Below are 57,671 nucleotides of genomic sequence, written 5' to 3'. Positions count from 1 at the left end.
TCCGTACCCTGGCCGTCAATGGCGCGGTCGGAAATCCAGAAGCCGCCGATGGGGAAACCGCCGCCCAGAGCCTTGGCCCAGGAAATGCCGTCCGGTTCCACATCCGGAGCTACGGCGCGCCATCCCATGATGTCGCCGCAGCGGCCAAAGCCGCACTGCACTTCATCCATCAGCAGAAGAAGATCGTGCTCTCTGCATAACTGCGCCAGGCCCCGCAGAAATTCCGGAGTCACGCAGTTGACCCCTCCTTCTCCCTGGACGGTTTCCAGCATGAAGGCCACCGTTTCCGGCCTGATGGCTTCGCGGGCCGTTTCCAGATCGTTGAAAGGCAAATGGCGGAATCCCGGCAGCATGGGGTCAAAGCCGATTTTGATTTTATCCTGCCCCGTGGCGGACATGCTGCCCAGCGTCCTCCCGTGGAAGGATTTGTTGAACGTAAGCACCTCATAACGGGGCTTGCCGTCCGGCTGGGGCTTGCGGTGCCCGTAACGGCGCGCTACTTTGATTAAACCGTCATTGGACTCCGCACCGCTGTTGGCGAAAAAGACTTTTCCCGGGCGCTCCACGCATTTGGTCACGATGAATTCCGCCAGATCCGCCTGCTGGGGGATCTGGTACAGGTTGGAGCAGTGCACCAGGGTGGCGGCCTGCTTTTGCAGGGCCTGCGTCACCGCAGGATGGCAGTGCCCGAGCACGCAGGTCGCAATGCCGGCACAGAAGTCCAGATAGCACTTCCCCGTGCTGTCCCACAGTCGGGAGCCTTCTCCGCGGACGGCAGCCATGGGATAACGGCCATAGGAATGGAGTACGTACTGGTTGAGCTTTTCTTCTGTGTTCATAAGTTAAGGTAATATGGGCGTAGTTTGCTCTTCTGGCCCCGTCTGTAAATGATTTTTTTGGGAACCACGTCATGATTGCCGCATTTTACCCCGGAAGACAGTCACATCTTTGTCCGCCGCTCATTCATTTTTCTTTTCTTTTATCATTTTAACGGCAGAATAACCACCGCAACCAGCAATAATCCACTATGGCTCATTTTTTCAACCTCAAAGGCTTTCTGGAAGAATTCAAGGCATTCGCCCTTAAAGGGAACGTTATTGACCTGGCGGTGGCCGTCGTCATCGGCGGCGCATTCAACAAAATCGTCTCCGTCTTCGTCTCCAGCATTATCACCCCCATCATCGGTTACCTTACTTCCGGGGTCAACCTGGCATACCTGGTGCTGAAACTGGGCGATGTGGAATTAAAATACGGTGAATTGCTCCAGGCGACCATTGACTTCCTCATCATCGCCTTCTCCGTCTTTGTAGCCATCAAGCTGATCGGAGCCCTGAGGCGCAAGAGCGAAGAAGCTCCGGCCGCCCCTGCTCCCAAGCCGGATGACGTCGTCCTTCTGGAACAGATCCGGGACATCCTGCAAAAACAGGCGGACGCCAAATAAGTTCTTTTGAACGGTTCATGCCGGTTCCATGCGGGACCGGCATGTTTTTTCCTCTTTACTTGTTCCGCCGCAAACGGGAAAGTGATTGCATGACTTCTCCGCTGCGCCTTTTAGCCTTTGCCCTCTTTCTTGCCCCGTCCCTGCTTCCGGCGGCGGAAAACCAGCGCTTCATTCTGGAACGCCCCTATCCGGTGACGGAAATCCCGGAACCTGACCGCAGCCTTCCCGTCACCAACGTGATTCTGATGATTGGGGACGGAATGGGCATTCATCACCTTTCTGCGGCATGGGCGGCCAACAGAGGCCGCCTGTTTATTGAAAACTGTCCTGTTACGGGCATTTCCAAAACATGGTGCGCGGACAAGCTGGTCACGGACTCCGCCGCTGCGGGCACCGCCATGGCGACAGGAACCAAGACGCTTTACCATCGGGTCGCCGTATGCCCCAGGGGCAACAAGCTGGATTCCCTGGTGGACAAGGCTGCGGACATGGGCAAATCCACCGGCGTCATCGCTACCTGCGAGCTGAATGACGCCACCCCGGCATCTTTCTGCGCCAATAATGAAAAAAGATCGGATGCTTACGGCATCATCGGGGATTACCCCCGTTCCCGCGCCGATTTCATCTTTGGCGGCGGCGGCAAATACTTCACGCAGAGGCCGGACGGCAGGGATATTTTCCAGGAAATGCAGGCGCAGGGCTACCGTGTCGCCCGCTCCTGGGAAAAAGCCGGAGCCTTGCCTTCCGGAAAAACGCTGGTTGTCGCCGCTCCGGGTAATCTTCCCCCTCCCTCCAAACGGGGCGACGTTTTCCGCCAGGCCGCAGTGAAAGCCCTGGATACCCTTTCCCGGAATCCCAACGGATTTTTCCTGATGATTGAAGGGTCCAACATTGACAAGGCGGCCCACAGCAACAATCTGGAAGAAATGATGGAAGAGCTCCTTGATTTTGACCGGACTGCGGGAGCCGTGCTTGACTGGGCCTCCAAACACCCCGGCACCCTGGTCGTCATCACGGCGGACCATAATACGGGCGCGTTCGCTCTCACGGGCGGCAGCCGGGAACAGGGGGAAATAACGGGCCGGTTCGGTTCCGGCAGTCATGACGGCGTGGCTGTTCCGGTGTATGCCTTCGGCGCGGGAAGCGGCGACTTCACCGGCATTTATGAAAATACGGATATCTTCAACAAGATTATGAACGCCCTTAAAAAAGGTGCGGACAAACCCGTGCGTTAGGCGCCCGGTCAAGGCTGCGGCCTGTCCATGCGCCGCGCCACCAGCCCAGCCCCGACGGTAGCCGCACCGCCTATCAGGAACACCGCTTGCGGGCCGCCCGTATTCATCCAGATCACGCCGCCCAGCACGCCGTAAGCGATAGAAGCCACATGATTGATGGCCAGCCCGGTGTAAATGCTTGGCGTAATGTCCTCCGGCTTCTCGCAGATGCGGGCCACGTAGGTGCTCCGGGCCATGCCTAGGGCAAACAGCAGGTTGTCCAGGACAAAGCAGGCGGTCACTACTCCCACGGCCCAATGCAGGGGCAGCAGTTCCGGAGCGAAGGCGTATGCCAGGCACAGGAGGGACAGCGCCACGCTGTCGAAAATCGTCACCTTCCGTTCCCCGTAGCGCTTGATGCTCCAGCCGATCAGGGGTTGAGTGACCAGCCCGATGACGCCGGCCATGAGCAGGGTTTTTCCGATATATCCGGGAGACTGGCCCAGCGTGCTGACCATCAGCCAGAAACCGAAGGTCAGATAAAGCTGCTTGCGGATGCCGTGCAGAATTTCCAATCCATAATAAACGGCATATCTGCGCTTGAAGACGAAACATTGCCTCCATCCGCGCCGCTGCGGGAAGACGGGCGTCTTCACCCGGCTCAGGAACAGGGATGCCAGCAGGCACACGCCCCCCGTGACGAAAAAGTCCACGGCAAAAGATTGATTGAATTTCCACTTGATCCACACGCACAGCGCGCCCAGCAGCGCGGCCGCCGTTCCCAGAGCCTTCATCTGGCCGAGCCGCAGACTGCGGTTTTCCGGCCTCGCCGTATGGATGACAATGGTGTCAATCATGCCCATCAGGATATGCTGACCCAGACTCACCGTCAAAATCCACGCAGACAAAGTCCACAGGCTGGTTCCGGCGCCGCAGAAAGCCAGCGCGTACATGCCGCCGAACATCAGCAGGCACGCCACCCCGGCCATGCGGACCTCATTAAACATGAAAAGCAGGCTGACCGCAAAAAGAGACAGGATGCCGGGCAATTCCCGGGGAAATTCAATCAGCCCGCGCATCTCCACGTCAAGATGCTGGGCATCACGCAGAAAATTGCTGAAAACGAGATCATACACACCGCTTCCGAACTGGCCCAGAAAAAGCGCCAGCAGCACAAATACCATCGTCTTCCTGATGCGGGGGGAAGCGGCTCCATTCATAGCGCGGGAATACTCTCACAGGCGCCCGGACGGAACAACCGCTATTTTCATGTGCCGGTTTTCTCTGCATTTGCAAAAATAACCTCGAAACGGAATTTTCCCGGAAAATGCCGCGTATTTACGTACGCTATGATTTCCAAGTGTACCTTTTCCGCCACGGTTTTCAGCCTGTTTTCCCTTTGCTGGGGCGCCCCATCCGCTCCGGTTCTCGAAGCGCCCCATATCATTCCCCTGCCCGCCGCCATGCGCGTCCAAACCGGAGAAAGCGGGTTTTCCCTGAAAAACGGCGTCAGGCTCCCGGAAAAAAATCCTCTTTCCAGGCAGGCGGAACGGATTTTCCGCGACAACGGGATCAACACGGCCCTGGTTAAAAACAATGCGGACATCATCTTTACGGAAGACGCTTCCCTGAGCAGGGAAGGCTACCGCCTTGCCGTAACGCCGGATTCCATCTCCATTGCTTCCGGTTCCGTGAACGGAGCCCTGTATGCCCTTCAATCCCTCGTTCAAAGCATCGCTGCCGACAAAAACGGAGCTCCGGCCCTGCCCCGGATGGACGTAAAAGACCAGCCCCGCTTTTCATGGCGGGGCCTGATGGTAGACAGCTGCCGCCACATGATGCCCGTGCGGGACATCAAAAAAGTGCTGGACCTGATGGAACGGTACAAATTCAACACCCTGCACTGGCATCTGACGGACGACCAGGGGTGGCGTCTCCCAATCGCCAAGTACCCCAGGCTGACAACCGTGGGAGGCGCCCGGGCTCAATCCCCCGTCATCGGCAACCGCAACAAGGCAGACGGCACGCCCTACTCCGGCCATTACACCGCGGATGAAATCCGGGAAGTGGTGCGGTATGCCAAAAACCGGGGCATTACCGTCATTCCGGAAGTGGAAATGCCGGGCCACGCCTCCGCCGCCATCGCCGCGTATCCGGAACTGGGCAACACGGACATTCCGGGCTATGCGCCCAAGGTGCAGGAAACCTGGGGAGTGCTTCCCTACACCTTCGCTCCCACGGAAAAAACCTTCCGTTTTCTGGAAGACGTCATTGACGAAGTGTGCGCCCTGTTCCCGGACAGTCCCTATATCCACATCGGCGGGGATGAGGCTCCAAAAAACCAGTGGAAGCAGTCCCCCGCAGCGCAGCAGGTCATGAAGGACAACGGCCTGGCCAACGAGCATGAACTCCAGAGCTACTTCATCCGCCGCGTGGAAAAAATAATCAACAGCCGCGGAAAAAGGCTCATCGGCTGGGATGAAATCCAGGAAGGGGGCCTTTCCCCCACCGCTACCATGATGGTTTGGCGCAGCCAAATGCCGCACATCGCCGCACAAACCCTGGCACGGGGCAACGATATTGTGATGACGCCCAACAGCCACCTGTACTTTGACTATGACCAGGGGCCCGGAAAACCCGCTGCCCCCGAATACGAGACGATTAACAATAATCAGCTGACCTGGCAGCATGTTTACGGACTGGAACCGGTTCCTCAGGGAACGCCCCGGGAACGGGAAAAGCAGGTGCTGGGCTGCCAGGCGAACATCTGGACGGAATATATCCCGAACCTGCCGAAATGGGAATACCATGTCTTCCCCCGCGCCCTGGCGCTGGCGGAAGTTGCCTGGACCCCGCAGGAGCTAAAAAATGAGAAAGATTTCCGTAAACGCCTCGATCGCCAGCTTCCCTTCCTGGACGCCCGCGGCGTCAATTACAAAAGACCGGACAATGGAGCCCCCGCACAGCCGGAGGCCGTCATTACGCGGGAACGCCGTTAAGCACGGCAGACGGGGTCCTGCGGCGCCTCCTTCCGGAGGCCGCATTATGGGCTAGCCAACCTTCATGAAAACCATTACATTGACGGCATTATGAATTTGGAACTGCTTCGTCAGGTTTGCGTGACTCCGGGCGCTCCGGGGTTTGAAGACAAAATCCGCGATTTCATCATCCAGGAAGTGGCCCCGCTGGTGGACGCCGTGCGCGTGGACAACATGGGCAGCGTGATTGCCATCGTGGAAGGCAAAAACACGGAAAAAACCATGATGGCCGCCGCCCACATGGATGAAATCGGGTTCATGGTCCGTCACATCGACGACAAGGGGTTCATCAAATTCCTGCCACTGGGCGGCTTTGACGCCAAGACGCTGACGGCCCAGCGCGTCATCGTCCACGGTAAAAAAGACCTCATCGGCGTCATGGGCGTGAAACCCATCCACGTCATGTCCCCGGCGGAACGCACCAAGCTGCCAGAAGTGACCGACTTCTTCATTGACCTGGGCATGAGCAAGGAGGAAGTGGAAAAATACGTTTCCGTAGGCGACTCCGTTACCCGTGAACGGGATTTGGTGGAAATGGGGGATTGCGTGAACGTCAAATCTCTGGACAACCGCGCCGGATGCTACGTGCTGATTGAAGCCCTCCGCGCCATCAAGGCTTCCAGGAAGAAACCCTCCTGCAACTTCGTGGCCGCCTTTACCGTTCAGGAGGAAGTGGGCCTGAGGGGCGCGCAGGCCGGCACGCTGGACATCCAACCGGATTTCTCCATTGCCCTGGACGTCACCATCGCCTGTGACATTCCCGGAACTCCGGCGCACGACCAGGTTTCCCACCTGGGCGCAGGCGCCGCCATCAAGCTGTATGACGGTTCCGTCATTGCAGACCGCCGCATGGTCAAGTTCATGAAGGCCATGGCAGACGCCAACAAAATTAAATGGCAGACGGAAATGCTGCCGGCGGGAGGCACGGATGCCGGAGCCATGCAGAAATTCGTTCCGGGCGGTTCCATTGCCGGGGCCATTTCCGTTCCCACCCGCAATGTGCACCAGGTTATTGAAATGGCTCACAAAGACGACCTGGACGCTTCCGTAGCGCTTCTGACCGCCTGCGCCATGAACGTGGACAAATGGGACTGGTCCTGGAACTCCGTCAACGAATGCCCGGCGGAAAAACCCGCCAAGGCCGCAAAAACGGCAGCCAAGCCCGCCAAAGCCGCTGCCAAGAAGAAAAAGGCCAAATAACAGGTCTGGCCATTCATTCATCACTACCCGGCAGGCCGCACCGGAAACGGAGGCGGCCTGCCTGTTTTCAGCCTCCTTCAAATGTTCCGGCAAACTCCGGACACCGTCCTCTCCCATTCGGCCAGGCATACCGCAGGTTCCTGCGTCACCCCCCCGGAGGCTTTTTCAGATGGCCCTTCCATAAAAAAATCCTCCGGCATCTCGCAATGCCGGAGGAGAGACAATCCTGAAAAAGAAAGTTACTTGGCGGCGGGGGCGGACGCTTCCTTCTGGGCGGGAGCGGGGGCCGGAACTGCTTCTACCTCCACATCTTCCTCCACTTCCACATCTTCTTCCGGACCGGCAGCGCCAGTCTGCTTCATGGCGTCCTTCAGGGCCTGGCTTCCGTAAAAGTCGGCCTGCTGCAAACGCTGCATGTCAGTCATCATGCCCATGAAAATGGGCAGAAGCTCGGCCTGGCGTGCCTGCATGGCGGCATCCATTTCAGCCTGAACCTTCTGGGCGCTCTTGGAAAGGGCTTCCCCCTTTTCATTGATTTTTGCCATCTTTTCCGCAGCCGCGTCTGCAGTGGCCTTGTCCTTCACCGTGCTGAGCGTGGCGGACATTTCCTTCATCAACGCCAGCATCTGATCAGCGGCTTCCTTCGCTTCCTTGGAAACTTCAGCGGCCGGCGCAACGGGCGCGGCAGGAGTTTCAGCGGCGGGTGCCGGAGCCGGGGCATCCTGGGCGGAAGCCATACCTGCAAATGCCAGGGCACATGCCGAACTAATTGTTACAATGCTCTTCATAACGTTTCCGTTGTACAGGCTCGCCATGCACGCGTCAATGAATCATTGTGTAACGGCTCCCCGTGATGCCGCAGAAAGAGGAATTTGCGTTTTTTCCTCCCTTGAAGGATTTTTTCAGTTGCATCTTTTTAGAATTATTATAAATTTATTTCCGATGACTAAGACCATAGAAAACCTGAAAGCTGCCATTACGGGCGAAAGCACCGCCTCCGCCACTTACGCGGCCTATGCCGCCAAAGCCGCCCAGGAAGGGCAGCCCCTTATTCAGAAATTGTTTGAAGCCGCCTCCAAGGCGGAATCCGTCCACGCCGCCAACCACAACAAGGTTCTGGAAAAGCTGGGAGCAACAATGGAGCCCATCGATATCCAGATCCATGTAGGAACCACCGCCGAAAACCTGAAAGCCGCCATTGCCGGGGAAACCCATGAATTTGAAAGCATGTATCCGGAATTCATCGCTGTGGCGGAAGAAGAAGGGCAGAAAGCCGCCGTCCGTTCCTTCACGTGGGCCACGGAAGCGGAAAAAGAACATGCCGATTTTTATTCCGTCGCCCTGAAGGCCCTGGAAAGCGGAGATACCAGTTCCCTGCCCAGGCAATACTGGATATGCCTGGTTTGCGGAGACACGTTCAAATCTCTGGAAGGCGTGGATGCGTGCCCCCTCTGCGGCACCAAGGCTGAAAAATTCCTCGTCATCGGATAAATTCCGTTTGAGCACCGGAGGCCGTCCTCGGCACCCAGGAACCGCCCGGAACATTCCGGGCGGTTTTCTGTTTTTGCCGCAGCAGTCCATGGAAGAAAACCCTTCCCTTTTTACGGAGGCGGCCCACATCGGAAAAAGCTTCTCCAACATTCTGCTTGCGATTCATTTTAAAACTCTTATAATTTTTCTTCGCTTTAAGCAGGAAGCATTCTTTATCCCTCCTTTGCGATGATCCCTCCCCATGCATCCGCCGGTTCCGCAGAACGGTATCCGTCCGCATACGGCCTGTCGGCCGCTGTCTGCCAGGCTCTGCGCGCCGCGTTCATTCCCCGCCGCATGCGCTGCCTGTGGGCAGCCGGGCTTGCGGCGGCGCTGGCGGCCAATCCCTATGTGCTCAACGATGGCCAAAGCCTGCTGATGAGCAGCATGGGCATCGCCTGCTCCGCATCCCTGCTCTGCGGCACCATTCTTCTCTGCCTGAAATACCGCTTCACCGCCTATGTCCTTCTTCCCGCCATCATTCTGTTCAATGCGGGCCTGTACATGATGCAGATGCGGTACGGATTGGTCCTGAACCTTTCCGTGCTTTCCAGCATGGCGGAGACCAATTTCCAGGAAGCCTGCGCCTTCTGCACCCCCGCTTCCATTGCAGGAACCCTGCTTCTGGCCGGGTTTATCTACCTGGCCATCTACTGGAGCCGCCGTTCCCTGCGCCAAAAAGCCACGTGGGGCGCACTGGCATGCATTTGGGGCCTGTACGCGGCCCTTCTGCTGCTGAGCATTCCGGCAGCCTCCTACAGCTCGGAACCCCTTTATCTTTACTACACGTCTGACAAGGCAAAAGGCTGGCCTCTCGTGGATATTGCAATGACGTGCAAACTGGCGGACGAATACATCACCCAGGATGCGGGGCGTTTCAACACATTGCGGAACCTTCCGTCCTGCGCGGAGCCCCTTTCCCAGTGCGAAGCCCCAGACGACCTGGCCGTGGTTTTCCACATGGGGGAGAGTGTCCGGGGGGACCATCTTCCCCTGAACGGTTACCATCGGAACACAATGCCCCGGCTTTCCAGAGAGCCCAACGTCGTTTCCTTCCCCCATGCCACTTCCTTCGGCATCGTGACCAGAATTTCCGCCATCGGCATGTTTACGGATGCGGAACTGTGCCGCCGCACTCCCGGTCACTCCTCCTTCATTGACCTGTTCAACAAACACGGATTCCGCACCGTCCGTATCATGGACCTGAGCGGAGATTCCATTCATGATTATTCCCTGGGCATCCTGACACGGAACTGCCGTGAACGGAGACAGACGCCGCTCCAGCACCAGACGCCCGGAATGATGCAGGAACGAACTTCCCTGGTCATGGAGGAATCCCTGAAAAACTTCGGCCGCAACAGGCAGCTTTATATCATTTACAATAACGGGAGCCATATGGCGTTCAGCTATCCCGCGCAGGCGGAACGTTTTACCCCGGCATCCTGCAATATGGACGACCCCAAGGCCCGTCTGGAAGAAACCGTCAATGCCTATGACAATTCCATCGTCGACCTGGATGCCTCCATTCACCGCATGATTGCACTGTTGAAGAACAGGCCCGCCATTTATTTTTACTGCTCCGACCACGGCGTAGCGCTGGGAGAGGAAGGAAAAATGTTCCAGGGCCATATCCTGCCGCCTGTTTACCGGCCTGCCATGTTCATCTGGTATTCGGACGCTTTCGCCTCACGCTATCCGGACATGGTGCGCGCCCTGAAAGCCAACCGGCTGAAAGCCGTCTCCCACGACCACATCTTCCATACCCTTCTTTCCCTGGCTTCCATCCGGTCGGAAATCGTCAGGAACGACCTGAATCTGGCTTCTCCGGACGCGCGGGAAACTCCGGCCCCCCTCCAGCCGGAAACGCTGGCGGAATGGCTGCCCATTCCCGCACCGCCGCAGCCGTAACAAGAGGAAGCCTCCACGCGCTCCGCGAGAAACAACAGGATGCGGCGGCTCCTACCGCACCCGGACTTGCAGAGGATGGCCGATGCACTCCCGGACACGGCGAGCCTCCGCTTCCCAGCCGGCAGCGGACCGAATGGGAGAAGCCTTGTCCCAAACCGCCCCCATGTACCATTCAAAGGGTTCTCCGTTCGCGACCTTCCTGAGCAAGTAGGTACAGCCTTCCGCATCCACCGCACGGCCTTCCGGAACCCAGGGCACGATTACGGCGGTTCCCAGGCATCCGTCATCCTTCCGGGGCCTGCTCCATGCGGTCATCAGGCCGCCGGACTCCCGGTCCTCCATAACCGCTTCATAATCATTTCTGCGCTTTCCGGTATCCATTCCCACACCGGCCTTCACCGTTTCAGTCCCCCGGACGTTCAAGACGCTGCGGACTTTGGAGAAACGGTTTCCCGCATCCAGCGTCACCCTTCGCGTCTCCGCCACACGCACGCCGCCGCCAATGTCCCACGGTGCATAAACCACCTCAAAAGCAGTCTGGACCGGGCCATTGTACAATGTCCGGGCGCTGGCCCAGTTTCTAGACACATGCGGTTTTCCATCCCTGAACACGGCAATGCCGCCGCAGCCCCGCCCCGGACCTACATTGTACATATCCAGTCCCCAACCGTGATCCCGGTGGTAATCCCCCCGTTTGTAAAATTCATTGATAACGGGAGCACCCGCGCGCTTGCTCCATACATCCGTCCCACTGGAAACCAGGCCCTCTCCCTCAGGGGCTGGCCTGGCGACGGCCGGACCGTAAATCCGGTGCGCCGTAAGATCATTTTCCCACGCGAAATCATCCAGCCGCTCCGGTACCGGACGGCTGAAACAGACATCCGCGGAAGGCGCTTCGCCCAAGCAGGAATTCTCCAGAATCCAGAAATCACGGATCGTCCCGGGACGGAAATTGCTCTGGAACAAAAGGGTATCCGTCGTTCCGTCACCATCCGTATCCGCCAGCTGATGCGGAATAACACGTCCGTGACGGACGTCAAAAACGCGAAGGCCGGCGGCATCACCGGAACCTCCGGACGGCCATGGAACCGACACGGTTTCAGCAGGGCGGAACCTGCCCAGGGGATTCGTAACGGTCACGGTCTTTTTCCGCGGATGATCCCGGCCAATGACATATTTACGCAACTCACTCCCGGCCATCAGGTAGGCCCCTGCGCCGTACACCTCCGTATCTTTCCCGGAATAATGGCCCGGCTTGTCCGCAATAGGCTGCACCCAGCCCAGCGCGCCCTCCTTGCTGACCGCATCACAGGCGGCCTTCCAGGCTTTACGGATGGAGGGAAGGTATTCATCCGCATCCAGATATCCCTGGTTCACTCCCCACAGCATCCCGTACATGATAAAGAGGGTGCCGCTCATCTCTTTCAAGGGAGGTTCGTCCGGATCCAGCAGGCTCGCATGCCAGGAACCGTCGGGCGACTGGCATTTTTTCAGGGCTGCCGCCAGACGTTTAAGCAAGTCTTCATAAAAGGGGCGGGAAGGCCAGTCCGCAGGCATGTCCTGCAAAATAAGAGGCAATCCGGCAATCACCCAGCCGTTGCCCCGGCTCCAGAACATCTTTTTCCCATTTGCCGCCGGAACGGTAAAATAGCGGGAATCCCGGAAAAACAGGCCCTCCTCCCGGTCAAAAAGATAGTCGCAGGTAAGCTTGTATTCCCTATCCATAAACTCCAGATAACGGCGGTCTCCGGTATAGGCCGCCAGTTTTACGAACACGGGAGGAGACATAAACAGGGCGTCCGACCAGCTCCAGCGGTCCTGGCAGCCCGGAGTCAGGAATTGGAGGGAAGCGGAGGAAGGCCGGTTCATCACCTTGTCCAGCACGGCGCGAATCTTTTCAGCTGCGGCGGGATTGCCGTCTTCCATCGCCATCTCCATCCAGGCATGCCCCACGGCATGGTCGTCCGCATGATAATGCCGGTTCAGGGTCTTCCATTCCTGCTCTTCTCCCGCTTTTCTCAGCAACGGCAGCCCCGGCCCTTCCGGAACGGACAGGCCATATTGCACCAGGCCGGAATAAAAGGCACCGTAAGTCCAATGCAGCGGCGAACGTTTTTTGGGATGCTTCGCCTGCCATTCCGCCACCAGCTGAAGATTGTCCCGGATGGTCTTTTCATTCCAGTCTGCGGAAGCCCCGGAAACGGAAGTTCCTGCGGAAAGCATGGAAAGGACCGGCAACAGAAAGTATTTCTTCCATCCATTTTTTGAAAAGGCAAAGAAACGCATGTCATATCATACGGGAAAAGAAGGCTGGAATTTTCTTGTAACAAGAATTTTTCTTTTTCCGCGCTCCTCCAGACCGGGAAAGGAACGCAAGGGCATATATGGTGCCATGACGGAAAAGAAAGCTGTGTTATCAATCATTTTTCTACCGTCATATACCATATATAGCATATGAATAATTATTTAACACATTATTTATACATTTTTCTTGCGGGAGGTCTCTTTCTGTGATTCATTGCGTTCCAGCGCAGGTAACGGAAGACGGTGAAAATCCGTCGCGGACGCGCCGCTGTAACCGGTAGACGATGGACCGGACACTGGCTGCCCAGGCAGCCGGGAAGTCCCCATCACATGTCGCACCGGAAGCCAGAAGACGACCTGATGCTGCCGTATTCCCATCCCGCGGACAGGATGAACATACGCACAGGTCTTCGGCATGCCCTCCCTTTCCGGGAATGCACACATGCGGTCGGCCCCTGCCTATGGTCTTTCCAGGCTTTTGCCCAGGCTCGCGGATGAGCGGTCACCACCCTTTCCAAGCGAGAAACCCACCATGGCAACAAGCATCATCAAACGTTCCGGGAAAAAGGAACAATACCAGGGCTATAAGATTGAAGAGGCCATTAGAAAAGCCTTCCACAGTTCCGGGACCGCCTACAACCGTTCCATCTATGAAGAGGTGGAAGCCAAGCTGAGCCATCAGGACAGCGCGCATGTGGAAGAGATTCAGGACATGATTGAACGCGCCCTGTTCCGCTCCGGATATTTTGACACGGCCAAGGCCTTCATCACCTACCGTTTCCTGCACAAGATGCAGCGCGAACAGCTTGGCGGCCTTTATTCCGGCAATACCTACGTGGACTGCAAGCAGACGGTAGAGGAATATATCGGCCAGAGCGACTGGCGCATTGCCGCCAACTCCAATACCACGTATTCCAATGCGGGGCTCATCAACAACACGGCGGGCAAGGTAATCGCCAACTATTGGCTGGACCAGGTTTACTCCGCACGGGAAGGAGCCGCGCACCGGGAAGGGGATTACCACATCCATGACCTGGATTGCCTGACCGGATACTGCGCCGGATGGAGCCTACGCAACCTGCTCAATGAAGGATTCAACGGCGTGCGCAGCCGCGTGAACAGCAGGCCGCCCCGCCACTTCCGGGAAGCCCTGGGCCAAATGGCGAACTTTCTGGGCATTCTGCAAAGCGAATGGGCCGGCGCCCAGGCCTTCAGCTCCTTTGACACCTTCTTGGCTCCCTACGTTTTCAAAGACCAGACGGACTTCCCCCGCATCAAGAAAGACATCCGCAGTTTCGTCTACAACCTGAACGTACCCTCACGCTGGGGACAGTCTCCCTTTACCAATGTCACAATCGACTGGACTGTGCCGCGCGACCTGCGGGATCAGGCCCCCTTCAGCGGAGGGGAACACCTCTTTGAAGGAATAGAAGACGCGAACCTGCTCGCCCTGGCTAGGGAACGCGGAGCCAACAAGCTGACGGAGCTGACCTACAAGCATTTCCAGAAGGAAATGAACCTGATCAACAAGGCCTTTTACGAAGTTCTTACGGAAGGGGACAGCACCGGACAGCCCTTTACCTTCCCCATCCCCACCGTCAACATCACGGAAGATTTTGACTGGGAAGGGGAAAACGTGCCTCTCCTGTTTGAAAACGCCGCCAAAATCGGTTCCTCTTACTTCCAGAACTTCATCGGCAGCCAGTACACCGTCAATGAACACGGGGAACGCGTGCCTGACGAACGGGCCTACAAGCCGGATGCCGTGCGTTCCATGTGCTGCCGTCTCCAGCTGGACCTGCGGGAACTGCTCAAACGCGGCGGCGGCCTTTTCGGCTCCGCGGAAATGACCGGCTCCATCGGCGTAGTGACCATCAACCTGGCCCGGCTGGGCTACCTGTTCAAGCAAAACCGGGAGGCCCTGTTCGCCAGGCTGGGAGAACTGCTGGATCTGGCCAAATCCTGCCTGGAAAAGAAAAGGGCCTTCGTTCAGGAAATGTACGACCGCGGCCTGTACCCCTACACCAAACGCTACCTGCCCACCTTCCGCAACCATTTCTCCACCATTGGCGTCAACGGGATGAACGAGCTGCTGCGCAATTTCTCCAACGACACAATGGACATCACCTCTGAAGAAGGCAGGGCCTTTGCTGAAGAGATTTTGGAATTCATCCGCTTGCGAATGCAGGAATACCAGGAGGAAACCGGCAATCTGTACAACCTGGAAGCCACGCCCGCGGAAGGCACCACGCACCGTTTCGCCCGCGAAGACCAGAAACGCTATCCTGACATCATCCAGGCCGGCCCTGTGGGGCAGCGTTATTACACGAACAGCTCCCAGCTTCCCGTGGACCACACGAGCGACCTGTTCCGGGCGCTCCAGCTTCAGGACGAACTTCAATGCTGCTACACGGGAGGAACCGTCTTCCACATGTACATGAACGAAGCCATCAGCTCCCCGGAAGCGTGCCGGGACATTGTCCGCAAAGTGCTGACCCGCTTCCGCATGCCGTACCTCACCGTCACCCCGCTCTTCTCCGTCTGCGAAAAGCACGGCTATCTGCGCGGGGAACATGAATACTGCCCCTTCTGCGATGAGGAGCTGCTCCACATCCACAGGCATGAATGAAAATCGTTTTTCCTATAGACGCCCGACTTCAAAACCCAACCATTAATACGACAATGACCAAACAGGAAATATTAAGCAAGTACGCACAGGACCGGACCCGCTGCACCGTTTACACGCGCGTCATGGGCTATCACCGCCCTGTGGAAACTTTCAACGCCGGTAAACAGGGCGAGTTCCATGACCGCGTCCACTTCGTGGAACCGGGCCGCCCCTGTTCCTGCTCCGTCCAAACGGAACAGCCGCGATAATTCTCCCAACAACATATGCGAAGTCGATGGGAACGGGTCGGGGCATAGCAGACATCACGCCGCTCACCTTGCTGGATTTTCCAAATAAGGTGGCCTGCATCTTCTGGCTGAGAGGCTGTAATTTGTTTTGTCAGTACTGTTACAACGTCTCCCTGGTCAGGGGCACGGATTCTCCCGCCGGAGACCGGACGGACTATCTTGATTTTCTCAGAGATCGGGTGGGATTTCTGGACGGGGTGGTCCTGTCCGGCGGCGAGTGCACGCTGTGTCCCGACCTTATCCCTATCTGCCGCAATATACGGCAGCTTGGTTTCGCAGTCAAAATAGACACCAACGGCACCCGGCCCGGCGTAGTGAAAACGCTGGTGGAGGAAGGGCTTTGCGACTACATTGCACTAGATTACAAAGCGCCGGAAAAATTGTTCGGCTCCATTACCGGGCGTCCGGACTTATTTCCCTTCTTTACTCAAACACTGGATTATCTGATCAACAAAAATTTCCCGTTTGAGGTTCGGACGACAATCCACTCCGACCTTCTCGGCGAAAAGGAAATCAACCAGATCAGCGGGGATTTGACGTCGCGCGGCTATAGAGGGACCTACTACCTTCAAAATTTTTTTAATACAGAGGAAACACTCGGCCAAATCAGCGCTCCCGAACGGATGATTGACTTATCCCTGCTGAACACACACATCCCCATAGGGTTGCGCAATTTTCCCATCACAGAGAAAGCTCCAGGCTCCAACTCCGGAAAACAGCAGCCGTCCCCTCTGACATAATTTTTTTAAATAAAAGTTTCTATTTGTAAAATCGGGAAGTACCCTTCCGCCCGCCAACCATATTACCAGTTATTATTCATGAGTGAAACCCAAAACAAGCTGCTCAAGGCAGCTATCAGCCTGGCCGCCGCAGGAGTCGTCTTCTTCCTGCCTTTCGCTTCATGGGGAATCCAATTAAGCCCTATTGAAATCCGCGTCATCGCCATGTTCGTCATGGCGGCGCTCTTCTGGATTTTGGAACCCATCCCTATCTGGACCACCTCCGTGATGGTCATTACCCTGTCCCTGCTGTGCGTCTCCAACGGCTCTCTCTCATTCTTGATGCCGGAGCGCTATGACAAGGCGGCGGTATCCTCCATTCTGGATGACGCCATAGGCAAAGGGATCAATCCGGAGATAGTCGGCAAATTGAAGGAAAATGTCGAAAACCGGTTAAATAAGAAAACCAAGCTGGACGCGGAAGAAGTGAGGATGACCCTGGGGTTCCAGCTCATGGACGCTTATGAAAAAATAGATCTGAACGCACAGGAACTGTCCCGTGAAGGAAAAACGGAAGAAGCCGCCGGGCAGGAATCCATAGCCGCCCAGCTCAAGACCGCGGCCGGGCGCCTGTACAGCAAGGAAATAACCTCGCGCATCCAGGGGCTGCAATTTGTCAACACCATGCAGCAAAAATCCACGATGGCCACCTTCGCGGATCCCATCATCATGCTTTTCCTGGGCGGCTTTTTCCTGGCTGCGGCCGCAACCAAATACAGGCTGGACATGAACCTGGCCAAAGTACTTTTAAAACCCTTCGGCACCAATCCCAAATTCGTACTTCTGGGGCTGATGTCCGTAACGGCCCTTTTCTCCATGTTTATGAGCAATACGGCTACGGCCGCCATGATGCTCGCCATCCTGACGCCGGTGCTGGCCCTGTTCACTCCGGAAGACAAAGGCCGCGCCGCCTTTGCCCTGGCCATCCCCATCGCCGCCAACCTCGGCGGTATCGGAACGCCTATCGGCACGCCCCCCAACGCAATCGCGCTGAAGGCATTGCAGGGTATGGGGCTGGACGTCTCCTTCGGCAAATGGCTCATGTTCGGCATTCCTTTCGTCATCGTCATGATTCTGATTGCATGGCTTCTCCTGCTGTGGCTGTTCCCCATCTCTCAAAAGAAACTGGAACTGCAGGTGGGCGGTAAATTCCTGAGAACCCCCAAGGCCATTATCGTTTACGTCACCTTTGCCGTTACCGTCCTACTGTGGGTAACGGGTAAGGGCGTGCACGGGCTGGACTCCAATACCATCGCCATGATTCCCATCGCCGTCTTTGCCATTACGGAAACCATCACCAGGGAAGACTTGAAGAAAATGGGCTGGGACGTGCTCTGGCTGGTAGCCGGCGGCTTTGCCCTGGGGCTGGCCCTGCAAGACACCGGACTGGCAAAAAACCTGATTGGCTCCATTCCCTTTGCCGAATGGTCCCCCTTCCCGCTCATGGTGGGGACGGGAATCATCTGCCTGTTCATGGCTACCTTCATGAGCCATACGGCTACAGCCTCCCTGCTCATTCCAATTATCGCGGTCGTCGGCGTCAACATGGGTGACAATCTGGCTCCCATGGGGGGCGTTACCGCCCTGCTGGTATCCGTGGCTTTCGCCTCCTCTCTGGGCATGAGCCTTCCCATCAGCACCCCCCCTAACGCCCTGGCTTATGCCACCGGCCTGGTCAGCTCCAGGGGGATGGCCATTTCCGGCGTCATTCTGGGTATCCTGGGCATGATTTTGACCTATGTCATGATGATGATTCTTGCCCAATGCCATGCTTTTTAAGTAAGGTAATGTTCCATGCCGGGACATGTTGCCCCGGCATGGCCAACATCAACGGGAAAAGCGCCATATGATCATTGAACAGGAAGAATTCCAGAAAAAATTAAAACGCATCAATCTGGCGTATTTTTCCGATCCGGACCGCATTATCACCATCAGCAAGGGAAACGCCGTCGTCCGCCAGGGGGAACAGAATAAAAGGCTTTACCTGATTTTATCCGGCAGCGTGGTTTCCTCCCGCCATGTCGTTAAAGAAGACCCGGAAACAGCTTCCACTTCCCACAAAATCTACAAGGCGTTCCGGGCCGGCCCCGGAGACTATTTGGGAGTGCAAAGTTTCTTTTCCGGATGGTTCCGCAGCTCCTCCGATCTCATTGCGGAAACTGATTTGGAACTGGCCTATATCGACACCACCACCCCCGCCGTGGATGTGGAACGCTACGGCACGCTCCTGGAGCAGTTTGTTCCCGCCATTGTCCATGAACTGGCGGCACGCAATACCCGCGTCTTTGACCGCACTGCGGAAAAGGAAGAAGCGCTGCGGATGCTCCACCGTTCTGAAATGGCCGCCACCCTGGGGCAATTATCCGCCGGAATAGCCCATGAGCTCAACAATTCCCTGGGAGTCCTGTCCCGTAAAACAGACTTTGTTTTGGAAACCCTGGACAACATGTTCCGCCAGGAAAACGCCTTCCGGTATACCCTGTACAACAAAGGATTGGAAGGGACTTCCTCCGCATCCACTTCCGAACAGCGCAGGCTGGCGCGCCAGTTTGAAAAAAATTACGGGCTTTCCCAGGACGTGGCCAAGGCCCTGGCCCTGATTCCGGACATACAGAATCAGCCGGAGCTGCTGGACAAACCATTCCTCAGCCAGCTGGAACAAAACCTCCCTTATTGGGAATTGGGTCACGACCTGCATGACATGAAACTGGCTGTCAGGCACGCTACAGCCATTGTCCGTTCCGTTCGCCTGCTGGGGGGAGGCAACACCAGACGGGAAGAAGGAGTAAACGTGGCGGATTCCCTTACGGAAGCTGTTGCTCTGGTCAAGTCCAGTCTGCGCGGCGTTGATTTTGAAATGGTCCTGCCTCCCAGGGACTCCGTGCCCGGCATCTTCGCGGATATGACGGAGCTCGTTCAAATTTGGATCAACCTGCTTCAGAACGCCTGCGACGCGCTGAAAATAGAAAATACCCCCAACCCTGCCATCCACGTAGAATGCCGGGTGGAAAAAATCAGCAGCAAGGACCAGACATCCCATACCACCCGCGAAATTCTGGTCTCCGTCACAGATAACGGCCCCGGCGTTCCAAAGGACCTGCATGAAAAAATTTTCCGTCCCAACTTCACTACCAAAAAGAAGGGGCTTTCCTTCGGCCTGGGGCTGGGGCTCACCATCGTCCGGCGCATTGTGGACAGCTACGGCGGCCGCATCCGCCTGGAGAGCGTGCCGGGCCATACCGTTTTTACGATAATCATACCAACCATCAACAATCATGGAAAAAATTAACATCATTTGCGTGGACGACCAGCCGGAAGTCCTTGACAGCGTTTTGCGCGACCTTCGTCCGCTGAATTCCTGCTTCCGCCTGGAAGGGGTGGAATCCGCATCCGAATGCCGCGAACTGTTGGAAGAATTCGACCAGGACGGAGAACTGACGGGACTGGTTATCTCCGACCACGTCATGCCGGGAGGTTCAGGAGTAGAGTTGCTTGGAGGCATCGCCAAAGACGACCGTTTCGCCGGGACGCGCAAAATCCTGCTGACCGGGCAGGCCACCCATGCGGACACTATCCAGGCCGTCAATGACGCACACATTGACAACTATCTGGAAAAGCCCTGGGATCCCGCCGTTCTCCTTACGACCGCCCGCAAACTGCTGACCAGGTTCATTATGGAAAAGGGCATCGACCATACGCCTTATATGTCCTGCCTGGATCAGGCCACTCTGCTGGATTACCTGCGGAGAAACTGACGCGCCGGAAGAAATATGCCGCGCCCTCCGCTTTCTCAACGCACGCATTCTCATCCGTGACGGGCATTCCCCTGCTCTGCGCCAAGGAAGGGAACAAAACCGCTAACCGTCTTTATGTTTGATATCCTGCTCCAACACAACACCCTGGTTCTCTTCGGAATCATCTTTTTCGGCATCGCTCTCGGCAGCATTAAAATATACGGACTGAACCTGGGCCTTTCCGGCGTTCTTTTCGTGGCGCTGGCCGCCGGCCACTACCGCCTGGCCATTCCCGACGGCGTAGGGCAGCTGGGTCTGGCGCTCTTTGTATACTGCGTGGGCCTCAGCGCGGGCAACCGCTTCTTCTCCGCCATCGCCAAACAGGGCAGCAAACTGGCCATCATGTCTGCGGTGATTGTAGGAGTGTCAGCGTTATTCACCTGCCTATTCGGCATCTGGTTCAAAGTTCCCGCGGGAATCTCTTCCGGCATCTTTGCCGGCGCATGCACCAGCACCCCGGCGCTGGCGGCCGCCACGGAAAGCCTGCCGGGAGCCTCCGGAAGCGGCGTCAGCATCGGTTACGGCATCGCCTATCCGTTCGGCGTGGTGGGCGTGGTCCTTTTCGTCCAGCTCCTGCCGCGCCTGCTGCGCTTTGACCTCAACAAGGAGGCCAAAGCCATGCATTCCAGGCAGGAAGTCAGCATCATTTCCCGCCTTGTCCGCGTCACACAGCCCAACCTGATAGGCCAGAACATTGCGGACTGCAAGCTGCTGGACGGTCTGCACTGCATGGTCACCCGCGTGGTTCGCAACGACAGGCTGATGCCCCTGACGCCGGAAGACACGTTCCGGGAAGGAACGGAAGTCCTCATTGTGGGCAACAGCGACACCATGCCTCACGACATCGCCTTTCTGGGGGAGGTATGCGACAATCCCTACCCCATGGACTCCCAGAAGGAGCGCCGCAAACTGATTCTGACAAACAAGAACTATGCCGGGCACAAGCTCCGCGACCTGAAAACCCTGCGCACGGACGGCGTCATTATCTCCCGCATTTCCCGCCTGGGCTTCACCTTCGTCCCCACGGGGGAAACCACGCTGGAACGCAACGATGTGCTGACCGTGGTGGGCTCCCCGGAAAACCTTACCAAATACGGGGACAAAATCGGCCACCGCAGCCAGGACATGAACCAGACGGACCTGCTCTCCCTGGGCTTCGGCCTCTCCCTGGGCATCATTTTGGGCCTGGTCAACTTCAGCCTCGGCAACGGCGCGGGCATCTCTCTGGGCATTGCGGGAGGCCCCCTTATCGTCGCCCTGCTGCTCGGCCACTTCGGACGTCTGGGCCCCATCGTCGGCTATATCCCACGCCCCACCCGCCTTCTTTTGCAGGATCTGGGGCTGGTTTTCTTCCTGGCTGACGCCGGCATCAAGGGTGGAGCGGACCTGGTGGATACGGTAGCCACCCACGGCGCGGCCGTCTTCATCATGGGCGTCATCGTCACCTGCTCCGGCATGTTCGCCGGTTACTTCGTGGGCATGAAAGTCTTCAAGATGAACATTCTGGAATGCCTGGGCGGCATCTGCGGCGGCATGACCTCCACCCCGGCCCTGGGAGCCATCGCCAGCAAGACGGACTCCCAGGCCCCCGTGGTCAGCTACGCCACCGCCTATCCCGTAGCCCTTATCCTGATGACCATCGTCGCCAAGGTCATCATCCAGACCATCGGCGGCGTGGTGGGAATTTGACAATGGCAGAGATCATCTGACCTGAAAACTATTATCTCTGTTTTACCGCTTCAGCACGGGGTTCCATTCTTTTTCCGAATGGAACCCCGTTTTCATCATCTTGCGGGAGGGATAGACACAAAAATCATCCCGGATTCGGCTCCGAAAATCCAATGTCTCTCAGAGCCAATGATCCCAATTTTCCATTTGAAAAAATCCTTTTGCCGTCAATATCATTTTGATATAAAAGCGAAATATGAAATGTATTTTTCATATTCAAAAAAATCATATTTTATTGACATTTTTTCAATTTATGTTGCCATGCATTTAAGTCTGTCTTTCATACCTTATGAAAAACATCCTCTGGCTTTTCCTCTTCAGCATGCTCATGTCTATAGAGAGCTTTGGCACGCTGGCTTCATATGAAGCAGACATACAAACACTGCTTTCTTCAGGGCGATCCTCCTTCATTGCCGGTAAAATCCGGGAAGTCCTGCGCAGCCGGCTTGATTCCGGCCCGCTTACCTCCGACAAAATACGAAAACTGATTCAATCCCCTCAAGTGGCGGCATTGTGCTGCCTGCACCAGTTTTTCAATACTGCCGAAGGAGGGAAACCTTTCACTCAGGAGGAACTCAAGGATCAGGTCTTCAGGAAATGGCTTTCCAGCCACCCGAAAGTATTCAACATGCTCGCCCAATCTGGTCCAGCCGGCAAAAGTACTCTTTCCGTTTTTTACCAAATCTGGAATACCAGCGATCAGAATTTCAATCCCGTTGAACTCAGCATGGCATTGGGAGCCGGCCTTGTCGCAAACATCTTTTCTCCTGAAGAATGCATCGCCAAATTTAACTTCTACCGGGATTCTCATCACCACGCCAAATGCTATCCACAGGCAGAAACCTTGCAACCCTGGGAATGGGCCATCGTATTCCGGGGAAAAGAAGGTTTTGAAGATCTGGCATGGGCACAGCAATTTATCGCAGGGAAAAAAATCAGGCCGGAGAAAGCCGGAAGCAGATTTCCCGGATTCATTCCCTACCGTAAAAAGAATGACAAAGGCGTCAGCGTCCATGCCGGAAGCGCTTTTTACGACCACAAGCCCATCACGCTGAAACTTTACACGGAATACGGAGGAGTATGCGGCGCCGTCTCCAAAGGCGCGGCTGGATTCCTGCGTTCCAAAGGAGTTCCCGCTTACCCGATTGGACAGCCGGGACACTGCGCTTTCGTATGGAAACACCCCAATGGCCACTGGCAAATCGGCAACAATCTCGGCGGCTGGAATTGGGCCAGCGGCGGCGCTCAGATTCCCTGGCAAGGCCCTGTTCAACTGGTGATGGCTTACGATTCATTCATTCATCATCCTCATGCGGAAGAATCGGCTTTAACGTATTATCTGTCCTTCTGCACACAAAAACAGGAACATGTGGAGTTGCTCTTGCGGGAAGCGCGTCAATTTAATCCCTTCAATTATCCTGCGTGGCAGCGTTATCTGGATATCAAGGCCAAAAACGCCAGCGACCGGAGAAAACTCGCCTTGCTCAAGGAACTGGCTCAAGCGATGCCCAATGAGCACAATCTCATTTGGCACGCGGCGAAAAGCGTGCTGAATATCCGGGAAAACAGGGTGAATCCCTATGAACTCTATGCCTGCGCGCTCGGCCCCGACTGCACGCCCCATGCGGAAGAACTTTTTACCCGCCTGGTCTGGAACAGGTTAGTGGGGGATTGTCCTGAAATCAAAGGCGTCGCCGAATACAAGCCGGGCTTTACCGGAAAACATCTGTCCTTATGGACCCAAAAGGGAAAACACGCCGTATGGACACCTAAGATGAAAAAATATTCGGTCAAAGTGATGCAAAGAGTCATTGAAGCGTTGACGGAAAGGGATAAGACGCAAAAATACTATGTGGAAACCTATCAAACCCTGTTAAGCATCTGGGGGGATGGGAAGTTAAACAGAGAGGGAAAAGAGTTTATTGAAAAAATTTCCGCCTCAACGGAAAAGAACGCGGGAATGAAACCCGGCTCCACGGAAATAAATTGATATGAAGAAGAAACCATCCATACGAATATGGCCATATATCGCGGCAATGATCCTTTGCTCTTTCAGCTTCCTGCCCGCTTCAGCAGAGTGCAAGGCCGAACTAGGTGATTTTATCTCCTATACTACCGCCAGCGGTTCCAAACCGGCTGCGTTGGGCGCGGCAGAAAAAGGATTGGGAAAAATCTCCAAAAAAGTATTGAGCGAAATAGCCGTCCAGGCCATCAAAAAAGCGAGCGGCCTCCTTACCCTGGCTGAAAATCTGAAAACGGATAAGGCTTTCCGCCACGTGCATATCGTTTATATCTATCGGTTTGTCCATCACGGAAAGGTAGAATCAGAATGGAAAATAGGCCACATGACCAATATATCCCGGTCCGGAGTGGACTACCATCCTCCAAAAGATATTCCTTATGTAGTAAAGGAAGGAATAAATAAAATTAGTAATCTCTTAAAAAAACAATTAAAGGAAGATTGCAAAAACCACCAATAACCTGAACAGAAATATGAAATCCATATCAAACATATTCGCCATATTTTTCTCCTGCATGTTGGGGATCATCAGCCAGATTGAGGCACAGGAAGAACAGCCCCGGCAGCTGAACGAACAGCAGCAGGAAGAGGAAAAAGATATTCCTGTCATTATGAATCCTACCATTTTTGACGAGAAAGATTTTGATAAGCTTCTGGAAAAACAGCGGGAATATGTGAAAAAACATTACCCAGATTATCAAATCTGGGCTGAAGGAGAGTATACAGATTATTCTGATGGTCATCGATATTCATTTTTTAATTTGCAAAACGAAGATGAGGAATGGGTCCTGACCATCCGTTTCGATATTGAGGAAGCGTACCAGGCCTACATGAAACAACATCAAAAGGAAATAGAACGGGAAGCCGCACGGCTCATCAGGGAGGGCCTCATCAAGATTGAATGATCGGCCTTTTCCTGTAACGAAGAGGAAACACGAACCAGCATTGGAACGTTCATGACCTTTCTTGTTTTCCCAAGGAAAAAACCATAACAGAATTCCATATGAATCATCCTCTGAAATTCGTCGCGACCACGGGCATTGTTCTGTTTTTCCTTATGCTGAAAACAGGAAGTCTCGCGGCAGCGCGGGAAGAACAGCCGCGGCAGCCGGACGCACAGCAGCAGGAAGAAGAAAAAGATATTCCTGTCATCACCAACCCCGCTGTGTTTAATGAGAAGGATTTGGACAAGCTCCTGGAAAAACAGCGGGAATATATAAAAAAACATTATCCGGATTACAAAATCGTCATAGAGGGGCAAGAGCAGGATTATTTTGACAGCCGTCACTATTCGGAGTTTGATTTACAAAACGAAGATGAGGAATGGGGCCTGACCATCCGTTTCGATATTGAGGAAGCGTACCAGGCCTACATGAAACAACATCAAAAGGAAATAGAACGGGAAGCGGAACGACTCATCAGGGAAGGCGTCATTCAAATTGAATAATCTGATTGCTTCCTGTATAAAAGGGAGAGGCAAAAACCGCACGCCGCCTGACCAGCATCATGAAGCCTGCATCAACCATACTCGCCCTATCCGTCTCCTGCCTGCCCGGGTTCATCAGCCCAATTGCAGCGCAGGAAGAACAGCCGCGGCAGCCGGACGCACAGCAGCAGGAAGAAGAAAAAGATACCCCTGTCATCACCAATCCCGCTGTGTTTAATGAGAAGGATTTGGACAAGCTCCTGGAAAAACAGCGGGAATATATAAAAAAACATTATCCAGATTACCGCATCAGAGGGAAGGGCGAGGAACATGATGTCATGGATGGCCGCCACTATTCAGAGTTTTATTTGCAAAACGAAGATGAAGAATGGGTCCTGACCATCCGTTTCGATATTGAGGAAGCGTACCAGGCCTACATGAAACAACATCAAAAGGAAATAGAACGGGAAGCGGCCCGGCTCATCAGGGAGGGCCTCATCAAGATTGAATGATCACCTTTTCCTGTAGAAAAAGAGAAGAACATCGGCAAACCGGCATTGGAATGCGCCTGTCTTCTGCCGCATTGGCTGTATACCCTCACCTCTAAGAGAACTCCTAACTCATCACATCAGTAAGGCGGCTATGGCTCCCACGCCAAACGCCGATTTCATGATGAAGCCGGAGCATCAGGGTTTGTTTCCGCCACCTCCAGGCAGACGGACTGGAAGGCCTTTTTCCAGCGGATGCGGATGCCGGCGTCCATCAGGAAATCGCCGCCCAGCACCTGTTCGTGAACGTTCGTGAGAGAGCCGTCTTCATTCATGTTGATTTCCCGCACCAGGTACCTGGCGGCAGGATTCAGGCCTTTCAGGCGCAGGGGTGGAGGGGAATCCGCCAGCCATTTATCCATCAGCCAGGCGAAAACGACAGCCCGTTTTCCGCATACATACATCAGGGAGGCCACCCGGCTTTCATACGGGGACGATAGGCGGTACAAGTCCCCGAACTGGACTACGGGACGGATGCGCTTGTATTCCGCCAGAGCACGTTTGGCAAAGGCTATGTCCTCCTCCGTCATGTCGCATGGCTGGAGTTCAAAGCCAAGCCGTCCGGACATGGCCACGTCAAACCGGAATTTGAGCGGCGTGGAGCGGCCCGTCTGGTGGTTGGGGGAGGCTGTCACATGGGCGGCCATGGAAAGAGCCGGGAACAGGTGGCCTATGCCCCACTGCATGAACACGCGTTCATAAGCGTCCGTATTGTCGGACGTCCAGAATTCATGATGCCTCCGCATGGTTCCATAGTCGGCGCGGCCTCCGCCGGAAGAACAGGCCTGGAATGTCACATCCGGGAATTCCGCCGCCAGCGTATCAAGAACGTGTTCATAGCCCCGCACATAGTCAATGGGCAGATTCCCCTGGCGGCAGGCGTCCAGCCAGGGAGAGCCGGGGTCGGAAATTTTGCGGTTGCAATCCCATTTGACGTAGGAAATGCCCGGATGTTCTCCAAGCAGCTTCCGCATGGCGTCAAGAATGTACCTACATACATGAGGATTGCTCAGGTCCAGCAAATACTGGCTGCGTTCCTGCCTGTTTTCTCGATGCGGGAGACCGATGACCCACTCCGGATGGTTCTGATAAAGCTCCGAATGAGGGTTCACCATTTCCGGCTCCACCCAGATGCCGAAGCGTATCCCCAGTTCTTCCGCATGGCGGATAAGGCCTTCCAGCCCATGGGGCAATTTAGCGCGGTTCACCTGCCAGTCCCCCAATCCCGCGCGGGCGTCATTGCGGGGGAACCGGTTGCCGAACCAGCCGTCATCCAGCACGAAAAGCTCTATCCCCAAGTCCGCCGCACGTTTCATCATGCCGTGCAGCACTTTTTCCGTAAAGGTAAAATACACCCCCTCCCAGGAATTCAGCAAGGTTGGCCTCTCTGTTCCTCCGCCGCGCAGGCCGTAGCGGCGCGCCCAGCAGTGGATGCGCCGGGAGGCCTCTCCCTTGCCGTTTTTACTGTGCGTCAGAATGAGGGGCGGCGTTTCAAACACGCCGCCGCCGTCCAGCAGATAGGGCGCGGGAGCCGTATCCAGTCCCGCTCCGGCAAAAAGGTAATGATACGGGCTGTGCCGGAACCATATCCGGTAATTGCCGGACCATGCCAGCGCCCCCAGAACAACCTCCCCGGAATCCTCCCGCGCCGGACCGTCCAGAGAGATGATGAATCCGGGGCTTCCCTCCTGGGCGGTGCGGGTGCCGGTTCCGGATACCAGGGCAAGTTCATGCCCCCGGGCCACTTCTTCCTCACTCATCAGGGACTCGCCGCCCCAGGTGCCGCGGAAGCTGGTGACGAAGTACCGTTCTGCGCGCAAACCCAGTTGTGCGGACGCAGCGCGGTGCAGGCGGATGCCTTCTTTCCCTTCGTTCCGAACAACCGCCCACTGCAAAAAGGTGTCCGATTCCCTGTGGGAGCGCACGTGGATTTCCACCCGCACAGGGTAGGAAGGGTCCTTCCCATAGAAGACGGCTTCTTCCCGGTCGTCATCCAGTTCCAGCACTTCCCAACCCTGGCATTCCAGACTCAGGGAAAGGGCCCCGTCCGCCTGGGTCACGCAAATGCAGTACTCGCCGGACGCATTGGGAAGCCCTGTTACGGAATCCGCCAGGGAGGAATACAGGAGAGGAGCATCCGCGGCGTTTTCCAGGGCATCCTCCGGCTGATGCAGCCTCGGGCCGTAATAGGCGCGGCGCACACGGCCCTGTTCATCTTTGCACAGGGTCATCTGGGAGGAACGGGTCAGCAGATGAACGGAATCCGGAGTCATGATCGGCAAACGTGGAAGGGGCCAGTTACTTATGCAGGCAGGCAAAAATGTTCCTGCCTTATCCACATTAAGGGCCTCCGCGGACGGGGAAGTCAATGGCAAAATGACAGGAGCTGCCGAACGGCTTCCCTACTCCTTCCACAGAAGGGAAGAGGGGCGGAATTTCATGGTTTTCGATTCATGCACCAGCAGCCTGCCGCCGTTTTCCGGATGGCGTACGATGCGGGCGCGGCGGCGCTTGACGCGGAAAGTGCCAAAGCCCCGGAATTTCACCAGCGACCGCCTCCGGACCGACCGCGCAATCGTCTCCAGCACCGCGTTCAACGCGTGTTCCGCCTGCCGGGAAGTAACGTCCTTCCCCAGCTCACGCTGGAGCTCCCTGATAAATTGTGTTTTATTCATAGGCCTCCCAGCATGACCTGCCCCGTTTTTCCGGTAAAGAGGCAACGGCGCGCGCTCATTCCTGCCACCATACCCATACAAATGCCCCCTTCCGTTCCGGTCTGCGAGTTTCCTCCTTGCCCCCGCAGGCCGGCCCCATTAAGGTTCCGGGGAAATGCCTGCCGCTGATGCCCCGTGCCCGGAACAAGCGTTCAACGCAACCGCGCTGAAGTGGCACACCTGCGCCTGGCTTCTGCTGCCCGTGCTGGTATTCCTGGCCGGGTGGATGCACTGGTACGCCGCTCTCCCTCTCACGCTCCTGACGGCTGCGGGACTGGCGCCCCGAAAACGCAAGGAACCGCAAACAAGGGATTCTCTCCCCGCCTTCCCCCTGTTCACCCGCTCTTCATTTCTCGCCCTGGCGGCGTTTGCCGCCCTGATGGCGCTTTCCGGATGGGGGGAGTGGGTCAACCAGCACCCTGACCATATCGTCAGAAATGCCTGTCTGCGTGAATTGGTCGCCAGCCCGTGGCCCGTCATCTTTCCGGACGGGAACGTGCTGATTTACAACACGGGGTTCTGGCTGGTCCCAGCCCTGGCGGGAAAACTGGCGGGGCTGGACGCCGCGCGCATGCTTGTCGTTCTGTGGGGAGCCTGGGGCCTGTTCCTTTCCTGGCTGTGGCTCTGCGTTTTCTCCGGACGCCGCTCCCTGCTGCTCGCCCTGCTGATGGCGGCATTCGGCTCTCTGCTGAATCTCCAGTGCTGGCTGGGGCTGAACCTGTTCCGCCTGCATTACTTCGGCACGGCGGAACAAATCATGTGCAGCGCAAACGCATCCATTCCTGTTCTGCTCTTTTTCATCTTCCTGGCTTCAGGACGCATGCCCCTATACTGGATGCCTATTCTGTTCGCAGCCACGGCCTTTTATTCCCCCCTCGCGGCCCTTGGAGGGCTGCCCCTGGCGGCCTGCCAGTGGCGCCGCCAATGGAAAGGCGTCCTCCCTCTCCGGGATGTCCTGCTCCATCCCTCCTTTTCGGCCGCCGTTCTGCTGGGAACGTGTTTTCTTCTTTATTATGGGGCGGTAAACGCGCCATCCTCCCACATGGGCATGCGGCCTTTTTATACGCGTCCGGGGGATTTCCTGCTTATGGCGACCTCATTCCTGCTGTACGCCCTGTTCTGCTGGCGGGATTTCCAGAGGAATCCCCTCTTTATCTGTACTCTGGCAACCGGCCTGATTCTGCCTTTTTTTTACGTGAACGGAGACGTCAATGACCTGCTTTGCAAAGGAAGCGTTCCGGTCATGGCCTGCCTGCTTGCCTTTCTGGCTTCCTCCTGGACGCGGCGTCCCGGTTTCCGCGTCTGGATATGGCTTCTGCTGGCGTTCGGAATGGCGCCCCGGTTCAACATTCCCTATTATTGCTGTTCTTCCAGCGCCTTCCAGGCGTTTCTGGCGCCTCCGGCTTCGGAAACAGAGCCTTCTTCCTTCGCCAGCCGGGAGTGGAAGCAGCTCTTCTATGCGCCCCAGGCGCGCCGTCAGGATGAATGGGGCCGCACCATGCACCACCCCGGACACCGGTGGTATCCCTACTATTCCGGCACGTCGCGCCCATGGCTGCGCTGCATTTACCGTTTTTAACGGCAATCGCTCCGCCCCGGAAAAAGATTCCGCACGCTGCCTTTTTTAAAGGAGCCGGAGGGATGCCGGGAGGATTTTTTCGCTTCCTATAAATAAACAAAAGAACTTTTGGAATTGTTCCCCGTCATCTTGGCTGGAGCATGAAAATACCGGACGTTCCCCGCATACATTCCGTTTCCTATTTGGGCTTGCGGGAAAACTCCACCCAGGTTTCTTCAATAATTCCGGCAAGAGGTTTTCCATACTTGTCCACTTCACTCTTGGAGAACAGGCTCTTGATCAATTTTCCGGAAACAGGATCAATGATAAACACGGCGGGAGGTCCAAGAACCACATACGGCGCGCGGGGAGAATCCACACACCCCACGATTTTTGCGGCTTCTTCCGGAACCATTTTAAATTGAAACGTCCCCGGAGAATTGCCCGGCACCTGTTTGGTATCCACCAGCCAAAATATAAATTTTTTCCCGGCGGCATTTTTGAAATTTGTTTTTTTGATATATTCCCGGGTAAAAATATTGCACTGGGAACACCACGAAGAACCAGTAAGATAAATTACCAGCGGCTGCTTTTTCTTCATAGCTTCATTACGGAGTTTATCAAAAACGGGACTGCCCGACTTATTAACTTCAGGTATCCTGTCTTTATTGGCAAACCCGAAAATGGGAGGAAGCTGTTGCGCCACGCCGGCCTGTGGGGCAAACACCCCTGAAACCGCAGCGTAACAACACAGAGAAAGAAAAAATCTCATACGTGCTCCTACTATAAACACTATCCTGGAAGAGTCAAACAGCAAGCATTCCCCGGTTTCCAAGTAAAAAAGAAATGCCCTTTACACGGTCCATAACAGGGCTATTCACTTGCCAAGTCCGGATGAAGCTGTAAGAATCCGCGCCATGAGAAAACTCCTGATCCGCTCCTGTCTGATTGCCGGGCTGGCCTGGACCTCTTCCTGCGCCTCCAACAAGGAAACGGCACCTCAGGACCCCGCCCCAGTTCCTGCCGTTCAGCCGGAACAAACCGCTTCAGCCAACCAGCCCGCACCCTGGGCGCCCGCTCCGGCGCAACAGGAGATTCTTCCAGAGGATGAGAATGAAGAATCCGCACCGGGGCCGGCTGTCTTGCCGGGCGATTTCCGCCCCGGACTGCGCACCCCCCGGCTGCCGGAAACCCTGCTGTACGATCTGGACGGCAAGTTGATTACCCCTTCCGCCCCATAATCTTTTCCCACCACCATGACTGCGACCATTCCCAAGGGTTTCCACCCCGAACCTTTTTCCTACCACCAGGAGCTTGAACTGGATATTGACGCCCTTTCCAATGCAGGCGACGGCATTGGCCGCGTGGACGGATGGGTGGTTTTTGTCCCCTTCGCCCTGCCGGGAGACCGTGTAAAGGCGCGCGTCTGGCGTAATGACAGGAACTATTCCTCCGCCGATCTGGTGGAAGTAATTAACCCCAGCCCGGACCGCGTGGAACCGGGCTGCCGCCTGTTCGGAACCTGCGGGGGATGCCAGTACCAGCATTTTTCCTATGACCGCCAGCTTCTCTGGAAGACCCGGCAGGTAGCGGATCTGCTCCGCTTGCAGGCAGGGCTGGAACTGCCCGTCAATCCGGCCGTAGCCTCCCCCCGCCAATACCATTACCGCTCCAAGATTACGCCTCATTTTGACAAGCCGAAGGAAGGAGGCAAGCCGGCCATCGGTTTCCTGAAAGCAGGCTCCAGAAGGGACGTAGTGGACGTGCCGCAATGCCCGATTGCCATGGAGTGCATCAATGAAGCCCTGCCCCTGGCCCGCAAAAGCGTTTACCAGGCCGCCGCCCGGTTCAAACGGGGAGCCACCATTCTGCTCCGGGCCTCGGAAGAAACCGTCATCACCAATAACAATGCCGTCGCCTGCGAACGGGTGGGCGATTTGGAATTCCATTTTCTGGCGGGAGACTTTTTCCAGAATAATCCTTTCATTCTTCCGCTTTTTACGGATTACGTGGCCCAACAGGCGAGTATGGACGGGGAGGAATTCCTGGTGGACGCCTACTGCGGTTCCGGCCTGTTCGCCCTGAGCCTGGCGAAGAAATTTAAAAAAGTGCTGGGCGTGGAAGTCAGCGAGACTTCTGCGGACTGGGCACGCAGCAATGCCCGCAGCAACGGAATTGAACACGCGGAATTTCTGGCGGCGGACGCCGGAGCCATTTTTGCCCGGGTGGATTTCCCTGCAGGAAAAACCGCCGTGGTGATCGACCCTCCCCGGAAAGGATGCAGTGCGGAATTTTTGGCCCAGTTATTTGCCTTCGGCCCCGGAAAAGTCGTTTACGTTTCCTGCAATCCCGCCACCCAGATACGGGATCTGGCGGAATTCGACAAGGCCGGGTATTCCGTCACCGCCGTCCAGCCCTTTGACCTGTTCCCCCAGACCAAGCATCTGGAATGCGTGGTCACCCTGAAAAAAAATACCTGATTTTTTCCATGCCCAAGCTTTATATCAAAACCTACGGCTGCCAGATGAACGAACGGGACTCCGAACAGGTGGCCCGCATGTTCGTGCAGAAGGGCTACACCATGACGGACCGCGAGGATGAGGCGGACGTCATCCTGTTCAACTCCTGTTCCATCCGGGAACAGGCGGAACAAAAGGCTCTGGGAAAAATGGGGCTTCTGGCCAAGCAGCAGCGGCACCGTCCGCATGTAGTGTACGGCATGATGGGCTGCATGGCCCAAAGTAAAAAAGAGGAGCTGTTCAAGGAACTGCCGCGCCTGGACCTCGTGGTCGGCACCCAGAAATACCACCGCGTATTTGAACATGTGGACGGCATTCTGCGCGCGCGCCAGGAACGCCGCATGGATGAGTTGCAAACCGCCTTTTCCGGTACGCATGTGTGCGATGTGGCGGAAGAGGAGGATTCCCAGAACCGAATCCGGGATCACCTGAATCCCGGCGTGCGCTCCACGGCGTATGTCTCTATCATGCAGGGGTGCGAAATGAAGTGCGCCTACTGCATTGTTCCCTACACCCGCGGCGCAGAACGCAGCCGCCCCATCCGGGACGTGGTGGATGAGGTGAAGATGCTGGCGGACGCCGGCGTGAAGGAAGTCACGCTGCTGGGCCAGATCGTCAACCGGTACGGCAGGCAGATGGAAACGGCAGGCGGCAAGGGCGGCTTCGTCCAGCTGCTGGAAGCCGTGCATGAAGTGGAAGGAATCCGGCGCATCCGCTTCGTTTCCCCGCATCCCATCGGTTTCCGCCAGGATCTGGTGCAGGCGTTCACCTACCTTCCCAAGTTGTGCAGCCACATTCATTTCCCGATGCAGAGCGGCAGCGACCGCATCCTGAAAATGATGCGCAGGCCGTACAGGAATGAAACCTATCTGGACCTTTGCTCCCGGATGAAGCAGGCACGCCCGGATTTGTCCATCACCACGGATATCATTGTGGGCTTCCCAGGAGAAACGGAGGAGGATTACCTGCTGACCAGGCAGGCCGTGGAACAGGTCCAGTTTGACAACGCATTCATTTTCCGCTATTCCCCGCGCCGCGGCACACCCGCCGCCGTTATGGAGAATCAGATTCCGGAGGAAGTGAAGGAAGCGCGCAACCAGGATCTTCTGGCCGTAGTCAATGAAATAGCTATCCGGAAAAACCGGGATCTGGTAGGCACCGTGCAGGAAGTTCTTCTGGAAGGGCCGTCCAAAACGAATGCGGCGCGCCTCTCCGGCCGGACCTCCCAGAACAAGCCCGTCATGGTGGATGCCGCCCCTGACCTGGCGGGAGAGATCCTTCCCATCCGCATTGAGGAAAGCACGGGATTTACTCTGTACGGCGTTCCATGCCCCTCCAGGGGATAATTTGCACGCTCTTTTCTTCCATCCGCAGATAGAGGGTTCCGGTTTCCCGGAGACGGTATACGGCTGTTCCCTCCGGTACGGGGCATTCATGCTCCGTCGTGAAAATGACCGCGCGGGCGCCTGTGGCCCTGATCCACGCCGCGCTGTCCACCGGGTCGCGCGGATGATGCCCGATGAGCAATACGTCCGCCCGCGGTGTTTTCTCCGCACGCGCCAGGGAAGAAAACCCGGTATTCCCTATCATCAGGAACCGCCGCCCTCGGCATTCCCATGACAACACCCGGTTCCGGTCCTGACGGATTCCCGTGCGCAACGGGACAGGAAAATCTTCCAGCACAAGTGCATTGCCCGGCCGTAACCTCCATTGCCGGACGGGACATTCCCCGAACTCCGCGCCCCAGTTCCGGATTCCGGGATATTCCTTCTCCAGTTCTTTCTCTCCGGCCCGTTCCGCTTTGCCGTTTCCCCAGGACAGCATGCCGCAGGGCCGGATACTGCGCGCCTTCAGCACGGGAAGGAGGGTGTACCGCACCGCATCTTCCGTTCCGCTTCCCACAACCAATGCGGGATTGGAAATGACTGTGGCCCAGGCATCCTTCTGCAAGGGAACGATAACAGCTTCATTTTCCCCGGAAGGCGGTGCGGAAGAAAGATAACTGTACGGCAGGGAAGCCACTCCCCCGGCTACGGACAGCATGGCGGACGCCAGCCAGGAAGCGGCCGTATTACAGACATGCAGCATCCACGGGCACCACGCGAACATCAGCCCGGACAGGGAAATGCCCATAAGGGGAAAGACAAGTACGCTCAGGCACAAATTGGTCAAGGGAGCATACAGGTTCCAGGTTCCGAAGTGCCATGCCGTCAGGGGAATGGAAGCCAGCCACGCCCCCACGGAGACGATCAGCGCGCCGCGGCATGCTTTTTCCAGCCGCACCAGGAATCTTTCCCGCGCATGATAAATCCGGGGAGGAATAAACGGGTCCGGCGACCACAGGGGCTTTTCCCGGCTGAGCCATTCCGCCAGGCAGACAATGACGGCAAAAACGCAAAAAGAAAGCTGGAACCCCGGCTGGAAAACCTGGAGCGGGTTCATTAAACAGAGGAGGATGAAAGCGAGCGCCAGAATATTGGCCGGATGTCCCTTTCTGCGCAGCACAAACGCCAGAAGCCAGACTGTCGCCATGATGAACGCCCGTAGGGCGGAAGCGGACATCCCGGTCACGAACACGTACGCCGCCAGCAAAAGGATGCAGGCCAGCCGGGCCGCACGGGGGTACACATGCAAAAGCCTCAGCATACCCAGAACCAGCATGGCGGCCACGCCCACATGCATGCCGCTGACAGCGAATACATGCATGCAGCCGCTTTCCAGAAACTTCGCCATCGTTTCCGGCCTCGCGTCCGTCTTGTCCCCAAGCACGGCGGAAACCATCACCTGCCGGGCCTCATCATCCGGAGGGGCGCCCTCCCTGAGCAGGGAGGCAGCCCTTTCCCGGAGCCGCAGGGAAAAAGCCCGGAAACGGCTGCGCCAGTCTCCCGGCCCGTTCCGGCAGTACTCATCCAGCCGGATTCCGGCGATGATGCCGTGCAGGTACCCCCAACGCTCCCGGTCAAAGATGCCGGGACCGCACGGCGCCTGAAGCGGATACGCCTCTCCCCTGATCCGGTAGCGTTCCCCTGCCTCCAGAGGGCAGGCCCCGTCACGGGAGGAAACCGCGTACAGCCACCGGGAACCATCCGGGCGAAACAACACGGATTTTCCGGAAAAAGCCTCAACGGAGCCTTCCATAACCATGACTCTCCCCGCTTCCACGGGAACGCCTGCGTATTCCCGTTCATACGCGAAAAGATATACGGCGGCCCACATCGCCAGGGCAACGGCAAGCACCCCCATGGAGGGCGCACGTAAAAAACACGGCAGCGACGCCAGGCAGAAGCATGGAATCCAGAACCAAAGGGAAACATCCATTGCCGCGCAGGCGCACAGCAGGGACAAAGCCGGAATCAGCAAGGGAGCAGATGCCGTCATCCGTTCCGGCCACGGACGAAGAACACGCCGAACCTCTTCCATGCAGGGGGAACCTTACGGCAGAGCGTCTTCGCCGTCCGGCTCCAGAGGGAGAACGGAAGGCAGCGGAAGAACAACGTTGGCAGGCAGGGGGGCCTTGCGCTGGAGCACTCTGGGAGCCAGGGCCTCGCTTGTCTCATAAGCCCCGCGGAACATTTCCAGCTTGGCGTCCAGATTGTCGATGTAATGCAGGGCCACCGCCTCCGGCGTCTTGGGAAACACGGGAGAACCGAAGGCAAGTTCCCCGTGATGGGACGCAATCAGGTGCAGCAGGTGCATGCGCACGTCCGGTGAAGGAGGGTCCAGCGTCTTCCAGGAATCCGCCTCCGGAAGGGACATGATGCGCTTCCACAAATTGTTGACCAGTTCAATGCCCAGCGGAATATGGCCCAGCAGTTCTCCGGCCTCCGAATAAGGCATCGTAAAATCCTCCTTCGGGTAGCAATTTTCCCACAACTTCCCGCAGTCGTGGAACAGACACCCGGCCAGCAGAAGGTCACGGTTCAGCTCCGGATTCGCCTGGCAGACGGCAGAGGCCGTGCGCATCATCCCCGCCACGTGCTCCACCAGTCCGCCGCGGCGGGCATGATGGTAAGTGCGGGCGGCGGCGGCGCGCTGGAGGCGTTCCCCGAACTGCTCAATGAATTCAATGCACAGGGCGCGTATGCGCGGATCATTCATGCCCTTGATGAACATGCAGATTTCCTTCAGATCAGCTTCCTGCTTTTTCTTCAAGGTTCCGGAGCCGGCCAGAAAGTTTTCCTTTTCCTGTTCGTCCAGCAACCGCACGTCCAAATCGGCAACTTCCATGCCGAACCCTCCCTTGGCCCATTGGCCGCGCAGGCTCACAAAACTGCGGAGGGGCAGCGAAGCAAGCGTCCGGAACCAGGGTTTATCCTCCCACACCTTCAATCCCATGGTCCCTTCCGCATCGGCAAAAGACACATCCAGATACGGCTTGTTGCCTTTGGTCATCTTCTGCGCGCATTGGGCAATCTGGGCAAAAACTTCCGCTTCAACCTGGCCTTCTGCGGCCAGCTTGCCCAATTCCATGAGACTGACTTGTTCCATGCGTGCCATCTTGCCCCTCTTCCCTCCATCCGTCAAGAAAACGCGGGAGGACTACGATAATAAAAAAAGGAAACCGCTTATTTTCCCAATATTCATATGGACTAAATAATCCAATGACGGTTTTCTTAACAAGAAATCAGTAAATTAAATACATAACCTGACAAAATGATAAACGCCGTGACCGTTCCGAAGAAAATACCGATCAACTTCCAGGTCATCACTTTTTTGAGAAGGGCGGCTTCCGGAAGGGAAAGTCCTACTGTCGCCATCATGAATGCAATTGCCGTTCCGATTGGTACTCCCTTTGCGACAAATACCTCGATCACCGGAACAATAGCCGCAGCATTTGCATACATGGGTACCGCACAGATGACAGCGACAGGCACCGACCACCAATTTTCCCGGCTCATGGATTCTTCGAAGAATCCGGCAGGCACATAGCCGTGCACTGCCGCCCCAATGGCAATGCCGATTACCACGTACAGGGTCACTCCCTTGACGATTCCCCAGGCATCGCGCATGATAACGGGCAATTTGCCCATGAAGGGTGTCTTTTTCCGTTCCCAGTCATTGCTCTCTGCATTCGACTGAACCAGCAAGTCACGTATCCAGGGAGACAAATAACGTTCTAGCTTGAATTTCTCCAGGACTATACCCCCGACCATGCCCAACAGGATGCCGGAAACAGCATAGATCACCGTAATCTTGATACCGAATGCTCCGAGGAATATGGCGATCGCCACCTCATTAACCAAAGGAGACGTAATCAGGAAGGCAAACGTCACCCCCAAGGGAATGCCACCCTTCACAAATCCGATGAACAAGGGAATGGAGGAACAGGAACAAAATGGCGTCATGGCTCCGAACAGAGCCGCGAAGAAATATTGAAGCCCGTAAAGCTTCCTCGTAATCAGAAATACGCGGATGCGTTCTACAGGGAAATAGGCGTTTACCACCCCCATGATGAGGCTGATCGCGTATAACAGGAAAAGAATCTTGACCGTATCGTACACGAAAAAGTTGACCGCCTCCCCCAGTTGTGTGTGGGGAGTAAATTCCAACATCTTGTAAACCAGCCAGTTGGCAAAATCTTGAATCATATAATAAGAAAGGGTAATGTAGAAAGAATCAAACGAGAAGAATCCGGCTGAACAGCCAGTACCCGCCAAGCAACAGGAAGAACCATCCCGTCACAAGTTTCATGATTTGCTGGATTTTAGGCATGTGGCGCACGGCAGCAGCGGCTTTCTCCGCACTGAATGTCAGCAGTAAGGCAAATGCGACCACGGGCAGGGCCGTTCCTATGCCGAACAGGGAAATTCCTAATAGGGAACCAGTGCTCCCAGCCTGTATGGACAAAGGGACAGCCGTTCCGAAAAACAGCGCCGCCGAAGGAGGGCAAAGAGCTAGGGCGAACAGAAAACCTAGCGCAAACGCCCCCCAGATGCCGCCTTTAGCCATAAGGCTTTGAGCTGTTGCCTCTCCCGGTTTTTTCCCTAGGGAAAAGAACGGGATGAACCCCAGAAGGATCAGCCCTGCCACCATCATCACCGGGCCCAGATACACCGGCAGTTCCTCCTGCATCCAGAATGACAACATGGGGACCGATGCCAAGCCCCGGCTTACCAACCACCCGATCAGCACATAAGCGCTCACACGGCCCAAAGTATAGAGAAGTGAGGCGATGGCTGATTGATGACGGGAGCCGATGCCACGGGAAATGAATCCCACAGCGGCAATATTCGTTGCCAGGGGACAAGGAGAAACGGCTGCCGCTACGCCTATAGGCAGCAGAGATAAAAGAGGCCAGTCCATCACGGAAAATATTAGAAGGAAGGTAAACGTTCAATGAGCGTCATCCAGTGCTTTCCGGATGCTCTGAACCACATATTCCTTGAACTCCTGTTCATTACCACTCAAGTCCCAGATGCGATCCAGATCCACCCAGCGCGTTTCCTTGCCGTCCTTCCAATCCTTGAGAAGCAAAGATTTGGTTGTCAATTCATACTTGCCAACGGCGTCCTTGTCGGCGGGAATGGCGCGGAAAGCCAACTTGCCTTCCTTAAGCTGAATCGGAAAATTCTTTTCGATCGCCTCCTTCGTCCATGTCTCCATACGGATGCAGGTTGGGCATCTCGCCCCATATTCGTAATAAACCGCCTCTACCCCGGATTTCATCGTCACAGTTGTGGCGGCTGGTTCTTCACGGTTTTCAGCTCCCTGGTGGTTGATAACTTTGACGATGGCAAGCAGGATGAGCAGGGCAACCATCCAGACTACAGCCTTTTTCCATCCGGAGCATCCTTTGGATGCCTCACTGCTGCAACAGCTCCCTCCGCAACATGATACCTCTTTCGCATGAGAATCATTTTCTTGAGGTAACGCAGATTCTGCTACGCCGGAACAACAGCAGGATTTCTGCCGGGAAGAATCAGCCTGAATGGTCTCTTGAAGAATCTTCTTGATTTCATCCTTGGATGGAACTCTCCCCGAAACAAATACCTTGCCATCCACAGCCAACGCCGGGGTCACGAGTACCCCCGCTACGGCAAATTGCATGGCATCCGTCACTTTTTCCAGAGAAGCGTCCAAATGGAGTTCCTGCATGGCTTGCTTCGTCACATCCGCCAGTGCAGTGCACTTGGCGCATCCCGGTCCGTAAACGACAATGTTGTTCATGGTATTATTGATTTAGATTTTGAAGAATATCAAAGTGTTTGTGTAGAAATCAGAAGAAACTAGAGTATCATGTCCTTATCTCCGCAGAATGGGACTTTCCTTCAAACAGTCTAATACCTGGCGAAGGCACGGACAACACAGGGAATAATACACATTCTTCCCCCGCTGTTCACAAGAGAGCACACGATTGTTCTTCAACACATTCAAGTGGCTGGAAATCGTGGACATATCGCGCCCGGAATCTTTTTGCAGTTCGCAGACGCAGCGTTCCCCATCCAGAAGCATCTCCACGATCATCAAACGGACGGGATGCCCCAATGCCTTGAATACACCGGCAAGAGGTATCAGATCCTTGACGGAGGAAGCCGGGAGCGAAGAATGTGTACAGGAGCAATCAGGCATAAACGATGGATTCATTATTTTGAAAAATATAAAAATGTAAATCTATTTTTCGTTACGTCCATGGCGCGCCGCGCAAACACGGTATCCTACGGCAACAGCCTTGAAAACTATCCCCATGCTGGACAGGTCAATTCCCTTCCGATATGCTCGCTTGCATATTTTCCCGCCACCGCCATGCTGCACATCGGATGCCATCTTTCCTCCGCAAAAGGCTATGAAGCCACGGGCCGGGTTGCCCTCTCCATCAGCGCCAATACTTTTCAGTTCTTCACCCGCAATCCGCGGGGGAGCAAAGCCAAAGCTATTGACGAACAGGATATTGCCCGTTTTCTGGAATTAGCGCGGAACAACGGATTCGGAACGCTGCTGGCACACGCCCCCTACACGCTGAACCCCTGTTCCGCAGACCCCGGCGTCGCCCGTTTTGCGGCCCAGGTGCTGAAAGAGGATCTGGAACTCATGGAACATCTGCCGGGAAATCTTTATAACTTCCATCCCGGCTGCCATGTAGGTCAGGGAGCGGAAAAAGGCATTGAACTGGTGGCGGGCCAATTAAACGGCGTGCTTTCTCCGGAACAAACGACCATTGTTCTGCTGGAAACCATGTCCGGCAAGGGAAGCGAAGTCGGCCGGACCTTTGAAGAACTGGCCGCCATTATGGAGCGGGTGGACCTGAAGGACAAGCTGGGCGTATGCCTGGATACCTGCCATGTTTATTCCGCCGGATATGATATTGTCAACGGGCTGGATTCCGTACTGGAACATTTCGACGCCGTGCTGGGCCTGGAACGCCTGCGCGCCATCCACCTGAACGACAGCATGACGCCCTTCTCCTCCTTCAAGGACCGCCATGAAACCATCGGCAAGGGTTCCCTGGGAGAACAGGCCTTCATCAACATCATCAACCATCCCGTTCTGCGGGAATTGCCCTTCTTCCTGGAAACGCCCAGGGACGACGCCGGGCACGGCGAAGAAATAACGTGGCTGAAGGAACATTACCGCAACTGAACCGCCGCCAAGGGGCACCCATACTGATTGAACTCCGGTCTTTCTCCCGGAGAAAAAGCTTGCATCCGCTTCGGATACAGGATACACAAGCCTCATAAGTTAGTTTGAGCTAATTTCAATATCTGGTTTCCAAGGAAGAACCCATCCGATTTTTATGAAAGAAATGCGCATCGCGAAAATAACAGGGCGTGAAATTCTGGATTCACGCGGCAACCCCACCATTGAGGCGGACGTTTATCTGGAAGGAGGCGCCGTAGGCACGGCGGGCGTCCCCAGCGGAGCTTCCACCGGGGAACACGAAGCCTGGGAACTCAGGGACGGCGACGCAACCCGCTACCAGGGCAAGGGAGTCACCAAGGCCGTAGACAACATCCGCAACATCATTGCTCCGGCCCTGATCGGTCTGGAAGCCACGGAGCAAACCACGGCGGATGCCCTCATGAACTCCCTGGACGGCACGTTCAACAAAGCCAAACTGGGGGCCAACGCCATTCTGGGCGTTTCCCTGGCGCTTGCCAAGGCTGCGGCGGCCCAGCTGCACCAGCCCCTGTACCGCTACCTGGGCGGCCCGAACGCCAAGGTTCTGCCCGTCCCCATGATGAACATCATCAACGGCGGCGCCCACTCCGACGCGCCCATTGACTTCCAGGAATTCATGATCGTCCCGTCCGGCGCTCCCACCTTCCGGGAAGCCCTGCGTTATGGCGCGGAAGTTTTCCATGCGCTGAAATCCGTTCTTCATGACCGCGGCCTTTCCACCGCCGTGGGCGACGAAGGCGGCTTCGCCCCCAGGCTGAACTCTGCGGAAGACGCCCTGGATTGCATCGCCCAGGCGGTAGACAAGGCCGGTTACCGGTTCGGGGAGGACATTTCCATTGCCCTGGACGTGGCTTCCTCCGAATTTTATGAACCGGAATCCGGGCTGTATGTTTTCAAGAAATCCGACGGCAGCCGCAGAACCGCCGCAGAGCTGACGGACTACTATGTGGAACTGAAGAAAAAATATCCCATCGTCTCCATTGAAGACGGCTGTGCGGAAAACGACTGGGACGGATGGAAAACCCTGACGGAAAAACTTGGCAAAAGCACTCAGCTTGTCGGAGACGATCTCTTTGTCACCAACGTGGAATTCCTCAGAAAAGGCATTCATCTGGGCGTGGGCAACTCCATCCTGGTGAAGGTCAATCAAATCGGCTCGCTGACGGAAACGCTGGACGCCGTGGAACTGGCTATGGGCAACCGCTATACCGCCGTTATTTCCCACCGTTCCGGAGAAACGGAGGACGCCACCATCGCGGACATTGCCGTAGGAACCAACGCCGGACAAATCAAAACCGGCTCTTTGAGCCGTTCCGACCGTATGGCCAAATACAACCGCCTTCTCCGGATTGAAGAAGAACTGGGAGAATCCGCCCGCTACGGCAACGGATTTGGCCTGTTCTGACCTTTTTGCTGGAACTGGTATCAAGCAACGCCAACCCCCGGCCGCCGCGAGGCGGTGCGGGGCTTTTTCATTCTCCGGAGGAAACTGCATCCTTTTCTTTGGAACAAAATATGCCATGCTGGCCTTTTGGATTCCTCCCTGCCGACCAGTTTCCCGTTCCGCGCCATGTCTGCCCGCTTCTTTCTGCCCGCACGCCTTCCGCTATGCGCGGGACTGTTGTATCTGGCGTTGCCCCTCCTCCTTTTTCTGCAGGGATGGGTGCATCTGGCCTTTTCCGCGCCGCTTTGCGCCGCACTGGCATGCGGGCTGTACGTCTGCGCCCGGCATCTTCCGGCACAAAGGCTTCCGTTAAGCGGGCGCAGATTGGCCGCGCTGGGTCTCCTCTCCTTCTTCTGCCTGATGCTGGTGCTGTTGTGCGGATTCACGGGCCACTGCCAGCAACATGCGGATTTTATCATCCGCAATGCCGTTTATGAACGCCTTGCAGCAAATTCCTGGCCCCTCGTCACGGAGGACGGACATCATTTCATCTACTACCTGGGCCATTGGCTGCCTCCGGCTCTGGCGGCTTCTTTCTGCCCGGCATCATGGGCTCCCTGGCTACTGGCCCTGTGGACCTTTCTTGGGCTGGAACTGGCGCTGCTGGCGGCAACCGTCCGCTGGGGAATCCGGAAGACGGCCCGCTGGGCACTGATACTCCTCTGCCTCGGCTCTCCGGCAGCGGTGCCGGACTGCCTGGGAATTCCCCTCTCCTCCCTGTTTGCGGAATACCATGCCCAGATGGTCCTGTTCATCGGCATGCCCGTCCAACTCTTCAACACATTCAATCACGCCGTTCCGGCGCTATTGTGCGCCGTATTCGTCCTGACGCGCTCCCTGCCTCCCTCCGGGTATTATCTCGCGGGAACTCTTCTGCTGCCGTCCTCCCCGCTGGGCGCCCTTCTGCTCCTTCCGTATATGGCGTATGAAACCCTGTTCCGCCTCCCGGCGGCACGGAAACCGCTTTCCCGTCTCCGTTCCCTTCTGGGCCAGCCGGTTTTCTGGCTCGCGGCCCTGTGCACGGCCGTCATGGCCGTCTTTTATTCCCATTTGGACGGAGGAGGGCAATTCTCCTGCCTGTTTGATGCAAAATATGCGGAAATTTACCATTACGGGCAACAGCGGCTTCTGCTCCATCCCGATTCCGTCAAATACGCCAGCTTCCTGCTGGCCCTGGCCCTGGGGATACTGCTGCCGGGGGCGCTCCTCTTCCCAAAATGCCGGAAAAACCCGTTGTACTACATCACGCTGGGCATGATGGCAGGCAGCCTCTTTTTCCGCACGGGCATCATGAACAATGAACTTCTCTTTAAAGCTCCGGCCGTCCTCTATCCCTTCCTTTCCCTGCTCTTTCTCCGGGCCCTCCGCCGGGGAGACGTGAAATACCGGGCCCTCCTGATTCTTTATCTCGTTTTTTCCGCCCTCCCGAACCTGCAATGCATCATGGAAAAAGCGGAAACATTCTCCACCCGGGCGAGCATCATGCGGAAACATTGGCAAACGGCCGGCGGCACGCCTGACTGCCCGGGCACCCTCATCCGCCGCCAGTTCATGAAAAAGGACGGCCATCCCCTTCCCTCCTGGCTATTCAAAACCGGAATAAAACCACAATCACGGCAACAATAATCAATCCAGGCTGATGCCGAATATATCCGAAAGGGAACCGGCATCCACATCCAGTGCGTCTTCTCCTCCGGGAACGGGTTCCGGAGCTTTCGGAATCAAAACGGAGGAATCCATTCCGCGCAGGGTGAACAACAACTCCGGCTGCTTATCCAGCATCACGCCGAAAGCGTACAGGACTGCGGCCGCATGCTTGCACAAATCCGCCCAATCCGGACAGGAACAGGAAAAACGCCACTCTTCCGGCGCGGGAAACAGGCCGCCTTCCGGAGCGCACAGGATTTCCAGCAGCTCGGGAGACAAATTCCCTTTCAGCAGATCAATCCAGGAACCAATCTGCCCGGCGCATCGTGCGCGCAGCCGGGCAAGCGCCTCTTCATCCGGGGGGGAGGCCTGGATGCAAACCTCATACAAATGTTCACCCATCACCAGAGCATCGATGCGGCCGGGAACCGTTTTAAGGTCCAGAACACAGCCATAGCGCAGGTAGGTCCGGCCGGGGGCCAGCCGCATCCCGTACACCTCGCACGCGGACAGACTCTTCATCCATTCCTTCCCCCAGAACCTTTTCGCCAGGGTACGCCCGGAAACCGTTACGGGGCGCAGTTCCATCCCCTCCGCAGCCAGTTTCGCCGCCTTTTCCTCCGCGCGTTTCCGCAAATCTTCCCGTTTCAGAGGCATTTCGTCATCCATACGCACGGCATCGTAATAACATATCCGCCCCCATCCGCCACAGGGAAAAGACAGCCATGCTCCGTTTCTCTCTTTTCCGGCTCCACTCCGGTTTTCCAGGCATGCGGATTTTTCCCAGTTCCGCGGAATCTGCCTCCATTACCCATTTCAGGCTTTCAAAACGGAAGCTCCTGGGGCACAACATGTGGGTCATGTGGAAAGGCAGATTTTCTAAACCCACCGCTGATCTGGTTCAACGCTACGGCGAATCCGTCTCCTACGACTGGAGGCTTTTCCGCCAGGACATTGCCGGATCCATCGCCCATGCGCGGGCCCAGCTCAAGGCTGGCCTGCTTTCGCAGGAAGAATTCAACGCCATTGAATCCGGCCTGAAAGACATCCTGAAAGACATTGAAGCAGGCAACTTCTCGTGGAGCCGGGAACTGGAGGACGTGCACATGAACATTGAAAGCGAACTCACCCGGCGCATCGGCGCTCCGGGCGCCAAGCTGCATACCGCACGCTCCCGCAATGACCAGGTAGCTACGGACACGCGGCTTTACTGCCGGGCGGAAATCGATGAAATTTTGGGAAAAGTGCGCCATCTGCAGCGCGCGCTGGTCATGAAGGCGAAGGAATACGCAGATGCCATGATGCCGGGCTATACTCACCTGCAGCGCGCCCAGCCCGTCACCATGGGCCATCACCTGCTGGCTTACGTGGAAATGCTGGACCGGGATGCGGACCGCCTCAAGGACTGCCGCAGGCGCCTGAACGTCTCCCCGCTCGGTTCCGGAGCCATCGCCGGTTCCACCATCTGCCTGGACCGCCACGGAATTGCCGTGGAACTGGGTTTTGACGCAGTTACAGAAAACTCCATGGATGCAATTGCCGACCGGGATTACATCATGGAAATACTTTTTGACCTGGCCGTAGTCGGAGCCCATCTCTCCCGCATGAGCGAGGACGTCATCCTGTGGTGCACGGCGGAATTTGGCTTCGCTTCCTTGTCCGACGCCTATACGACAGGTTCATCCCTGATGCCCCAGAAAAAAAATCCGGATGTCGCGGAACTCACCCGCGGAAAAACGGGGCGGCTGTACGGTAACCTCACCGCCGTCATGGTGGCCGTCAAAGGGCTTCCCCTGACTTACAACCGCGACCTCCAGGAAGACAAGGAACCCCTGTTCGATTCCATTGATACGGTTAAACTGGCCTTGGACGTCAATGCGGAAATGATAGCCGCCATGACGGTGAACACGGCCAGGGCCAGGGAAGCGGCGTCCGATCCCATGCTGCTGGCCACGGACTTGGCGGATTATCTGGTGCGCCGCGGGGTCCCCTTCCGGAAGGCCCATGAGCTGGTCGGGAAGGCAGTCGCCATGAGCATCTCCACGGGTACGCCGCTCAACAAGCTGAGCGATGAACAATTCGCCTCCATTTCAAATGCATATGGAACAGACGCGCGCGACGTATTTGAATTGACAAAAGCCTTCGCCCAGCGTACCAACCCGGGGGCTCCCAATTCCGACAACACCCGCCGCCGCATCGCCTACTGGGAAGGCATCCTTTCCAAGTAACGCCGCCTGCGGAGGCGGACGGGAACGAAGAGAGCCTGCCGTCCGTCTCCGCGGGGCGCCTCCGGGTGCAGGAAGGGGACGCTTCAACCCCGCCGGCGGCGGCCACAACCGCAGCCGGCCAACCATCCCGGCAGCCATGTTCAAACCTGCTCTTCTCTCCTCTCTCAAAACTTATACCAAACAAACCTTTCTGGCGGACCTTTTTGCGGGACTGACCGTCGGTGTAGTAGCCATTCCGCTGGCCATGGCCTTTGCCATCGCATGCGGACTCTCCCCAACCCAGGGCCTCATCACCGCCATTGTGGCCGGGTTCCTCATCTCCCTGTTCAGCGGAAGCAAATATCAAATAGGCGGCCCCACCGGAGCCTTCGTGATCATCATCATGGGCGTCCTGGAGCAATACCACGCATCCGGCCTGCTGGTCTGCACATTGATGGCGGGCCTCTTCCTCATCATCTTTGGGTTCTGCCGCATGGGGGCGCTCATCCGCTTTATTCCATTCCCTGTCACCACAGGGTTCACCTCCGGCATCGCCGTGGTAATCTTTTCCACGCAAATTAAAGACATCTTCGGCCTCACCATCACGGAAAAAATTCCCGGAGAGTTCATTGAAAAATGGGCGTGTTACTTCCATTACTTCCACACCATCAACTGGGCGGCGCTGGGGCTGGCCGCCGGCACCGTAATCATTACCCTGCTGAGCCGCCGCTTCTGGCCCAGAATACCGGCCATGCTGGTGGGCATGCTGGGCATGACGGCCGTTTCCGTGGCGTTTTCGTTGCCTGTGACAACCATCGGGCAAGCCTTCGGCAGCCTCCCGAATACGCTCCCCCTGCCCTCCCTGCCCAGCATTGACTGGAGCACCCTGGGGGCGCTGACGGCCCCTGCTTTCACCATCGCGCTGCTGGCGGCGATCGAATCCCTGTTAAGCGCCTCCGTAGCGGACGGCATGACCGGAGGGCGCCACAAGCCCAACATGGAGCTGATTGCACAAGGTATCGGCAACATCGGATCCGCCCTGTTTGGCGGCATTCCGGCCACCGGAGCCATTGCCCGCACCGCCACTAACATCAAGGCTGGAGCTAAAAGCCCGGTTTCCGGTATGATTCACGCCCTGACCCTGCTGGCCATTCTGATGGCCTTTGCCCACTATGCCCAGCAGATTCCCCTGGCTGTCCTGGCGGGCATTCTGACGGTAGTGTGCTACAACATGAGTGAAATACACACGTTCAGCCGTCTACTGAAAGGGCCCAGGCAGGATGCGGCGGTGCTGGTAATCACCTTCCTGCTGACCGTGTTTGTGGACCTCGTTGTAGCCGTGGAAGTAGGCGTGGTGCTGGCCGCCCTGCTCTTCATGGGCCGCATGGCCCAAATCAGCGATGTTTCCGCCATCAAAAACGAACTGCTGGAAAATGATGAGGAAGATGATGGAAACCGCTCTGCCGCCAAGCTGGACATCCCGGAAGGCGTGGAAGTTTTCGACGTGAAAGGTCCCTTCTTCTTCGGTGCCGTGGAGCAATTCAAGGACCAGGTTCTGGAAACGCTGGAACATGATACCAAGGTGGTTATCCTGCGCATGCGCCTGGTTCCCGCGCTGGACGCCACCGGCCTGAACGTCCTTTCCGACTTCTGCCACCAGTGCCGGGAACACGGTTCCACTCTGCTGGTTTGCGGCGTGCAGCCCCAGCCTCTGGACGTCATCCGCCACGCGCCCTTTTACCGGGAGCTGAAACGCTACAATATCTGCGAGAATATTGACGCCGCCCTGAACCGGGCCCGCAAAATCATCAACGGCCCTGCGCCCAAACACCTGTAACAGCGGCCGTTCCCCCGTGCGGTCAGGGAGCAAGACCTCACTCTGCCTTATTCACGGCCTTCCGGTACGGGTGAGGCTGCTCCTGCTGCAAACAGCCAGAAATAACAACCTCGGGGAAAATGAGGGAAGGCCCCTTGCATTCCCTCATCCGGCTCATCTCCGGGAATCAGGCGGCACAATACGGCCTGTTAACTCTTATTGGGCCTTCCGGCAAAACAGGATGCCCGAGCATGGATCAACGGGCCCCGCAAGCCCGTTCCCGGTAAAGTGAAATAGCCTCGCATGCTCACGAAAAGCAGAAACGCGCTGCACTCCGAACCGGCTCCGTCAGCCGGGAAAGCGGAACCTGTTGAATTGCGCAGCTAAATACTCCAATACGGCACGGATAAGTTCCGTTAACAATCCGCCGCCTGCTCCTCATAGCGGGAAAGAAGGAAGTCCAGGTCTTCCAGCAGAGACTGGCAGGAACGGTCCCAGCGCTTCCTTCCCCGGAGAGCCATCACGCATTCCTTCCTGCCTGTGAAGCAATACCTGGTAATGCCATGCCCCCGCAATTCCTCCACTTGCTTTTTCAGCTCGCAGGCAAAAAACAGCCAGAACGGCACGCTGCGGGCAATCTCCGCGACGCAGACCGTCATGGGCGGCATCTCCTCCCTAAGCTCCCTTGCAAGGTGTTCCAGGCCCACTTCTGTGAGCATGCGGCGCAGACGCGCATACAGCTCGGACACCTTCATGACGGACAAATCGCACTCATGCTCCAGATAATAACGCACGGAAGCCAGCAGGTCTTCCTTGAACGGAAGGGTTGTTCCGGCACGCCGGGCAGCGTGCTCCAAAGCATCCGCCAGCCATTGTTCCCCGTACTCGGTAATCAGGCAATCACCAAGCTTGAGCAACGGTCTGTTGTTTCGGAAGCCGATCATGGAACAGGAAATTTAAAGAATGGGAAGCTTGCGCTGCAGGGGATCAATAAGCGTCTGGTGGCGCATCTGCGTAATCTCCTGGATAAACTCCTCCACATTGGAAAACTGGCGGTACACGGACACATAGCGGATATAAGCCACGGGATCTATGGCATACAATTTTTCAATCACCTTCTTGCCAATCTCGCTGGAAGGGACTTCGCGCAAATGGTCGCGGTGCAATTCGGAAATGATCTCTTCCACGGCGCGGTCCAGGCGATCCATGCTGACGGGCCTTTTTTCACACGCCTTTACCAGGCCGCGTAAAATCTTTTCACGATTCAGGGCTTCTCTCAGATTATCCCTTTTGACTACGCGCAACTCCGTGCGTTCAATCTGCTCATAGGTCGTATAACGGTAATCGCACCTCAAACACACGCGGCGGCGGCGAATGGTCGTCCCGTCTTTGGACATACGGGAGTCGATGACCTTATCTTCCAAATGACCGCACTGAACGCATCTCATGGCGCGACCATACTACTACATAACGCATCCATAAAGTAAAAAGTACGCCAAATATAGTACAGTAGACTTGATGATCAATGCTTCCCAAGCAGAACTTCCTGTGAATAAACCGGGGTGAAAATGCCGCAGGTCATGCCCCTGTTCGGTTTCCAGACCGCTCCGCTCCTGTGAATAAGAAAAAAGCCCATGGCCCTTCCGGGAGGAAAAAACGTATTTTTTTAACCTCCTCCCTCCACTAAAAAATACGGCAAGCATTCCGGACCGTACCAGGTCTATTGATTACGGATTCACCATGCCGCCTTGATTAACGACACTGCCCGCAACAGGTCTGGAGCCATTCAGATTCAGCACAGCGCCTTGCTTGACGAAGACTTTGCCCAAATTCACGGCCTTCCCCTCCATACCCTTCAAAGTCATCTCCACCTTTCCGGACAACGTCCAGGAACATTTCAGGGCAGAGGGCAGCACCTGTTCCAATACGACGCGGGCTGCTTCCGCCGTTTCTCCGCCGCCTTCCGCTTGGGTTACATGCACCTCCGCCTGGCCGGACAAACGGACAGGCATGGCTTTTTCCTGAACCGGCGAGGGCTTAATCTCCACGGCAGAACCACCCGGAATATTCCAGGACTGCCGGCCCGCCAGCTGTACATTCGTCCTCAACTGCAAATTTTTCCCCTCCGCCAGGCGAATACCTCCCGGCCCGATTACCAAACGGTCTCCGGAACTTCCCTTGCTCCGGACGATAACAGTCTTGACGGCCGGATCCTCCACACGGATACCAAACAACTTCACCCCCCCTGACACCAGGCTGGGTTTTACGGAAGAAGCTACATTCCACACGCATACGTTCTTCCCCGGCATTTTCCGGTTCATCCACGCGTCCGGAGAACCCAGGGGAAGATCGTAACGACCGCTTCGCACGGAGCCGGTATCCTTCCCGGCCAGCCGGGCGGCTTCATAAGCAAAACGGGCTCCTATGCTGATCTGAGACTGGCCGCTGTAATGCACTCCCATTTGATCTCCTGCGGTCAGTTTGGGAAGATCTCGGGTAGGGGCATAGCCCAGGGATGGACGGGATTCCGCCAGATCCTTCATCACCTGGCGGGTTGTCTTTCCCTGAACTTCCGTATCGCGTCCTTCCAGGCCGCCGGTAAGGTTACCCGTTTCCGGATCAGATTCATTCTTTCCGGCCCAATTGGCATTTTCTCCAAGGACGGCTTTCTGCGCAGCCAGTGCGGACGTATCCCCGTACGGTTTCAGATCTGCCGCCAGATTGCCCAGAAGTTCCAGAAAGCGGGAAGCGCTCTCCGGAACGGAAGTTCCGGCATTGCTTTCCCCCTGCAAATACAAAAGCCCGGCAAACTCCACTTTGGAATACTTGGACCTGTCCACACCCGCACAGGCATTCTTGACGGCCTGCACCAGCGTCCTGTAAGCCTGGCCGTTTTTCCGCCAATGGGAATTGTCGCCGCCGTCCCGGGAAGCTTTCACGACCGCAACGTCCGCATCCTTGAACCATCCATTCTTCTCCAGAGTAAAGGCAAACCCGTATTCCGGCCCCATGCATAAATTGCCGTTATAACGCGGCATAGCAGGCCTTACCTGCTCCCAGGATGTGGAAGCGCCGGGAAACACGCCTTCCCTTTGCCCAAAATTTTCATGCCAGTACAGAGTCTCCTTCGGTTCATACTTTTTTAACAGCTCCGGAGAAGCAGGGCTGCCCTTCACCGCCCCCAGAGAATTGGATTGGCCCGTCAGCAAAAAAATCTTCAATTCTTTTGCAGAACACACGGAAAAAAAGCACAGGAAAAATAAAAAGGATAGAAAACGAATCATTTGAATTGCATTTGCCTAGGGACGACTATAGCTGCCGGAATTTTCTTTTTCAACCGTCAACTATTACCCATAGGAACATGAACAGGGAGATGTAGGAAAAGACCAGCAGTCTTAAAACCCCATTCAAAATTTTCCGAGAAATAATCAGGAAAAATAAAAACCGGAAGAATTATTTTCTCCCGGATTTCTTCAAACAATTTTCTGAATAATAATGACGCAGAGGCGCATGGGCAGTTTCTTTGCTTCCCTTTCCCGCCTCTATCAGGCTTCCTGCCTTCTGCGCCTCCGCATGACCAGCCCCGCCAAACCCAGCAGGCTCCGGGAAGCCGTCGCCGGTTCCGGAACCAAATACGCAGACATGGCAGCCTCATGAAGTATAGCAACCATTTTTTCCCTACGGACAACTCCTTAACTAAGAGAATGTAGGGGGAGAAGAACGGGACCGAGCAAGAAAAGAACAGGCCCCGCGAGTCTGGAGACTGGCGGGGCCTGATGGAAAAAAATCCCGGCGGCGACCTACTCTTGCGGGACCTATCGTCCGACTACCATTGGCGCGGCAGCGTTTCACTTCCGGGTTCGGAACGGGACCGGGTGGGACCACTGCGCTCTGGCCACCGGGCTTCAGGGGGAAGAGGTGATTTTTTCTTCATCCTGCCTGCCCGGGAGCCCTGCTTTTTTGGGGGCTTCTGAGTGAGGGATTTTTTTCAGGGTATGTGTGTGGCGGCTAAGAAGATTTCCGTCCTTTGTGTGGGGAGGGATTCAGCGTAAACTGACATCTGCGTGGCTGGTGGTTGATGAACATGCACAGGTAAATGAGACAAGAGCAAGTTGTCATTCACGACGGGGAGTGATGTAATATGATGAAGTCAATTGGTAATTAGTATCGCTCGGCTCAATACATTGCTGCACTTACACCTGCGACCTATCAACGTGGTGGTCTTCCACGAACCTGTAGGGAAAACTCATCTTGGGAAGGGCTTGGCGCTTAGATGCTTTCAGCGCTTATCCCGTCCGCACTTAGCTACTCGGCCATGCACTTGACAGTACAACCGATGCACCAGTGGTGCGTCAGACCCGGTCCTCTCGTACTAAGGTCTGAACCCCTCAATTTTCCAACGCCCACAGAGGATAGAGGACCGAACTGTCTCGCGACGTTCTGAACCCAGCTCGCGTGCCGCTTTAACCGGCGAACAGCCGGACCCTTGGGACCTTCTCCAGCCCCAGGATGCGACGAGCCGACATCGAGGTGCCAAACCACGCCGTCGATATGAACTCTTGGGCGTGATCAGCCTGTTATCCCTAAGGTACCTTTTATCCGTTGAGCGACGGCAATTCCACTTTCTACCGCCGGATCACTTGGGCCTGCTTTCGCATCTGCTCGACTTGTTGGTCTCACAGTTAGGCGGGCTTATGCCCATGCACTCGACACCCGGTTGCCAACCGGGCTGAGCCCACCTTCGCGCTCCTCCGTTACTCTTTGGGAGGATACCGCCCCAGTAAAACTGACCGGCTGACACGGTCCTCTGGCCGGATTCACGGCTCAGGGTTAGATCCTCCAGTTTCAAAGGGTGGTGTCTCATTGATGACTCGGACGCCCCCTAAAGGGCGTCTTCAGCGTCTCCCACTTACTCTGAGCATTAAAACCGAAGAAACAATGACAGCTTACAGTTAAGGTCTATAGGGTCTTTCCGTCCTTCTGCGGGTAGGCGGCATCTTCACCGCCACTACAATTTCACTGAGCGCCTGGTTGAGACAGTGCCCAACTCGTTTCACGATTCGTGCAGGTCGGAACTTACCCGACAAGGAATTTCGCTACCTTAGGACCGTTATAGTTACGGCCGACATTCACCGGGACTTGGGTTTAGAGCTTCGCCTTGCGGCTAACCCCTTGCCTTAATCTTTCGGCATTGGTCACGTGTCACACCCTATACTTCGACTTGCGTCTTTGCAGAGTGCTGTGTTTTTGATAAACAGTCGGTTGGGCCATTTCTCTGCGGCCTGCATCGCTGCAGGCACCCCTTCTTCCGAAGTTACGGGGCTAATTTGCCGAGTTCCTTAACCAGGTTTCACTCTTACGCCTTGGTATATTCTACCCACCCACCTGTGTCGGTTTGCGGTACGGGTCGCTTAGCATACGCTGGGGCTTTTCTTGGCACTCGATCCAATGATGCGCTGAGTCCGTAGACTCAACTCGGAATTCAATAACCTAGTCATCTTTTCTCATGCGTCCCCCCAGTTTAAGGGTTGCGAGCTCAGGATTATTAACCTGATGTCCATCGCCTACGCCTCTCGGCCTCGGCTTAGGTCCCGGCTAACCCAGGGACGAAACACGTTGCCCTGGAAACCTCGGGTTTACGGCGGCCGGGGATTTCACCCGGCTTAACGTTACTCATGTCTGCATACTCACTTGCATGTGCTCCAGGGTCAGTCGCCATCGCCCTTCGACGCGCATGCAACGCTCTTCTACCACTCTGCCTTGCGGCAAAGTCCAGAGCTTCGGTATAACGCTTGATCGCCAATCATTTTCGGCGCAGGATCACTCGATGAGTAAGCTATTACGCATTTTTTAAATGGTGGCTGCTTCTAAGCCAACATCCTCACTGTCTGTGTAATCCCACATCCTTTCCACTGAGCGTTATTTAGGCACCTTAGCTGCTGGTCTGGGTTGTTTCCCTCTCGACAATGAAGCTTATCCCCCACTGTCTCACTGCCACGTTCCATTGCACGGTATTCGGAGTTTGATAAGGTTTGGTAAGCGGGTGTGCCCCCTAGCCTTGTCAGTGCTCTACCCCCGCGCATCAGCACGTGACGCTGCACCTAAATGCATTTCGAAGAGAACCAGCTATCACGGGGTTTGATTAGCCTTTCACTCCTACCCTCAGCTCATCAGAGAACTTTTCAACGTTCACCTGTTCGGTCCTCCACATGGTTTTACCCATGCTTCAACCTGGCCAAGGGTAGGTCACCTCCGCTTCGGGTCCAGTACCTGCGACTTATTGCGCCCTGTTCGGACTTGCTTTCGCTGCGACTCCGGGCCGGAAGCCCTTAGTCTTGCCACAAACACTGACTCGCAGACTCATTAAACAAAAGGCACGCCATCGCAGATTGCTCTGCTCTGACACTTTGTAGACATACGGTTTCAGGTTCTATTTCACTCCGCTCACAGCGGTTCTTTTCACCTTTCCCTCGCGGTACTTGTTCACTATCGGTCGCCAACTAGTATTTAGCCTTGCGCGGTGGTCCGCGCGGGTTCATACATCGTTCCACGTGTGATGTATTACTCAGGATACCACTAATTCCCACTCTGGATTTCGTCTACAGGGCTTTCACCTTCTCCGGCCAGCCTTTCCAGGCTGTTCTACTATCCAGTATGGTCGAATATGACGTGGTCCTACAACCCCGAAGGAATACCTTCGGTTTGGGCTCCATCCGCTTTCGCTCGCCACTACTTACGGAATCGATTTCTCTTTCTTTTCCTCCGCTTACTGAGATGTTTCACTTCAGCGGGTTTCGCGTTTCATACCCTATGTATTCAGGTATGAACGATCGAGTATTGCCTCGATCAGGTTACCCCATTCGGATATCCCCGGATCATCGCTTGCTTGCAGCTTCCCGAGGCTTTTCGCAGCTTGCCGCGTCCTTCTTCGCCTGTTGGCACCAAGGCATTCACCGTACGCCCTTACTTACTTCATCATATTGCAAAAGCTGTTACCACTTCCACAATACCACAAAGCCCTTTCGTGACTTACTGTATTGTCTCATTGCTTGGTATGCATGTTTATCTTGTGTTTTGTAGTTGTTGTTCAACTACCCACTTTGTTGGAAAGCGATTGCTTCTCAGCAATCGTTTTCTTTGCCACGCAGATGTCAATTTTCGCTTTCCCTCAATAATCGATTTTGCTGGTGGGCCTGACAGGACTTGAACCTGTGACCCCGCGCTTATCAAGCGCGTGCTCTAACCAACTGAGCTACAGGCCCGGCTTTGGGTCTCTTTCCCGAAACTGGTGGAGGCACGGGGACTCGAACCCCGGACATCCAGCTTGCAAAGCTGGCGCTCTACCAACTGAGCTATACCCCCAGTTGCGGTTCTCGGTGAAAAAAGGTCGTCACGCACGTCGTGCCAGGTTTCGCTCCAGGCGTCTGGCTGTTTACACATCTTTGGTTCGTTGCGGGCCCTCGCGGGTTCCGCTTTCTCTCCCCTCGGGAAGAGATCCGACCTGTGCACTTCCGTGCACTTGCTCCATAGAAAGGAGGTGATCCAGCCGCAGGTTCCCCTACGGCTACCTTGTTACGACTTCATCCCAGTTACCAGTCTCACCTTAGGACCCTGCCTCCTTGCGGTTGGCTTCAGATACTTCGGGTGCGACCGGCTTCCATGATGTGACGGGCGGTGTGTACAAGACCCGGGAACGTATTCACGGCGCCGTAGCTGATGCGCCATTACTAGCGATTCCGGCTTCGTGTAGGCGGGTTGCAGCCTACAGTCCGAACTGGGCCCAGTTTTCAGGATTTCCTCCGCCTCGCGGCTTCGGCCCCCTCTGTACTGGGCATTGTAGTACGTGTGCAGCCCTGGGCATAAGGGCCATACTGACCTGACGTCGTCCCCACCTTCCTCCCAGTTGATCTGGGCAGTCTCGCCAGAGTCCCCACCTTCACGTGCTGGTAACTGGCAACAGGGGTTGCGCTCGTTGCTGGACTTAACCAAACATCTCACGACACGAGCTGACGACGGCCATGCAGCACCTGTGTAACGCCTCCGAAGAGTCGCATGCTTTCACATGTTGTTCATTACATGTCAAGCCCAGGTAAGGTTCTTCGCGTTGCATCGAATTAAGCCACATACTCCACCGCTTGTGCGGGTCCCCGTCAATTTCTTTGAGTTTTAATCTTGCGACCGTACTCCCCAGGCGGCACGCTTAACGCGTTAGCTCCGGCACGCAGGGGGTCGATTCCCCGCACACCAAGCGTGCACCGTTTACTGCCAGGACTACAGGGGTATCTAATCCCTTTCGCTCCCCTGGCCTTCGTGCCTCAGCGTCAGTTAATGTCCAGGAACCCGCCTTCGCCACGAGTGTTCCTCTCGATATCTACGCATTTCACTGCTACACCGAGAATTCCGGTTCCCCCTCCATTACTCTAGTCTCGCAGTATCATGTGCCGTCCGCGGGTTGAGCCCGCGCCTTTCACACACGACTTACGAAACAGCCTACGCACGCTTTACGCCCAGTGATTCCGAACAACGCTTGAGACCTCTGTATTACCGCGGCTGCTGGCACAGAGTTAGCCGTCTCTTCCTCTTGTGGTACTATCTTTTTAATTTGCTCCCACATGACAGGGGTTTACAATCCGAAGACCTTCATTCCCCCACGCGGCGTCACACCATCAGGGTTTCCCCCATTGTGAATGATTCTCGACTGCTGCCACCCGTAGGTGTCTGGACCGTGTCTCAGTTCCAGTGTGGCCGGACATCCTCTCAGACCGGCTACCCGTCATCGCCTTGGTGAGCCGTTACCTCACCAACTAACTAATAGGCCGCGAGCCCATCCCCAAGCGCATTGCTGCTTTAATCTTTCGATACTATGCGGTATTAATCCCAGTTTCCCAGGGCTATCCCGCTCTCGGGGGCAGGTTACTCACGTGTTACTCACCCGTGCGCCACTAGAGAATTATTAGCAAGCTAGCAATTCTCTCGTTCGACTTGCATGTCTTATCCACGCCGCCAGCGTTCGTTCTGAGCCAGAATCAAACTCTCCATCAAATTAATTTTTGAAATTGCTGGACCAAATGGAATCTTGCGATTTCATTTGCGCCATGCTTCAGCCAGCTCTTCCTTCAAGTTGTGTCTCTTGAAGACCTCTTCGCTCTGCCTCGCACGGCGCGCGTCACGACCTTTTTTCTTTCCCCTTGCTTCTACCAAACCACCCCTCTCAGAGCCAGGTAGCTCCTTCGGGCTTTTCATCCCTCCGGCACCTCTCGACGCCCTCGGAAAACCCTCGGCGGTTTTCGGTAGTCATTCCCTT

Annotated in this window: 46 protein-coding genes, 2 tRNA genes, 3 rRNA genes and 1 riboswitch (1 of these 52 running past the window's edge); of the genes, 27 read left to right on the top strand and 24 right to left on the bottom strand. The window is 56.0% G+C overall.

Going from position 1 to position 57,671, the window contains the following annotated elements:
* A protein-coding gene (locus WW58_RS00250; RefSeq protein ID WP_046434364.1) for an aspartate aminotransferase family protein crosses the window boundary here: on the bottom strand, window positions 1–839 show its 5' portion. It extends 418 nt beyond the left edge of the window; the window shows 839 of its 1,257 coding nt (coding positions 1–839); its start codon is at window positions 837–839; its stop codon lies off the left edge, out of view.
* A gap of 188 nt (window positions 840–1,027) precedes the next feature.
* Between WW58_RS00250 and mscL the strand changes: the two genes are divergently transcribed.
* A complete protein-coding gene (gene mscL / locus WW58_RS00245) occupies window positions 1,028–1,441 on the top strand; it encodes a large conductance mechanosensitive channel protein MscL (protein WP_012419919.1) in 414 nt (137 codons plus the stop codon).
* Window positions 1,442–1,530: 89 nt separating this feature from the next.
* Window positions 1,531–2,676: an alkaline phosphatase gene (locus WW58_RS00240; RefSeq protein WP_046434591.1), complete on the top strand. Its 1,146-nt coding sequence runs from the start codon at window positions 1,531–1,533 to the stop codon at window positions 2,674–2,676.
* A gap of 8 nt (window positions 2,677–2,684) precedes the next feature.
* Here WW58_RS00240 and WW58_RS00235 read toward each other — a convergent pair whose 3' ends face one another.
* On the bottom strand, window positions 2,685–3,875 hold the full coding sequence (locus WW58_RS00235; RefSeq protein ID WP_046434361.1) for an MFS transporter: 1,191 nt from the start codon (window positions 3,873–3,875) through the stop codon (window positions 2,685–2,687).
* 129 nt (window positions 3,876–4,004) lie between these two features.
* On the opposite strand from WW58_RS00235, the gene WW58_RS00230 reads away from it, so the two are divergent.
* Together WW58_RS00230 and WW58_RS00225 are read left to right on the top strand one after the other, a co-directional pair.
* Entirely contained in the window at window positions 4,005–5,654 is a 1,650-nt protein-coding gene (locus WW58_RS00230) for a beta-N-acetylhexosaminidase (protein WP_215833658.1), read from the top strand.
* Between the two features lie 90 nt (window positions 5,655–5,744).
* A complete protein-coding gene (locus tag WW58_RS00225; RefSeq protein WP_012419915.1) occupies window positions 5,745–6,893 on the top strand; it encodes a M42 family metallopeptidase in 1,149 nt (382 codons plus the stop codon).
* A 239-nt stretch (window positions 6,894–7,132) separates the two neighbouring features.
* On the opposite strand, the gene WW58_RS00220 is transcribed toward WW58_RS00225, so the two are convergent.
* Window positions 7,133–7,681 (bottom strand): hypothetical protein, encoded by a 549-nt coding sequence (locus WW58_RS00220; RefSeq protein WP_042447801.1) that lies wholly within the window; start codon window positions 7,679–7,681, stop codon window positions 7,133–7,135.
* A gap of 154 nt (window positions 7,682–7,835) precedes the next feature.
* Between WW58_RS00220 and WW58_RS00215 the strand changes: the two genes are divergently transcribed.
* Window positions 7,836–8,384 carry a rubrerythrin family protein gene (locus tag WW58_RS00215; protein WP_012419913.1) on the top strand — a complete coding sequence of 183 codons (549 nt, stop codon included), beginning with the start codon at window positions 7,836–7,838 and terminating at the stop codon, window positions 8,382–8,384.
* A 228-nt stretch (window positions 8,385–8,612) separates the two neighbouring features.
* On the top strand, window positions 8,613–10,331 hold the full coding sequence (locus WW58_RS00205; RefSeq protein ID WP_022197721.1) for a phosphoethanolamine transferase: 1,719 nt from the start codon (window positions 8,613–8,615) through the stop codon (window positions 10,329–10,331).
* Window positions 10,332–10,382: 51 nt separating this feature from the next.
* Here the strand turns inward: WW58_RS00205 and WW58_RS12615 are convergent, their stop codons facing one another.
* Window positions 10,383–12,554 (bottom strand): glycoside hydrolase family 88 protein, encoded by a 2,172-nt coding sequence (locus WW58_RS12615; RefSeq protein ID WP_215833657.1) that lies wholly within the window; start codon window positions 12,552–12,554, stop codon window positions 10,383–10,385.
* Window positions 12,555–12,812: 258 nt separating this feature from the next.
* Window positions 12,813–13,010: riboswitch (cobalamin riboswitch) on the top strand.
* A gap of 157 nt (window positions 13,011–13,167) precedes the next feature.
* Between WW58_RS12615 and WW58_RS00195 the strand changes: the two genes are divergently transcribed.
* The 7 genes from WW58_RS00195 to WW58_RS00165 all read left to right on the top strand — a co-directional run bounded on the left by WW58_RS00195 (window position 13,168) and on the right by WW58_RS00165 (window position 21,813).
* Window positions 13,168–15,264 (top strand): ribonucleoside triphosphate reductase, encoded by a 2,097-nt coding sequence (locus WW58_RS00195; protein ID WP_012419910.1) that lies wholly within the window; start codon window positions 13,168–13,170, stop codon window positions 15,262–15,264.
* 53 nt (window positions 15,265–15,317) lie between these two features.
* Entirely contained in the window at window positions 15,318–15,512 is a 195-nt protein-coding gene (gene nrdD / locus WW58_RS00190; protein WP_046434355.1) for an anaerobic ribonucleoside-triphosphate reductase, read from the top strand.
* A gap of 26 nt (window positions 15,513–15,538) precedes the next feature.
* A complete protein-coding gene (locus WW58_RS00185) occupies window positions 15,539–16,291 on the top strand; it encodes an anaerobic ribonucleoside-triphosphate reductase activating protein (RefSeq protein WP_102758652.1) in 753 nt (250 codons plus the stop codon).
* Window positions 16,292–16,369: 78 nt separating this feature from the next.
* Window positions 16,370–18,109, top strand: coding sequence for an SLC13 family permease (locus WW58_RS00180; protein ID WP_046434353.1), 1,740 nt, complete (start codon window positions 16,370–16,372; stop codon window positions 18,107–18,109).
* Between the two features lie 67 nt (window positions 18,110–18,176).
* The gene (locus WW58_RS00175; RefSeq protein WP_046434351.1) at window positions 18,177–19,619 is read left to right on the top strand and encodes an ATP-binding protein; all 1,443 of its coding nucleotides are present in this window, start codon (window positions 18,177–18,179) and stop codon (window positions 19,617–19,619) included.
* Window positions 19,606–20,085: a response regulator gene (locus WW58_RS00170; protein WP_022197728.1), complete on the top strand. Its 480-nt coding sequence runs from the start codon at window positions 19,606–19,608 to the stop codon at window positions 20,083–20,085. Before WW58_RS00175 ends, WW58_RS00170 begins: the two co-directional genes overlap by 14 nt.
* Window positions 20,086–20,199: 114 nt before the next feature.
* Window positions 20,200–21,813 carry an aspartate:alanine exchanger family transporter gene (locus WW58_RS00165; protein ID WP_022197729.1) on the top strand — a complete coding sequence of 538 codons (1,614 nt, stop codon included), beginning with the start codon at window positions 20,200–20,202 and terminating at the stop codon, window positions 21,811–21,813.
* 430 nt (window positions 21,814–22,243) lie between these two features.
* On the opposite strand, the gene WW58_RS12610 is transcribed toward WW58_RS00165, so the two are convergent.
* Entirely contained in the window at window positions 22,244–22,669 is a 426-nt protein-coding gene (locus tag WW58_RS12610) for a hypothetical protein (RefSeq protein WP_143247086.1), read from the bottom strand.
* 27 nt (window positions 22,670–22,696) lie between these two features.
* On the opposite strand from WW58_RS12610, the gene WW58_RS00160 reads away from it, so the two are divergent.
* The 5 genes from WW58_RS00160 to WW58_RS00140 all read left to right on the top strand — a co-directional run bounded on the left by WW58_RS00160 (window position 22,697) and on the right by WW58_RS00140 (window position 25,810).
* Complete coding sequence (locus WW58_RS00160; RefSeq protein ID WP_143247087.1) at window positions 22,697–23,842, top strand: hypothetical protein; 1,146 nt, start codon at window positions 22,697–22,699, stop codon at window positions 23,840–23,842.
* 1 nt (window position 23,843) lies between these two features.
* Window positions 23,844–24,332 carry a hypothetical protein gene (locus tag WW58_RS00155; protein WP_143247088.1) on the top strand — a complete coding sequence of 163 codons (489 nt, stop codon included), beginning with the start codon at window positions 23,844–23,846 and terminating at the stop codon, window positions 24,330–24,332.
* Between the two features lie 55 nt (window positions 24,333–24,387).
* Window positions 24,388–24,777, top strand: a complete 390-nt coding sequence (locus WW58_RS00150) for a hypothetical protein (RefSeq protein ID WP_146023928.1) — start codon at window positions 24,388–24,390, stop codon at window positions 24,775–24,777.
* A gap of 98 nt (window positions 24,778–24,875) precedes the next feature.
* Entirely contained in the window at window positions 24,876–25,319 is a 444-nt protein-coding gene (locus tag WW58_RS00145) for a hypothetical protein (RefSeq protein WP_046434343.1), read from the top strand.
* A 59-nt stretch (window positions 25,320–25,378) separates the two neighbouring features.
* A complete protein-coding gene (locus WW58_RS00140; RefSeq protein WP_046434342.1) occupies window positions 25,379–25,810 on the top strand; it encodes a hypothetical protein in 432 nt (143 codons plus the stop codon).
* A gap of 155 nt (window positions 25,811–25,965) precedes the next feature.
* On the opposite strand, the gene WW58_RS00135 is transcribed toward WW58_RS00140, so the two are convergent.
* Together WW58_RS00135 and WW58_RS00130 are read right to left on the bottom strand one after the other, a co-directional pair.
* Window positions 25,966–28,119, bottom strand: a complete 2,154-nt coding sequence (locus tag WW58_RS00135; RefSeq protein WP_046434339.1) for an alpha-galactosidase — start codon at window positions 28,117–28,119, stop codon at window positions 25,966–25,968.
* A 129-nt stretch (window positions 28,120–28,248) separates the two neighbouring features.
* Window positions 28,249–28,521 (bottom strand): HU family DNA-binding protein, encoded by a 273-nt coding sequence (locus tag WW58_RS00130; RefSeq protein ID WP_046434337.1) that lies wholly within the window; start codon window positions 28,519–28,521, stop codon window positions 28,249–28,251.
* 154 nt (window positions 28,522–28,675) lie between these two features.
* Between WW58_RS00130 and WW58_RS00125 the strand changes: the two genes are divergently transcribed.
* A complete protein-coding gene (locus WW58_RS00125; protein WP_046434335.1) occupies window positions 28,676–30,139 on the top strand; it encodes a hypothetical protein in 1,464 nt (487 codons plus the stop codon).
* 178 nt (window positions 30,140–30,317) lie between these two features.
* Here the strand turns inward: WW58_RS00125 and WW58_RS00120 are convergent, their stop codons facing one another.
* A complete protein-coding gene (locus WW58_RS00120) occupies window positions 30,318–30,890 on the bottom strand; it encodes a thioredoxin family protein (RefSeq protein WP_046434333.1) in 573 nt (190 codons plus the stop codon).
* Window positions 30,891–31,035: 145 nt separating this feature from the next.
* On the opposite strand from WW58_RS00120, the gene WW58_RS00115 reads away from it, so the two are divergent.
* The 3 genes from WW58_RS00115 to miaB are packed head-to-tail and all read left to right on the top strand — an operon-like array spanning window position 31,036 to window position 33,983.
* On the top strand, window positions 31,036–31,359 hold the full coding sequence (locus WW58_RS00115; protein ID WP_012419899.1) for a hypothetical protein: 324 nt from the start codon (window positions 31,036–31,038) through the stop codon (window positions 31,357–31,359).
* 15 nt (window positions 31,360–31,374) lie between these two features.
* A complete protein-coding gene (locus tag WW58_RS00110; RefSeq protein WP_046434327.1) occupies window positions 31,375–32,598 on the top strand; it encodes a class I SAM-dependent RNA methyltransferase in 1,224 nt (407 codons plus the stop codon).
* 8 nt (window positions 32,599–32,606) lie between these two features.
* Window positions 32,607–33,983, top strand: coding sequence for a tRNA (N6-isopentenyl adenosine(37)-C2)-methylthiotransferase MiaB (gene miaB, locus WW58_RS00105; protein WP_046434325.1), 1,377 nt, complete (start codon window positions 32,607–32,609; stop codon window positions 33,981–33,983).
* Here miaB and WW58_RS00100 read toward each other — a convergent pair.
* The 6 genes from WW58_RS00100 to WW58_RS00075 form a co-directional block, all read right to left on the bottom strand.
* The gene (locus WW58_RS00100) at window positions 33,946–36,057 is read right to left on the bottom strand and encodes a ComEC/Rec2 family competence protein (protein ID WP_102758654.1); all 2,112 of its coding nucleotides are present in this window, start codon (window positions 36,055–36,057) and stop codon (window positions 33,946–33,948) included. The genes miaB and WW58_RS00100 overlap by 38 nt on opposite strands.
* A 12-nt stretch (window positions 36,058–36,069) precedes the next feature.
* Entirely contained in the window at window positions 36,070–37,125 is a 1,056-nt protein-coding gene (locus WW58_RS12605) for a 3'-5' exoribonuclease YhaM family protein (protein ID WP_180975825.1), read from the bottom strand.
* A 125-nt stretch (window positions 37,126–37,250) separates the two neighbouring features.
* On the bottom strand, window positions 37,251–38,225 hold the full coding sequence (locus WW58_RS00090; protein ID WP_046434579.1) for a permease: 975 nt from the start codon (window positions 38,223–38,225) through the stop codon (window positions 37,251–37,253).
* 28 nt (window positions 38,226–38,253) lie between these two features.
* On the bottom strand, window positions 38,254–38,940 hold the full coding sequence (locus tag WW58_RS00085; protein ID WP_046434323.1) for an aromatic aminobenezylarsenical efflux permease ArsG family transporter: 687 nt from the start codon (window positions 38,938–38,940) through the stop codon (window positions 38,254–38,256).
* A 30-nt stretch (window positions 38,941–38,970) separates the two neighbouring features.
* On the bottom strand, window positions 38,971–39,804 hold the full coding sequence (locus WW58_RS12600; protein WP_288143375.1) for an MTH895/ArsE family thioredoxin-like protein: 834 nt from the start codon (window positions 39,802–39,804) through the stop codon (window positions 38,971–38,973).
* A 75-nt stretch (window positions 39,805–39,879) separates the two neighbouring features.
* Window positions 39,880–40,221 carry an ArsR/SmtB family transcription factor gene (locus tag WW58_RS00075; protein WP_288143374.1) on the bottom strand — a complete coding sequence of 114 codons (342 nt, stop codon included), beginning with the start codon at window positions 40,219–40,221 and terminating at the stop codon, window positions 39,880–39,882.
* A 159-nt stretch (window positions 40,222–40,380) separates the two neighbouring features.
* On the opposite strand from WW58_RS00075, the gene WW58_RS00070 reads away from it, so the two are divergent.
* The 3 genes from WW58_RS00070 (at window position 40,381) to WW58_RS00060 (ending at window position 44,323) form a co-directional block, all read left to right on the top strand.
* Window positions 40,381–41,214: a deoxyribonuclease IV gene (locus tag WW58_RS00070; RefSeq protein ID WP_046434576.1), complete on the top strand. Its 834-nt coding sequence runs from the start codon at window positions 40,381–40,383 to the stop codon at window positions 41,212–41,214.
* A 154-nt stretch (window positions 41,215–41,368) separates the two neighbouring features.
* Window positions 41,369–42,658, top strand: a complete 1,290-nt coding sequence (eno, locus tag WW58_RS00065; RefSeq protein WP_022197750.1) for a phosphopyruvate hydratase — start codon at window positions 41,369–41,371, stop codon at window positions 42,656–42,658.
* Window positions 42,659–42,823: 165 nt separating this feature from the next.
* Complete coding sequence (locus WW58_RS00060; protein ID WP_180975826.1) at window positions 42,824–44,323, top strand: hypothetical protein; 1,500 nt, start codon at window positions 42,824–42,826, stop codon at window positions 44,321–44,323.
* On the opposite strand, the gene WW58_RS00055 is transcribed toward WW58_RS00060, so the two are convergent.
* Window positions 44,324–45,013, bottom strand: a complete 690-nt coding sequence (locus WW58_RS00055) for an SWIM zinc finger family protein (RefSeq protein ID WP_022197752.1) — start codon at window positions 45,011–45,013, stop codon at window positions 44,324–44,326.
* 191 nt (window positions 45,014–45,204) lie between these two features.
* Here WW58_RS00055 and argH point away from each other — a divergent pair, with 191 nt between their 5' ends.
* Together argH and WW58_RS00045 are read left to right on the top strand one after the other, a co-directional pair.
* Window positions 45,205–46,572 carry an argininosuccinate lyase gene (gene argH / locus WW58_RS00050; RefSeq protein ID WP_046434570.1) on the top strand — a complete coding sequence of 456 codons (1,368 nt, stop codon included), beginning with the start codon at window positions 45,205–45,207 and terminating at the stop codon, window positions 46,570–46,572.
* A 136-nt stretch (window positions 46,573–46,708) separates the two neighbouring features.
* Window positions 46,709–48,388: a SulP family inorganic anion transporter gene (locus WW58_RS00045; protein ID WP_022197754.1), complete on the top strand. Its 1,680-nt coding sequence runs from the start codon at window positions 46,709–46,711 to the stop codon at window positions 48,386–48,388.
* 395 nt (window positions 48,389–48,783) lie between these two features.
* Here the strand turns inward: WW58_RS00045 and WW58_RS00040 are convergent, their stop codons facing one another.
* From WW58_RS00040 to WW58_RS00005, 9 genes are all read right to left on the bottom strand, one after another.
* Entirely contained in the window at window positions 48,784–49,311 is a 528-nt protein-coding gene (locus WW58_RS00040; protein ID WP_022197755.1) for a hypothetical protein, read from the bottom strand.
* Between the two features lie 12 nt (window positions 49,312–49,323).
* The gene (nrdR, locus tag WW58_RS00035) at window positions 49,324–49,815 is read right to left on the bottom strand and encodes a transcriptional regulator NrdR (RefSeq protein WP_012419886.1); all 492 of its coding nucleotides are present in this window, start codon (window positions 49,813–49,815) and stop codon (window positions 49,324–49,326) included.
* Between the two features lie 279 nt (window positions 49,816–50,094).
* Window positions 50,095–51,606, bottom strand: coding sequence for a sialate O-acetylesterase (locus WW58_RS00030; protein ID WP_219725043.1), 1,512 nt, complete (start codon window positions 51,604–51,606; stop codon window positions 50,095–50,097).
* Window positions 51,607–51,912: 306 nt separating this feature from the next.
* Complete coding sequence (locus WW58_RS13805; protein ID WP_163069740.1) at window positions 51,913–52,011, bottom strand: PEP-CTERM sorting domain-containing protein; 99 nt, start codon at window positions 52,009–52,011, stop codon at window positions 51,913–51,915.
* 143 nt (window positions 52,012–52,154) lie between these two features.
* A 5S ribosomal RNA gene (rrf, locus tag WW58_RS00025) occupies window positions 52,155–52,270 on the bottom strand.
* A gap of 238 nt (window positions 52,271–52,508) precedes the next feature.
* A 23S ribosomal RNA gene (locus WW58_RS00020) occupies window positions 52,509–55,344 on the bottom strand.
* A gap of 208 nt (window positions 55,345–55,552) precedes the next feature.
* Window positions 55,553–55,629: transfer RNA gene (locus tag WW58_RS00015), tRNA-Ile, on the bottom strand.
* Window positions 55,630–55,653: 24 nt separating this feature from the next.
* Window positions 55,654–55,729: transfer RNA gene (locus tag WW58_RS00010), tRNA-Ala, on the bottom strand.
* 168 nt (window positions 55,730–55,897) lie between these two features.
* Window positions 55,898–57,409, bottom strand: a 16S ribosomal RNA gene (locus tag WW58_RS00005).
* Together the 16S, 23S and 5S rRNA genes with 2 tRNA genes alongside form the textbook arrangement of a ribosomal RNA operon.
* Window positions 57,410–57,671 lie beyond the last annotated feature (262 nt).

The organism is Akkermansia sp. UNK.MGS-1, assembly GCF_000980515.1.
GTDB lineage: Bacteria > Verrucomicrobiota > Verrucomicrobiia > Verrucomicrobiales > Akkermansiaceae > Akkermansia > Akkermansia muciniphila.
This window is presented reverse-complemented; position numbering and strand designations above follow the sequence as displayed.

Bases quoted from the DNA above. Each gene is read 5' to 3' on its own strand.
- mscL (WP_012419919.1), top strand. From the start codon at position 1,028: ATGGCTCATTTTTTCAACCTCAAAGGCTTTCTGGAAGAATTCAAGGCA.
- WW58_RS00240 (WP_046434591.1), top strand. From the start codon at position 1,531: ATGACTTCTCCGCTGCGCCTTTTAGCCTTTGCCCTCTTTCTTGCCCCG.
- WW58_RS00235 (WP_046434361.1), bottom strand. From the start codon at position 3,875: ATGAATGGAGCCGCTTCCCCCCGCATCAGGAAGACGATGGTATTTGTG.
- WW58_RS00230 (WP_215833658.1), top strand. From the start codon at position 4,005: ATGATTTCCAAGTGTACCTTTTCCGCCACGGTTTTCAGCCTGTTTTCC.
- WW58_RS00225 (WP_012419915.1), top strand. From the start codon at position 5,745: ATGAATTTGGAACTGCTTCGTCAGGTTTGCGTGACTCCGGGCGCTCCG.
- WW58_RS00220 (WP_042447801.1), bottom strand. From the start codon at position 7,681: ATGAAGAGCATTGTAACAATTAGTTCGGCATGTGCCCTGGCATTTGCA.
- WW58_RS00215 (WP_012419913.1), top strand. From the start codon at position 7,836: ATGACTAAGACCATAGAAAACCTGAAAGCTGCCATTACGGGCGAAAGC.
- WW58_RS00205 (WP_022197721.1), top strand. From the start codon at position 8,613: ATGATCCCTCCCCATGCATCCGCCGGTTCCGCAGAACGGTATCCGTCC.
- WW58_RS12615 (WP_215833657.1), bottom strand. From the start codon at position 12,554: ATGCTTTCCGCAGGAACTTCCGTTTCCGGGGCTTCCGCAGACTGGAAT.
- WW58_RS00195 (WP_012419910.1), top strand. From the start codon at position 13,168: ATGGCAACAAGCATCATCAAACGTTCCGGGAAAAAGGAACAATACCAG.
- nrdD (WP_046434355.1), top strand. From the start codon at position 15,318: ATGACCAAACAGGAAATATTAAGCAAGTACGCACAGGACCGGACCCGC.
- WW58_RS00185 (WP_102758652.1), top strand. From the start codon at position 15,539: ATGGGAACGGGTCGGGGCATAGCAGACATCACGCCGCTCACCTTGCTG.
- WW58_RS00180 (WP_046434353.1), top strand. From the start codon at position 16,370: ATGAGTGAAACCCAAAACAAGCTGCTCAAGGCAGCTATCAGCCTGGCC.
- WW58_RS00175 (WP_046434351.1), top strand. From the start codon at position 18,177: ATGATCATTGAACAGGAAGAATTCCAGAAAAAATTAAAACGCATCAAT.
- WW58_RS00170 (WP_022197728.1), top strand. From the start codon at position 19,606: ATGGAAAAAATTAACATCATTTGCGTGGACGACCAGCCGGAAGTCCTT.
- WW58_RS00165 (WP_022197729.1), top strand. From the start codon at position 20,200: ATGTTTGATATCCTGCTCCAACACAACACCCTGGTTCTCTTCGGAATC.
- WW58_RS00155 (WP_143247088.1), top strand. From the start codon at position 23,844: ATGAAGAAGAAACCATCCATACGAATATGGCCATATATCGCGGCAATG.
- WW58_RS00150 (WP_146023928.1), top strand. From the start codon at position 24,388: ATGTTGGGGATCATCAGCCAGATTGAGGCACAGGAAGAACAGCCCCGG.
- WW58_RS00145 (WP_046434343.1), top strand. From the start codon at position 24,876: ATGAATCATCCTCTGAAATTCGTCGCGACCACGGGCATTGTTCTGTTT.
- WW58_RS00140 (WP_046434342.1), top strand. From the start codon at position 25,379: ATGAAGCCTGCATCAACCATACTCGCCCTATCCGTCTCCTGCCTGCCC.
- WW58_RS00135 (WP_046434339.1), bottom strand. From the start codon at position 28,119: ATGACTCCGGATTCCGTTCATCTGCTGACCCGTTCCTCCCAGATGACC.
- WW58_RS00130 (WP_046434337.1), bottom strand. From the start codon at position 28,521: ATGAATAAAACACAATTTATCAGGGAGCTCCAGCGTGAGCTGGGGAAG.
- WW58_RS00125 (WP_046434335.1), top strand. From the start codon at position 28,676: ATGCCTGCCGCTGATGCCCCGTGCCCGGAACAAGCGTTCAACGCAACC.
- WW58_RS00120 (WP_046434333.1), bottom strand. From the start codon at position 30,890: ATGAGATTTTTTCTTTCTCTGTGTTGTTACGCTGCGGTTTCAGGGGTG.
- WW58_RS00115 (WP_012419899.1), top strand. From the start codon at position 31,036: ATGAGAAAACTCCTGATCCGCTCCTGTCTGATTGCCGGGCTGGCCTGG.
- WW58_RS00110 (WP_046434327.1), top strand. From the start codon at position 31,375: ATGACTGCGACCATTCCCAAGGGTTTCCACCCCGAACCTTTTTCCTAC.
- miaB (WP_046434325.1), top strand. From the start codon at position 32,607: ATGCCCAAGCTTTATATCAAAACCTACGGCTGCCAGATGAACGAACGG.
- WW58_RS00100 (WP_102758654.1), bottom strand. From the start codon at position 36,057: ATGGAAGAGGTTCGGCGTGTTCTTCGTCCGTGGCCGGAACGGATGACG.
- WW58_RS12605 (WP_180975825.1), bottom strand. From the start codon at position 37,125: ATGGAACAAGTCAGTCTCATGGAATTGGGCAAGCTGGCCGCAGAAGGC.
- WW58_RS00090 (WP_046434579.1), bottom strand. From the start codon at position 38,225: ATGATTCAAGATTTTGCCAACTGGCTGGTTTACAAGATGTTGGAATTT.
- WW58_RS00085 (WP_046434323.1), bottom strand. From the start codon at position 38,940: ATGGACTGGCCTCTTTTATCTCTGCTGCCTATAGGCGTAGCGGCAGCC.
- WW58_RS12600 (WP_288143375.1), bottom strand. From the start codon at position 39,804: ATGAACAACATTGTCGTTTACGGACCGGGATGCGCCAAGTGCACTGCA.
- WW58_RS00075 (WP_288143374.1), bottom strand. From the start codon at position 40,221: ATGAATCCATCGTTTATGCCTGATTGCTCCTGTACACATTCTTCGCTC.
- WW58_RS00070 (WP_046434576.1), top strand. From the start codon at position 40,381: ATGCTGCACATCGGATGCCATCTTTCCTCCGCAAAAGGCTATGAAGCC.
- eno (WP_022197750.1), top strand. From the start codon at position 41,369: ATGAAAGAAATGCGCATCGCGAAAATAACAGGGCGTGAAATTCTGGAT.
- WW58_RS00060 (WP_180975826.1), top strand. From the start codon at position 42,824: ATGTCTGCCCGCTTCTTTCTGCCCGCACGCCTTCCGCTATGCGCGGGA.
- WW58_RS00055 (WP_022197752.1), bottom strand. From the start codon at position 45,013: ATGGATGACGAAATGCCTCTGAAACGGGAAGATTTGCGGAAACGCGCG.
- argH (WP_046434570.1), top strand. From the start codon at position 45,205: ATGTGGAAAGGCAGATTTTCTAAACCCACCGCTGATCTGGTTCAACGC.
- WW58_RS00045 (WP_022197754.1), top strand. From the start codon at position 46,709: ATGTTCAAACCTGCTCTTCTCTCCTCTCTCAAAACTTATACCAAACAA.
- WW58_RS00040 (WP_022197755.1), bottom strand. From the start codon at position 49,311: ATGATCGGCTTCCGAAACAACAGACCGTTGCTCAAGCTTGGTGATTGC.
- nrdR (WP_012419886.1), bottom strand. From the start codon at position 49,815: ATGAGATGCGTTCAGTGCGGTCATTTGGAAGATAAGGTCATCGACTCC.
- WW58_RS13805 (WP_163069740.1), bottom strand. From the start codon at position 52,011: ATGTCTGCGTATTTGGTTCCGGAACCGGCGACGGCTTCCCGGAGCCTG.